We start from the raw sequence: 57,274 nt of genomic DNA, 5'->3' as shown, positions 1-57,274 counted from the left end.
GCCAAGCTTTCGCTGGTGTTAACGTGATGGAAGAGTTCCCCACTCTTAAACTTCCAGAAGACATGTCTGACGAAGAAAAAGAAGAGTACCGTGCTCAACTGCTAGACCAAGTTCTACACAACTGTGTAAAAGACATGGTTAAACAAATCAAGAAAGCTCGTCGTGATGCAATCTTGAAGCGTGATTTCAAAGAAGTTTTTACTAAGTAAGTCGCTAGTCGCCTAAACTAGGCTAAGCGCTAACAGTACTACTTAGAATTAAGCCGCATGTTTCTTTAAACACGCGGCTTTTTTATATCCGCTATTTTCTGTTCGTCGATCGTTACGTCTGTATGTTCTTGTTGCTAATGTTCATATGATTCGACAAATCATATGCCTTAACACTCATATAGTGTGGCGCAAAACTGGCAGTTATACCGTATAAAAATGACGCATGTATCCATTCATGGAATCAAGACCGAATTTTCAGAACCTATAACAGGCAGTATCGCGACAATATCGAAAAGCAAACCTTCTCAGGTTTAATGCGTTACCGCGATATCTCTTTGAGCGACACTCACACCTTTAATTTGAGCGTAAACACGCTGCCCGATTTCTAGATTCAACTCATCCAGCGCCCACAAAGTAATGGTTGCCCATAGATAGCACCCAGACTCTAACTCTAGCTCGACAGCGACACTCTGCTTATTTGTGCCTTGCTGGTGCGTCTCTACACTTTTAATGGTCACTGGAAGGATGTTACGTATAGAAGTCCCTTTCGGCCGTTCTAGCGTGATAGAGACATCATTTGCCCTAACTTGCAGCCTCACTGTCGTACCAAGCTCACTCGATACTTTCTGAACCCATAACGACGTCGACTTTCCTAGCATCAGGCGAGACAGCGCATAATCGTCATTGTGTTCCGCTAATGTCGCTTCAAACAACGAGCTTTGCTCTGAGAAAGATTGCCAAGGTTGCATGGCTCTCGATGCCCAAACCTCTTCCGTCACACCCGACGAAATCACTTTGCCTTGGTCAATAATCACAAGGTGATTTGCCAAGCGTAAAATTTCATTGAGGCTATGAGTGACATAGATGATCGGGATTTGGACGGTTTCGGATAAGTTTTCCAGAAATGGCATCACTTCGCGCTTACGAGGCAAGTCGAGAGACGCTAAAGGCTCATCCATCAACAAAATGCTCGGCTTTGATAACAAAGCGCGGCCAATCGCCACACGTTGCTTCTCACCGCCAGACAAACGAGCTGGGTATCGGTCAAGCAATGAACCCAAAGACAACAGCGAGACTATTTGCTCAAAGTGCGCTTGATCGACGCTTTTCATACCGTATTTAAGGTTCGCTGCCACCTTCATATGTGGAAACAATCGCGACTCTTGGAACACATAACCGACGTTGCGTTTGTGAGTCGGCAAATTAATGCCATTTTCACTATCGAACAGTGTGGTTCCAGATACGCTGATCAGACCTTTATCGGGCTGTTTAAGGCCACTGATTGCATTGATAAGTGAGGTTTTACCCGCGCCAGAACGACCAAAAATTGCCGTAATGCCGCTACTTGGTAATTCCAAGTCGATATCAAAGAACGTTTCACCAAGTTGTTGTTGATATTGGAGGATCAAAGCACTCATGCATTGCCTCCCAAGCGTTGTGCTGACTTTTTGTTGAGCCACTCAGATAGCATCAATGAACCCAGCGCTATCACAATAGAAATGACACACAAACGCGCGGCTTCCATTTCAGCGCCAGGGGTTTCAATAAAGGTATACATAGCCAAAGGAATGGTTTGAGTTTCACCGGGAATATTTGAAACGAAGCTGATGGTCGCGCCAAACTCCCCTAGGCTTCTTGCGAATGAAAGCATGGTGCCGGTAATGACCCCTGGGATCATCAAGGGTAAAGTGATCGTGAAAAACACACGAAGAGGTGAAGCGCCTAATGTAGCAGCCGCCTCTTCAAGCTTACTGTCTACGGTTTCTAGGCTCAATCTAATAGAGCGAACCATCAGCGGCAACGCCACAACCACACAAGCGAGTGCCGCGCCCTTCCAGCTAAAGCTGAATACAATACCAAACACGTCATTGAGCCACGAACCTATGATACCTTGCCTGCCCATCATCACTAGCAGTAAATAGCCAATAACCACAGGTGGAAGTACCAAAGGTAAATGGACAATACTCTCAACAATGCTCTTACCTACAAATTGTTTCTTAGCAAGTAGCCATGCTAAGCCAATACCGATAGGGATAAGCCATAAGATTGCAAACCCAGCGACTTTTAAGCTCAGCATTAAGGCTTGGTATTCGTATTCCGATAAATACATCATTTAACGCACTTCAAATCCAAAACTGTTCAAGGTGTCTTTCGCTTTTTCGCTCTTTAGGAAAGTATAGAACTCTTCTGCCACAACTTTATCACTCAACTTCGCTACAGGGTAACGTATTGGTGTGTGCAGATCTGATGGGAAGGTCGACACTAGGTTTACTTCTTTAGAAAGCAACGCATCCGTTTTGTAGACAATGCCAAGCTTAGCTTCACTGCGCTCGACTAAGGCTAAGGCCATACGAACATTGTTACTTGGCGCCAATCGAGTTTTCACATCGTCCCATACACCTAACGTTTCTAACGCTTCTTTTGCATAGATACCAGCAGGAACCGACATGGTGTTACCCACTGCAAGCCTTTCATTAGTAAGCAGTTTAGCCCATTGTTCACCTTTTGATAGGTCTAACGTTACCGATGTCTCTTTAGGAGCAATCAGCACCAGTTCGTTTTCACATAGGTTTGTGACATTGTCACTATAAACCAATTTACGATCGACTAAATGCGTCATCCATTTCTCATTTGCCGAGATAAAAATGTCTGCTGGTGCTCCTCTTTCGATTTGTCGCACCAAAGACGACGTACTCGCGTACACAGGAATCACATCGACAGAATGGTCTTTCTCAAACTCTTCAACCAACAGATTAACCGCATTGGTCATCGACGATGCAGCGTAAACTCGTAGCTTTTCCGCAGCAAAAAGATGACTAGAACTCAATGCCGAAGTTAAAGCCATGGTTAAAAGGAAGACTCGCTTTTTCATTGTTATCACTTATCTATTGTTCGTTTAAGTTCTTTAGCTAACTTCTAAATGGCGGCTTAAGCTGTTAACTCTGGCCAAAGCAGATCAAGATTTAAGTACTCTTCGATGGCATCAGCGATTCGATTAATACCCAGCTCTTTAAGCTGTTCGTGGTCAATCGCGGTCACATCGTTGGCTCCTGCCCATTCGCAAATAAGCGACAACGCATCACTGTTGTCGAATACGCCATGCAAGTAAGTACCAAAAATCGAGTTATCTTGATTCACAGCGCCATCTAGGCTGCCAGATTCTAACTGAACCGGTAAGGCTGTTTCTTTGACATCAGTCCTACCTACGTGGATTTCATACCCTTTTACTTGTGCTGTTTTGCCATCCAGCGTCATGGTGCCGCGTACGTTGGTTAAGGTTTTCTGCTGTGTAAGGGTCGTTTCAGTATCCAGATACCCTAACCCTTCGCTGCTGCCGGGTTCCCCTTCAACGCCATCAGGATCGTGGATGATGTTACCTAACATTTGGTAGCCACCGCAGATACCCATCACTTTGCCGCCTAAGCGCAGGTGGCGTTGAATATCTTTATCCCAGCCTTGTTCTTTTAGGTAATCCAAATCTGCTCTTACCGACTTTGTACCCGGCAAGATAATTAAATCAGCATTGTTTACACGTTCGCCTTTACCGACATAACGTAAATCAATCGAAGGATTCAATCTTAACGCGTCAAAGTCTGTATGGTTGCTGATTCGGGTTAGCACTGGCACCGCCACCTTTAGCTTAGCTCCTCCGTAAGACTCTTGAGCAGAGGTAATGGCATCTTCCGCTTCTAAGTTAAAACCATGCAGATATGGCAAAACACCAATGACTGGCTTGCCGGTTTTTTCCTCTAGCCAATCTAGGCCAGATTGAAGCAGTGCGATATCGCCTCTAAAACGATTTATCACAAAGCCTTTTACACGAGCTTGTTCAGATTCAGACAATAGAGCTAATGTCCCGTAGAGATGCGCAAAAACGCCACCACGGTCAATATCAGCAACGATGATCACAGGGATGTCCGCTTTCTCAGCAAATCCCATGTTAGCGATATCATTTTCACGAAGATTGATTTCGGCTGGGCTCCCCGCACCTTCAATCATCACGCTTTCATATTCTTCAGAAAGTCGGTCAAACGAATCGATAACTGTATCCATCGCCACTTTCTTGTAATCATGATAACCCGTCGCTTCCATGTTGCTCAGCGCTCGGCCTTGCAAAATCACTTGCGCGCCGGTATCTGAGTTGGGCTTTAGCAATACAGGGTTCATGTGAACGGTTGGCTCTATATTACAAGCTTGCGCCTGAACCGCTTGAGCACGGCCAATTTCGCCACCATCTTTTGTCACAGCACTGTTCAACGCCATGTTTTGTGGCTTAAAAGGTGCCACTTTGATTCCTTTCCTTGCCAAAACACGGCATAAACCTGCCACCAAAACACTTTTTCCGGCATCTGACGTTGTCCCTTGAACCATAAGGGCACTTAATGGTGCTCGCATTTGTACTTAAATCCTTAATTTCTTAATTTTCAATTTATAGCTGTGGGCAATATTTCTCTGCGACCATCTTAACGTCATTGCCGAGTAGATGCTCAATAAAATGAATGGAAAATGAATGTGTTACTCACTCTGGATTCAACCCCAGTGTTGTTTAATAGCTCCATCGAAACGAAGCTTGTGAACGATAACAGGCGCTTCAACAAAAAACGTACTAACGAAAAGAAACGTTTCAAATTCAGAAAAACGTTTCTACTAAAAACAACATTAAGGGATTCACCATGAAAAAAACTGTATTAGCTATCGCATCTACTATTATCCTTGCTCCTACTTTCGCAATGGCTAGTGACCACAACAACAACAAGCACGAAAGCGCTATTGCTTATACTGGCCCAATTGAAACCGTTTCTGTTGCGACACTACTTGCCGACACAAGCATGTTCGCAGAGCAAGAAGCAATTGTGGATGGCAAGATCGTTCGTCAACTTAAGAATGACACGTTTGTCTTCTCTGATGGCCAGAGTGAAATTCAAATCGAACTTGATGATGATATCCGCCTAGCACAACCACTGACCGCTGATACAAAAGTTCGTATCTTCGGTGAATATGAAGGTGGTAAGACACCTGAAATCGAAGTGGACCACATCCAGGTTCTATAAGCGATTAATATAAAAATACCGACTTCAAATAATTGGCCTGCATATTGCAGGCTTTTTTGTATTATACTGCCGCAAAATACAATTTATATGGAGTCACCATGCTAAGTTGCACGAATAAGACTGTCCTTTTAGGACTCGCTGCACTGTGTTCATTCTCTGCGTCTGCAAACAACTTTAACTACAACACATTCGAGCTGCGCATGGGTACTAGCCCAAGTACTTTCGGTGGTGAAGTCACAACAATGTTCACTCAGAACTCTCATTTTGTTGCTCGTATCGATTCAGAATTTGAAAGTGATTGGGATGCAGCGGTAGGTATGGGATTCAACGGCCCAATCAGTCAATTTGCTGACGTTACTGGCCAAATGTTACTGCACAACATTGAACGGAATGACGATAACCACATCAAAACAGAAATTAACCTTGGCTTGAGAGCTTGGTTAATGGCAAACGTTGAAGTTAACGCACGCCTTGGTCAACTGATCGACAACGATGACACTCGTTCAATTTTGGGTATCGGTGCTCGTTTCCATTCAACTGATCAACTGTCTGTTGGTCTTGATATGCGCAATAACGGCACATATGGCCACCAAATCTTAATGTCGGCTCGATTCGGATTCTAATCTAGATTTCAATTACTGAGTAATAAATAGCTAAACGTATTACATAGAAAAGCCCCGAACATATTAATGTTCGGGGCTTTTTTGTTTGTTAGTTTCGCTGGCTTTTAGTCGTTCACGACCTGAGCCAGCGACTTGCTTTATAAGCTAACCATCAGCATCTTTTTCTGGTGATCTAAGTACTCTTCATAAGTACCTTGGAAGCTCACTAGCTGTTGATCTTTTACATCGATGATGTGTGTTGCTAATGAAGAAACGAACTCTCGGTCATGGCTTACGAAGATAAGCGTGCCAGTGTAAACCTTCAACGCGTCGTTCAGGGCTTGGATTGCTTCCATGTCCATGTGGTTGGTTGGTTCGTCCATTACAAGCACGTTGATGTCTTGCATCATTAGCTTGCCGAATAACAGACGGTTCTTCTCACCACCAGAACAGTTACGCGCTTTTTTGTTCGCATCGTCAGCAGTAAACAATAGGCGACCTAGAATGCCACGTACCATAAGGTCATCGTGCTTCACTGTGCGCCATTGTGAGATCCAATCGAAGATGCTCAGGTCGTTATCAAAGTCAGACGTACTATCTTGTGGGCAGTAGCCTACAGATGCGTTTTCAGACCATTTTACGATACCTTCGTTTTGCTCTAGCTCTTGAACTAGGCAACGTAGCAGCGTGGTTTTACCTACACCGTTCTCACCGATAACCGCAAGACGAGTACCCGCTTCAAGCAGCAAGTTACCACCGGCAAACAATGTTTCGCCATCGAAGCCGTGACCAAGGTCTTGAAGTTCAAGCGCTTGACGGTGTAGTTTCTTACCTTCGCCAAAATCAATAGATGGGCTCATACGGCTCGATGATTTCACTTCATCAAGCGTGATCTTATCCATTTTCTTGGCACGAGAGCTTGCTTGTTTTGCTTTAGATGCGTTAGCACCAAAACGGTTTACGAAATCTTGAAGCTCGCTGATTTCAGCCGCTTTCTTAGCGTTGCTTGCTAAAAGCTGTTCACGAATCAAGCCAGATGCTTCTAGGAAGTACTCGTAGTTACCAGGGTAGACACGTAGCTCACCGTAGTCGATGTCTGCCATGTGTGTACACACAGAGTTCAGGAAGTGTCTATCGTGCGAAATGATGATCATTGTACATTTACGCTGGTTTAGCTCTTCAGCAAGCCAGTTGATCGTGTGAATGTCCAAGTTGTTGGTTGGTTCATCAAGAAGCAGGATATCTGGGTTTGCAAACAGAGCTTGTGCCAATAGCACACGCAGTTTCCAACCTGGAGCTACTTGCTGCATCAAGCCGAAATGGAACTCTTCTTCAATACCCGCTTGAATTAGGATGTCGCCAGCACGGCTTTCTGCTGTGTAGCCATCCATTTCCGCGAATTCACTTTCAAGTTCTGCGACTTTCATGCCGTCGTCTTCGCTCATTTCTGGCAAAGAGTAAATGCGGTCACGTTCTTGTTTTACTTCCCAAAGTTTTCTGTCGCCCATGATCACAACGTCGATAACGCTGTACTGTTCGAAAGCGAACTGATCTTGGCTTAGCACACCCAGTTTTTCTCCTGGAGTGATAGAAACGTTGCCCGAGCTTGGCGTTAATGCGCCACTTAGGATTTTCATGAACGTTGATTTGCCGCAACCATTAGCGCCGATCAAACCATAACGGTTGCCGTTACCAAATTTAGCAGAGATGTTTTCAAACAGCGGCTCTGCGCCAAATTGCATTGTGATGTTCGCGGTAGATATCAAAGAACTAATTCCTAAGCGTGTACTGACAGATAATTATTAGGCTATTTCAAGAACCTAAATAAGAAGTACGAAAGTATGGATTAAACAAAAATCGAAGCGCGGATTATATAGAGATCTCGATCACGTTGTCGAGGCTAAACAGTAAACGAATAGTAAACATAGACCATTTAGATGCTTTTCATACGTTATGGGGTGTAAATAAAAAATCCCCACCAGCAGAACTGGTAGGGATTTCATTTATCAACACTAAAAGTCTTTTAAGCTCGTCACCTTTGAAACTATAGCTCTTCAAACGAAAAGCTTTGATGACGAGCAGAACTTGTTATTTAGTAATTTTCTTCTGAACGTATTTTTTGCTCACGTCGACAACCGCAACATCTCTAAAGAAGCTTCTACCCAACAGAAGTGGGAAAGAAAGATGCGTTCGGTCGGCTAGCGTAAATTCAGTTTTGTCTTTTAGATCGCCAATTTGAATCGAAGCTACAACCACAGCGCGTCGTTGTGTGCCTTCTGCGCTTGATTGCTTGATCTTAACCCAGCGTTCTACTGGTAAGCTGATCTCTTCAGTTGTAATTCCGTCGTGTTCAATCTTGAACTTAACCCAGTCTTTGCCGTCACGTTCAAAATCAACAATATCAACTGCACTGATTGAAGAGGTTGTTGCACCGGTATCGACACGTGCTTTAAACGCTTCTTTTAAACCAGGAACAAACACCCACTCTTCTTCACCAAGAATCAGTTTGCCATCACTTGTTTTTCTAACCTTCTCTACTGGTTTTTCAACAGGTGCAGGTTTTACTTCCGGCTCAGTTGGTTTTACTTCTTCAGGCTTCTCAGTAGGTTCCGTTACTTTCTCGCCTTCTGTTGCGTCAGTTTTTGAAGAGTCATCCACAACAGGTTGTTCGATTTGAGGCTTTTGCTCTGGCTCAACAGGAGCTTGAGTTGTAGCCGAACAAGCAAACAGGCCACCACTTAGCATTAAAACTACAATCGCTTTCCAATTATACATTCAGTCACCTTCTATTTTGAAACGTTTGCTATCGCTTTTGCTACATAAGGAATATGAGATTCGGAAAGGCCTGCGATATTGATGCGTCCATCACCAACACCATAGACTCCATATTCTTCACGTAATTGATTCATTTGAGTTTCTTTAAAGCCTAGTACACTAAACATGCCTTTATGGCTTTCAATGAAGTCAAATTGTGACGTGTTATAAGTATTTCGCAATTCATCACATAAACTTTGGCGCAGATTTAACAAACGTTGCTGCATTTCACTCAATTCTTGCTTCCAAATCGAGGTTAGCTCTTGATTCTGAAGAATTGTTTTAACCAAAGCTGCACCATGATCTGGCGGCATTGTGTAAGTTGAACGAGCAAGCGTTAGAAGCTTACCTTTAGCATTGCCAACGTGTTCGCTGTTTTTGCCAATCACGATAGCGGCACCCGTTCTTTCACGGTATAAACCGAAGTTCTTCGAGCAAGATGTCGTAATCAACATCTCTTCGACGTTGTTAGCCATGTGTTGAAGACCTTTTGCGTCTTCTTCTAAGCCATCACCAAAGCCTTGGTAAGCAATATCAACGAACGGCAAGAAGCCATTTTTCTGCGATAGTTTGGTAATTTCCTGCCACGCCTCAAAGTCGATATCCGCACCCGTTGGGTTATGACAGCAACCGTGCAGTAGTACCACATCTGATGGACCCGCTTTTGAAAGGTCATCCAACATTCTTGCAGTATCAACTTGCTTCGTTTCAGGACTGAAGTAATTGTAATATCGAACTTTTAAGCCTGCCGCTTCCATCACCGGTTTGTGGTTAACGTAGCTTGGGTTTGAAATCCAAACCGTGGTGTCTGGTTGAGAAACTTTCATTAAGTCACCCAACATGCGAAGTGCACCACTTGCACCCGGTGTTTGAATCGCAGCAACGCGATCCATTGCAGAAGTCCCTTTAAGCAGCAGATCAACCATGCTCTGGTTGAACTCTTCACAGCCTGCTAGGCCAACGTAAGCTTTGGTTTTCTGCGTTTCAACAACGATATCTTGAGCCATAGAAACGGCTTTCATGATCGGAGTTTCGCCTTGATCGTTTTTGTAAACGCCAATGCCTAAGTCGACTTTATCAGTACGAGTATCGCCGCGGTAAGCAACAGAAAGAGATAGAATTGGATCTAAAGTTGGTTTTGGTAGATGTGAAAACATGAAAGTCACAACCCTTTGAAATTCAAGTAATGAGTTTCACGTTAACATTATCGTAGACAAATCAGAAACATTTTTTAATAGAAGCGCTTAGTTAGAATAAGTAAACAGAGATTGGTCATTTTACGTCACAAAACAGCGTAAATTTCGAACACTTTTAGTGCTTTATCAAAAGAGCAGTAGCTTGTTTAAGAAGTACCTTGTTGATTCTCAGCTAAATGCCTTGTTTGAATTGCCTTGGTGTCATGCCCGACCAAGCTTTAAATCGAGTACTAAAGTTCGCTGCATTCGGGTACCCCACGATCTCGCCAATATGTTGAATCGACCAATCACTCGATTTCAACAAACGAGCAGCGTATTCCATTCTCATACGCATAATATGAGTCATCGGGCTATGAGAGTAATAACGTTGGCACAAACGATGGAAGTGCGGCTCTGAACAAGGAAATAGGTTTGCTAGCTCATGCACATTCCACTCTTTATGAAGCTGCTTTTGAACACTGTCGAACACACGTCTCAAGCGAATCAAATTTCGAGACTGTTGCTGCGGGACTGGTGCATTAATCATGAACTCTATTTGGGCTACGCTGTGAATGGCAATCGCTCCGCCTAAATCAATGGGCAAGGCAATACTTCTCAGCAAGGTATGAATACAAGACGAGACGACTTCGGCTGCAGGAGAGAGCGTATAACTCACTTCATCATTGACGACATTATCCCAATGCTTATCAGGCGATAGAAAGATCCACGCTATCTGCCATGTTTCTTCTTCAATCCCAAAGCCATTCTCAACGCCTGCAGGCACAGTAATGCACGACCCCGGCTCTAGAATATAGCGACACGCCCCACTTTCTAACCACCCTTTGCCCCTAACCGTGTAAAGCAGCATGTGTTTCTGTGGATTCTTCCGATGGACAGAAAAGAAATCTCGGCACGACGCCGTCCCACACTGAACGATACCCAATTCTTCGAATGCCAATACATGGCTTTGATCGACAAACTCTTGGTGTGTCTGATCAGAGATCTCGTACCGTTCGTGTTTCTCACTCATTTCACTGGTCGCTCATTAGGTTTGCCTGCAATTAAATCGCCACTTTAGTCATTCGATAGTTTTGGAATAGATGATTTTGAAAACAGATCGTTTTGACAAATAGACAGCTTTTGAAAATAGATAGTTTGGCAAAAGTTTGTGATGAACCTGAACAATACAGCCTAAACAAATGCCGATAAACTTCTCGCATATTAACCACAGGGGAAATGCGATGCGCTCGACATATCTTCATCTAGACAAAGATTTTTGGCAAAAGCTTTTACACATCGGTTTGCCTGTATCGCTACAAACCATGTTGTTTTCATTACTCGGCGTGGTCGATATTTTTATGGTTAACCAACTGGGTGACTCTGCAACTGCGGCGGTTGGTGTGGGTAACCGCATATTTTTCTTCAACTTGATCATGGTATCCGGGATTAGCGGCGCTGTCAGTGTGCTAGCTTCGCAATATTTCGGTGCGGGAGATTTCAACGGAATTAGACGCACATTAGCACAGTCATGGGCATTGTCTGTCTTTACCATCATCCCCTTTGTGTTGATTTATACATTGGCTCCTGAATCAGTCGTGTCTGTGGTGGCCTCAGACCCTGATTACGTCCGCTTGGCAACGGATTACCTTTGGATAACAGGAGCCAGCCTTTTTGGTACCGCGATCGTAGTGCCCTTAGAAAGCGCACTGCGATCGGTCGGCGAAGCCAAGCTACCCACCAAGATCAGTATTTGGGCAATCATCGTTAATGCGATTCTCAATGCATTGTTGATCTTTGGTTTGTTTGAATTTCCAGAACTGGGCGTAGTTGGTGCGGCTATTGGCACCACGGTGTCTCGATTCTTTCAGACGATAGCGCTGCTTATCATGGCGAAGAAACACTACGCGCATCTATTCCCGACATTAAGTAATTGGCGAGAAGCGATATTACCGAAGCATAGAAAGAAGTACTTCACGATAGCAATACCTATGTTGGTTCATGACACAGCATGGGCGGGCGGGATTCTTATTTATAACGTGATAGTTGGGCAAATGGGTGTTGGAGAGCTTGCGATCATTTCGCTGTTATCGCCAGTAGAAAGTATCTTGATCTCGGCGTTCATGGGGTTTGCGGTCGCCGCTTCGATCATTCTAGGCAACGAGATCGGCGCGAAGAACTATCAACGTGTTGAGAACACCGCATGGGGTTATGTATTGGTCAGCTGTGGGCTTGCGGCTATATTAGCCTTGGTGTGTTGGTTTGCTAAACCCGCGATCGTATACATGATCGGCCTTACTCACTTAGAGCTCAAAGAGACAGCCGTTAACGTCACCTTAGTCATGGCACTCGGCATGATACTAAGAGTCTTCAATATGGTTGGTATTGGTGGCGTGCTGAAAAGTGGTGGAGACATCAACTACAGTATATTCATCGACTTGTTTGGCCAATGGGCAATCGGTATCCCCCTTGCCTACTTTACTGCGCTGGTGTTGGGTTGGCCGCTAGAATGGGTTTTGATGATTGTACTGCTGGAAGAGCTCGCCAAAATAATTCTGACCAGTCATAGGATTCAATCCAAGAAATGGATAAACAACCTAATCGACGAGCCTGAGCACATTCCTATTTAAGCAAGCGCCAAACCGACACTGACGTGCAGGCGATAGAATCAAAAGAACTCACACCCAAGGGCTGATTTGTAGCATTGCGCTAACGATGATGCCCTTTTTCCTGTTTCTATTCCTTTTACAAGAGTCCTGAATTAGAACAAGCTTATAAGTCGGTAAATCGATGGATGATTTGGTTTGAACTACCACGCCAATCCAACATTGGATCCGCTTTATCTTGTTCAAAACGACCATCAATCAAAGTATCTACGTATTCAAGTACTTGCTTTTGCTTTTCATCAAGCTCATCGAGCTCGTAGCCCGTCCACATCCAGATGTCTTTGCCTTCACATTCTGCTTTTACACGCTGAACAAGCTTAAGCACTTCAGATACATTTGCAGGATGAAGAGGATCACCACCTGAAAGCGACAAGCCACGACGCTTGATTCGTGGATCATTGAGATCAGCGATAATGTGGTCTTGCAGCTCTTGAGTAAACAAATGCCCGGAGTCCAACCTTTGCGTTGATTGGTTATAACACCCGCGACACTGGTGTACACAACCCGACACAAACAAAGTGCAGCGTGTTCCAGGGCCATTTACAACGTCGATTGGGTGATATTGGTGATAATTCATAAGGCAGTATTGAAAACTCGTGATGGCTTAATGGTTTAACTCGAAAAGTAGCGAGAGTTGAAACAAATGAATTGGTATCGACATAGCGCCGATACCAAACATATTTCTTGAAACGTAGCTCTTCTAAGTAAGCTAGCTAATAATCTTAGAGCTTACTAAAGATGCTTCACGCGGCGTTTAACTTCTTCTTGCTTACCGAAGTTAAATGGTCGTGCATCTGGGCTACCAAGGTAACCACAAACACGGCGCGTCACCGATACTTTGGTTGAGTCATGGTTGCCACATTTAGGACACGTAAAGCCCTTACTTGTACAGTCGAACTCACCGTTGTAACCACATTCGTAACACTCATCAATCGGTGTGTTAGTGCCGTAGTAAGGAACACGTGTGTAGCTGTAATCCCATACGTTTTCTAGTGCTTCGATGTTCTTCTGCATGTTCGGGAATTCGCCGTAACAGATAAAACCACCGCTAGAAATTTCAGGATAAGGCATCTCGAAATCGATCTTGTCGTATGGGTTCACTGTCTTCTGCACATCTAAGTGGAAGCTGTTGGTGTAGTAACCACGGTCTGTCACACCATCAATCACACCAAATTCTTTGGTGTCGATGCTGCAGAAACGGCTACATAGGTTTTCACTTGGTGTGCCGTATAGGCTGAATGCGTAACCTGTCTCTTTCGTCCAAGATTCCACTTCACGCTTCATGTACTCCACTAGCTCAAGCGCTTTAGCACGCATTTCGCCATCGTCATACAGGTGAACGTCAGTACCGTAAAGTGCTGTCATCGCTTCGTGGATACCAATGTAACCAAGAGAAACAGACGCGCGGCCGTTCTTGAAGATGTCTGCAATAGAGTCGTCTGCTTTCAAGCGAACGCCACACGCACCTTCCATGTATAGGATTGGAGCAACACGCGCTTTCACGTTTTCTAGACGAGAAATACGAGTTTCTAATGCACGACGAGCCAGCTTGAGTTTATCATCAAGCAGTTCGTAGAACTTAGCCATATCTTGTTTTGCGTTAATCGCAATACGTGGCAAGTTCAAGCTAACAACACCTAAGTTGTTACGGCCTTCGTGAATCAACTCACCATTTTCTTCGTAAGTATTCAAGAAGCTACGACAACCCATAGGAGTTTTAAATGACCCTGTCACTTCTACTACTTTGTCGTAGTTAAGAATGTCTGGGTACATACGCTTAGACGCACACTCTAGCGCTAATTGCTTGATGTCGTAGTTTGGATCTTGCTTCTGGTGGTTCAAACCATCTTTGATCGCAAATACCAGTTTAGGGAACACGGCTGTTTTACGGTTCTTACCCAAACCTGCAATGCGGTTTTTCAAGATTGATTGCTGAATCAATTTCGAGCCCCAGCTTTCACCTAAACCAAAACCAAACGTCACGAATGGTGTTTGACCATTAGCGGTGTGCAGCGTGTTTACTTCGTACTCCAGAGATTGGAACGCGTCGTAACACTCTTTCTCTGTGCGAGAGATAGCAAAAGCTTCTGGGCTATGAATATCCCACTCTTTCGCTAGCGATAAGTGCTTCTCGTAGCTCGCCATAACGTAAGGTTCAAGAACCTCATCGATGCGGTTAATCGTTGTGCCGCCGTAGATGTGACTCGCCACTTGCGCGATGATCTGCGCGGTTACCGCTGTCGCCGTAGAAATAGACTTAGGTGTGTCGATTTCCGCGTTACCCATCTTGAAGCCATGCGTTAACATGCCTTTCAGATCGATAAGCATGCAGTTAAACATTGGGAAGAACGGTGCGTAGTCTAGATCGTGGTAGTGAATATCACCACATTCGTGAGCATGTACGATATCACGTGGCAAAATGTGAGTTTTCGCATAGTGTTTAGCCACGATACCCGCCAGCAGGTCACGCTGAGTTGGGATTACTTTGCCATCTTTGTTCGCGTTTTCATTGATTAGATCAACGTTGCTTTCTTCGATCAAACCTTCGATCTCACGAGTTAAAGCGCTTTGCTTCTCACGGGCGATGTCGCGGTCATGACGATATTCAATGTAGGCACGAGCCAGAGACTTGTATGGTCCCTGCATTAGCTCGTTCTCGACCATGGTTTGAATTTCAGAGATATGAACTTCATCGTAGTCTTCGAGCTTCAACTCAACTGCTAATGCCACATTCAGTGCATAAATAGCAATTTCCTTATCGGCTTTGTCTGATGCTGCTTCCACTGCAGCTTGGATGCGATCTCTACTGAATGGAGCTCTTGAGCCATCACGCTTGATTACGATTGATTTCACCACTTCTCCTTACTCTTGAGGTATTCACAGACTTATCCACAAACACACTATATAGAGCGATTTATCGTTTAACTAACACTAGATATTGTGGCGTATTTAACGAGAACCACCAACTTTGAGTATTGATTTGGATCAATAAAAAGAGAACGCTGACTAAGATCAATTCAATATTATTACGCTAGTTCTCAAGTCGAAAAGAAACAATGTAACAATAAAAAAACTCCTAAAAAGAGTTGAATTTTTGGTAAGTGTTGTAGGATAACGGCTCATCAATATTGGCAGACAAAATTAGGGATATTTGGCATGAAACGACTTCAAAACTGGATAATGTTAGGCTGCTTACTCAGTAGCCAGACATTTGCTGAACCTTTGACCATATCCAGTTGGAATATCGAATGGTTATCAACCAACGAGGCTGTGAATAAGTTTTCTGACAAACGTGATCAAGCTGATTTCGACAAACTCGCAACTTATTTTCAATCCTTAGACGCAGACGTGGTTGCGTTTCAAGAAGTCGATAACGTAAATGCCATTCAGCGTGTGGCTGGTGATCAATACAAGATATTGATGTCTGACCGGGCGCTATCTAAGAACAGCAACCGCCAATTTAAAGAAGTTAACCAATACACGGGATTTGCAGTTCGTAAAGGAGTAGCCCTCACCGACTACGCTGACTTTCCGCTTGAAACCACATCCAACAGTAAACTTAGGTTTGCCAGCTATATCGTTGTAGAAACAAACTTTAAACCCATTCACATGTTGTCTGTGCATTTAAAGGCAGGTTGTAGCGGAGCGTATAAGTCCAACCGCGATTGCTCTCGTTTAAAAGAGCAAGCTCAGCAACTGAACAAGTGGATAAAGCAAAGAGAGCGCAATAACGAAGACTACGCCATTCTTGGCGACTTTAACCATAACCTCGCTTACTCACGAGATTGGATGTGGAAAGAGTTATCACAATATACTGATGCGCAGTTAGCGACACGAAAGACCCGTGCAGATTGTAAGGTACGCTCTAACCGCAACAATTATCGCACACATCAGTTCCGCTCTGTTATTGATCATATTGTGGTGAGTGAGTCGCTAAATGCTTCTCCTGCAAAGCAGAAGGTATTTGAAACACAAGATGTTCTGGACTACAAACTCAGCGACCACTGTCCAGTTTCAACGACTATTAAATAGTAGATTTTAGATAACAGCAGATTGTAGATAACTGAAAATAATAGAAACAGTAAATATAGAAAGAGGCTGACTGACTTTCGTGCTGAAAGCGAGTCAACCTCTATGCTTGGTCAGCTCAGAACGGATAACGTCAAAGCCAATGTAATCAGCTATAAGCTTGCTACTAACACGTTTTGTTCATACGATCCGCCAGCCACATTCCCACCAGCATGCTTATCATAAACACCCACACCGTCGGGTTGCCGCCACTTAGGCTGGTTACCGCAGGGCCTGGGCAAAAGCCTGCAATCCCCCAGCCTAAGCCAAACGCTGTAGATCCAAGAATCAGCTTTCTGTCTATCAACGGATTGTTACGGCTATCTAACGGCTCGCCATTGATGGCTTTAGCGCGCTTTTTAATGACCAGATGATAAAACGGTGCAAAGACCAATAGCGCGCCACCCATGACGAATGCCAAACTAATGTCCCAGTTACCGGTAATGTCTAAGAAGCCGAGTACCTTCTCAGGATCAACCATCCCTGAGATGATCATGCCAGAGCCAAAAAGAATACCTGCGACCAAACCGATAACGATAGTAAATGAAGCGTTTTTCATTATGCCCCCAAGCCAGTCAGATTCTTGATAAACACGGTTACGATTGCCACACCCATAAATACACAGGTCGCAACAATAGAACGTTTAGATAAACGCGCCATTCCGACAATGCCATGCCCGCTAGTACAACCGTTCGCTGTTTTAGTACCAAAGCCCACCAGAAGGCCAGCAATAATCACTAAAGCGAGATTCATCTCTTCTAACTGCGGAAGTTGGTAGCCCGTCGGAATTAATAGCCAACCACTTGCGACCATTCCCACAACAAAGGCGATACGCCAGTGTTTTTCGGTGTTTGCTGTATCCGCATCTTTACGTTCTTTGTTGCTGGTGCCAGTTGGCAATAATCGGCTGACAATGCCACTAATGCCAGCAACTCGACCAATCCCCAACATTAAAACAATGGCCGACACGCCTAACAACATGCCGCCGAAAAAAGCATCCCAAGGAATCAAACTAAGCACAAACCTCTCCTATCCACAAACATCATAAACTCATAACAACCTATAAATTAGAGTTTACTAATAAATATAAATTAGTCAATGCTAATGTACTGCGAGTATGTGTCGTTTTGTAAGTCTGGAATTAACAAGCGCCCTGCATGAAAAAAGCCCCTAGGCGTTAACCTAAGGGCTTAAGATTTATTCTGTCTTTGGTAAAGAACAGCTATTTGACCTTGTTCTTCTCAGCAATCCATTGCGACATGTACTTAGTGCTCGCCATACTATGGTGCTTAAGCATTGAACCAAAGAAATTATTCAGTCGATGCGCATCAAGCTCAGAACCTAGCGCAGTCAGTCGCTCGATCAATTTGTCGCCCAGTTGATTCTGTTCATAGTGCGCTTCAAGAATTGAATGACATTGGCTTTGAGCTTTAAGCCATTTCTTTTCATCTTTATAAAGAGCGACAGCTTGTTCAACAAACTCATCAATATCATCTGACACTGCGCCCGGCCATTGCAGTTCACCTTGCGGTAGCATGCCTTCACTGCCGATCTCGCTGGTTACATTCGGAGTTTGCAGCTTCATCGCATCAAGTAACTTGCCTTTAATGCCAGCGCCAAAACGTAATGGCGCAACACAAACACGTGCATCTTCCATCACTTCTTGAGCGTCTTTCGCCCAACCTTTGATATGGAAGCCAGTTTTAGGGTTATGCAAAGCGGTTGCTTTTGGCGGCGGATACGATCCATAAATATGAAGTTCAGTGTCAGGTAACTGTTTACGAATCTTCGGCCAAATCTTCTGTAGCTGAAGTACGGCATCCCAGTTCGGTGCGTGTCTAAAGTTGCCTATCGTCATGAAATGCTTACGTTCTTCAAAGCTTTTCGTGCTTTCAGGAAGCGTATTAAGATCAACCATGAACGGCAGATGATGAAGCAGTTTGGGATCGATATTGAACTCAGATTGAAGCAGTTCCATCTCGTAACTTGAAATGATCAACGAAAGATCACAGCGCAAAATCGCGGCAATTTCACGTTTAGCCAAGTCACTGTACAAGTGTGCTTTGGTCAGATCTGTTTCTTTCTTAACCGCTTCGTGTCGAGCATTACGCAGAAACTGTAAGTCTTCCGTATCCAGTAGCTTAAAGGCATTGGGACATACCTTCTCGACGCGCCAGCCGAATTGCTCTTCCATCATAAAGCGGTCAAACATGACAACATCAGGTTGCAGCTCTTCAATGTAATCGTCAAAGCTATCGCAATTTAACTGTATAGATTGGCTTGTGATGCCCTCTTCAGAGAGATCAATCATGTGCTCGGTTTCTTGAGCGGGTGTTGCAAATTCAACTGACCAACCTTGTCTCTTAAATAGACGTAAAAGAGACATCATATGGCTGCCAGCCGCCGATGAATTCGGTTCTGGCCAAACGTAGCCAATTGCTAAAACTTTCTTCAAAATACTTCCTAAGAAATAACAAAAGGGCCACAGAAGCCCCTAATAAAACGTTAATCGAGTTATGCCGCTGATAATAATGGTTCTAAGAACTCAGCGATCAGATTCGTTCACCTACATTGCGAGCTATCATAAGCACTTCATCGGCTGAGTAAAAGTTTGAAATCGTGGTTTCGACTTGAGCGCCCAATGTCGACTGATAGAGCTTTTGTGCAAAGTTATCTGCTCTGGTGGTCACTAATACATGTTTTAGTGTCGAGCCCTGCTCTGATAGCTTCTGCTTCACTTGAGGCAAAGAGTCTAGAATCAGCTTTTTGCCCAATCCTTGCCCCTGAGCACTCGGTAACACAGCAAGTTGTTCTAGCTCCAAAACAGCTTCAGGCCTAAACCCACTCTTTTGAACCCAAATAATGTAGCCGACAATCTCGCCATCGCTTTCAGCAACAAAGTTAAGAAAGCGTGGCGCAGCATTTAAGTTACATTGTAACCAATTTTTTGAGTTTTGCTGTCGAACAAAAGTAGCTTGGTGAACTAAAGCCGCTCCATCGAGGTCGGCTTCTGTCATAAAACGAACTTGGGCCATGCTGCTACTCATTCTCAGAATTAGGACGCGTTTTACAGTGTAAAATGGCTCTCTCTAGAAGTTCTAATGCCGAGCTATCTGCTTCTGGAAGCTTAGCGTCCGATTGACCTAACGGCTCAACACGGCTACCCCACTTAATATGGCCTGCCCCCCAAGTTAAACCGGCACCGAATGCCGCCACAAGAATGTTTGAGTTAGGTTTAACAAAGCCTTGCTCTAACGATTCACACAATGCAATCGGCACAGTCGCAGCCGATGTGTTGCCGTAGTTTTGAATGTTCACAAACGCTTTCTCACGTTCAATGCCCGCCATATCACACAGAGTTTGAATAATTCGGATGTTCGCTTGGTGCGGAATCACAACATCGATGTTTTCAGTTGAGATGCCAGTGCGACTCAATACTGTATGTGCTGCAGCGCCCATTCCTTTCACTGCACGCTTGAAGATCTCTTTACCAACGAAATCAAAATCCCAGTAACCGTTATCAGCAGCAAAGCGGTCCATAGACGTACCGAATTTTGGTACTGCTAGAATGTCACGGCCCTCTGCGTCACAACCGATTTGAGCTTCTTGTAAACCCACTTGTTCTTCAGTACGCGATAAAACCACAGCGCCAGCGCCATCACCGAATAGAACCGCAGTATCACGCTTGGTCCAGTCGATGAAGAATGAAAGACGCTCTGCACCCACAACGATCGCATTGCGGTAGTTGCCCGCTTGAATCAATCGAGTTGCTGTTTCAACACCGTAGATAAAGCCTGTACACGCTGCATTAAGGTCAAAAGCTGCTGCGCTCTTGATGCCTAAGTTCTGTTGAACTTTAGACGCGGTATTTGGAATAAGAGAGTCTGGACTGCACGTCGCTACGATCACAAGATCGATATCTTCGGCTGTTAAACCAGCACACGCCATTGCATGTTGAGCAGCAACGGTCGCTAGCTCAGAGGTATTTACATGACTGATACGACGATTTTCGATACCAGTTCGAGTACGAATCCACTCGTCAGACGTATCAATGAAAGTGCTTAAATCATCATTGGATAGCACGGCTGGTGGCAGACACTTTCCCCAGCCCGTAATTTCAGCGTAAAATTTTGTCATCATTTACCTGTTTATTGTTTGTTTTTATTTGAGTATCTTATTCTTGTTTTAAACAGTATAAGCGTTCCGTACATGATTCGTAAATCGCGTTAGGCACGGAGACGCAATAAAAAGAGAAAGTTATGTCTACATTCAACACACGTTGCCCTTCTTGCGGTGGCGTAAACCGAGTTCCTTCAGAAAGAATTTCAGAAAGCCCTACTTGTGGTAAGTGCCAAAACGCACTTCTAGACGGTGCACCAATCGAAGGTACGTCACTGAATTTCCAATCAATTTTGAACAGTTCACAGCCTGTCGTTGTCGATTTTTGGGCGACATGGTGCAACCCATGTGTAGGTTTCGCACCTGTATTTAGCGATGTCGCTAAAGAGCGCGCTGGCGATGTTCGATTTGTTAAAATTGATACCGAAGCTCAACAGCAACTGGCGGCTATGTATCAAATCAGAAGCATCCCAACGGTGATGGTGTTCAAGAACGGTCAACGTGTTGATACGATTAACGGTGCACTGCCAAAAGGTCAATTTGATCAGTGGCTTAATCAAGCACTAACTAAGTAATACTATTGGTTAAGCTATTGATTTAGCATTACTTAATTCTAAGTAAGCACACAAAAATAGGTTAGAGAGTCTTACCAAATCAAGACTATCTAACCTACTGTTTTATTTATGGTTATCACTTAACTTCTTGAATAAAACTACAGCTTCGCCTTTCGCTTGAATATTAGATTCTTGCTTGCCAAACCCGTATTGCTGTTTGATTTGATCTGCGACTTTCTCAGCAATCATAATGGTTGGTGCATTGGTGTTTGCCCCAATCAGTGTCGGCATCACAGAAGCATCAATGACTCTCAAATTATCCAATCCATAAACTTTGAGATCTTTATCTACCACAGCTAAAGAATCGCTACTAGGTCCCATTTTACAGGTCCCGATCGGGTGATACTGAGTGTCTGCACGATTGCGAATATCTTGCTCGATAGCCTTGTCATCACTGGCGTCCACAGGGTAGAAAGCATTGCCTCGGATATCATCAAACGCGGAACTCTCTAACATTTGATACTGCTTCTTCCAGCCCTTAATCATGATCTCCATGTCTTCAGGATGACTGAAAAACGCAGGATCGATCTTAGGCGGATCATAGGGATCATTACTATTGAGCGTTACGGTGCCGTAGCTCTTCGGTCGCAATAAGGTGACATGAGAGGTAAAGCCATGACTGGTATGAATTTTTCTAGCATGGTCATCTACAACAGCGACCACAAATACAAACTCTAAATCCGGTACAGCGATATGATCTTCGGAACAGAGAAAGCCTATTCCCTCTGCAAAATTACTGCTCATTTTACCGCGGCGTTCTTTGTGCCATAGTGGTAAGGCTTTGGTCATTTCAGAGGCCATTTGCAGCGAGATACCAAAAGTTTCACGCTTTTCACTGCATTTATACGAATGTACTAAGTCGATATGATCTTGAAGGTTCTTGCCCACTCCAGGTAATTCATGAACCTGTTCGATTCCATGTGTCTCTAGTTCAGTTTGAGCACCGACACCAGACAGTAACAGCAATTGGGGAGAACCAAACGCGCCAGCGGAAAGAATCACTTCTTTGTTGCATCGTATCTGATAACGCTTTCCGCTAGAACCATATTCAACACCAATCGCCTTCTTGCCTTCAAACAAAACCTTATGTGTGGTGGCTTTAGTCAAGACCGTGAGATTCGATCGTGAAAGGTTTGGCGTTAAGTAAGCCTTGGCAGCACTGCATCGTTCACCATTCAGCTGTGTTACCTGCGTCGGCATCGCCCCAAACTGAGCAGCGCCGTTAATATCCTCATTGCGAGGTACACCTATCGATTCACACGCCGTTAAATAACGTTCCAACATAGGGCTTGGCGATCTAAGATTGGCCACATTAAGAGGACCACCTTGGCCATGGAACTCATCTTGGTGGACTTCGTTGTTTTCTGCTTTCTTAAAGTAAGGCAAACAGGATTCATAGTTCCAGCCAGCATTGCCCAAGCTTTCCCATCTATCGTAGTCATAGCGATGTCCACGAGCGTACATCATGGCATTGATAGAGCTAGAACCGCCAAGTGTCTTACCTCTAGGCTGATAGCCTTTACGACCGTTCAAACCCGGCTGTTCAACCGTTTCGAATGCCCAATTATTGAGTTTGGTTGGCATCATCGCCACCACGCCAACGGGTGTGTGAATGAATGGGCTGGTGTCTTTACCACCCGCTTCTAACAAGCAAACCGTCACATCAGGATCTTCCGACAGCCGAGAAGCCATCACACACCCAGCTGAACCACCGCCAACAACAATAAAATCATAACTATCCATTTGCCACCTCCGCTATTTCTAGTGGATGTAACTCACGCTTCAAGATTTTTCCGGTTGCTGTCATGGGTAAGGCTTTACGAATGAATACCTTACGCGGGTATTTGTAGTCGGCGAGTTGCTCACGACACCATGCTATCAAGGCTGCGCTATTAGATTGCGTATGTTCGTGACGCACCACATGCGCGTGGATCTCCTCGCCTAAATGATCATGATGCTCGCCTACCACCGCGACCATTTCGACATCGGGGTGACACATCAACACTTCTTCAACTTCACGTGGATAAACGTTATACCCACCACGAATAATCATGTCTTTCACACGGTCAACAATGAACAAATTGCCGTGCTCATCAACGCGTCCAATATCTCCCGTTAAGAACCAACCGTCACGAATAGATTCAGCTGTCGCCTCTGGCCTTTGATAATAGCCTTTCATCACACTTGGACTTTTAATGCAGACTTCGCCCAGTTCACCCATAGCGACAGAGTTGCCTTGTATATCAGTAATCTTGATGAGGTGGCCACATAAAGGCTGACCGACACTACCCGATAAACGATCGCCATCAATATGATTAAAGGTCGCAACTGGCGCCGTTTCCGAGAGCCCATAACCTTCTAAGACTGGTAATTCAAAATGAGACTCAAACTGTCGTATAACCTCAAGCGGCATAGAAGCACCACCAGAAACACCTAACCTCAAGCTGTGTTTAACCTGTTCAGAGCGCTCTAATGACTCTTCTCCGGCTCTAAGAAGCGCAATGTACATGGTAGGAACGCCAGCAAAGACACTGACTTTATGGCTAATGATCTGTTCAATAACCAGTGATGGTTCAAAACGAGGAATCAACACCATGGTTGAACCCGTTAACACACTCGCGTTCATCATCACTGTCTGGCCAAAACTGTGGAACAAAGGGAGCGTAGCCATTGTGGTGTCACTGTATTCCAATCTCATTAGATACTGTGACGACATCGCATTGGTTTGCATGTTGGTGTGAGAAAGCTCTGCCCCTTTGGGTTGACCCGTCGTGCCAGAGGTATAAAGGATCACAGCGGTATCATCACCCCGGCAAGCCAGAGATTCAAAAGGAGCCAAAGGTTGTGCCAACCAATCAGCTATTGATTCATGCTGCTCATTTCTTTCTAAAGTAGTGTCTGCACTTGTTGGGATAGGCATCTCGACAAAGTGTTCACAGTGGTTTGCCTGCTCAAAACCTTGTAAACCATAGCGACCAATTGGAAGCTCTTCACTGCCTTCAAAACATAAATAGGCTTTCGCGTCAGAGTCATTGAGGTGATAAGCGATCTCTCTGGCCTTAAACAACACGTTTAAAGGCACTACGACACAGCCTGCTTTTAGAATGCCGTAATAAGCAATGGGAAAATAAGTCACATTCGGACACGACAGCGCGACCTTATCTCCCTTCTGCAACCCAAGTCTTTTCAAGTTAGCAGCCACGTTTCCAGAAAGTTGTTCTAACTGAGAAAAGCTGATTTCATCCGATCCCATACGCAGAGCGGCTTTAGTTGGAAAAAGCGAAGCGCTACGCTCCAAATTAACAGCAAGATTGTGCATCCATGATCTCCTTATGCGGCTTAGACCTGTGTGTGACGGTCACCGTAGACGTTCTAATCGTTGTAATAAGTGTCTTTCTTGTCATCACGAGCCTGCACATTGGCGTGTCATGTAGGTAAGAATATTTATTGAGCAAAATGTTGGTGACGCTCCAATGTGCAACCCAACAAATTACAACATTTTGATAACATTCCGAACAGGTTTCAAAAAGACAAAAACCGGTGATATTCGGACACAGCCTGCGCAAGCCCAATAAAACCTTGCACACATAAACCAAAATTTGGAACAAGCTTGCGAAAGTGAGAACAAGCAACAGGCGTAAATGTTAAAAGGTCGGTTAAGATATCGATATTCAACAAGAGGCAGCTTATGGAATACACCGCAGTTTACGAACCCGACATGCAAGCATTCGGCATTCTGGATCTTCAGTTGCTACATCGTTACCTGTCGCCTGTTCTTAGTATCGAAGAGTTGCTCGAAGGCAGTAACATCGATGCTCTCCAACTCAACACTCCTGATACACACATCACTTTGGCGCAAAAGCTAGCTGTGTTCAGTAATGCGTTAGCGAATTCCAACGAAGACGGATTGGGGCTTAAAGTTGGCCAACAAGCGAGGTTCAGCGATTTCGGCGTGCTCGGTTATGCGGTGTTTAGCAGCGAGACTCTACTCGATGCCTTTTTAATCGGGTTCAAGTATTTGCAACTTGCTGGCCCTGTCCTCAGGAAAACCATGTCTGTAGAAGACAACATTGGTTACTTTCGCGCAGAGCAACTTATCGAACTCGATTCTTTACTGCCCTTTTGTTGTGAATACTGGTTCGCGGCGATACACAGTTTGTGCGAAGAGGTCTTACAGCAGCCCTTTCCTTCTCAAGTGATCCGCTTCCCCTATCCAAAACCTGAATACGGCGATCTATACACAGAGATTTTCCGCTGCCCGGTTGAATTCAATAGTGACCGGCTTGAATGGGAGTTCGACGCAACCACCTTGTATTCATCTCTTCCTACCGCCAACCCCATCACTTTACAGATGTGCTTAAAATCGTGTGATGACATGTTGGCAAAAGTCAGTGCACCCAGTAGCCTCAAAGAGAAAGTCTCTCAGATGCTGATTGAAAGGCCAGGATGTTACCCTTCTATAGAATCCATTTCTTCAGAACTGGGCATGTCTTCTCGAACTCTGCGTCGTCACCTGAAAGCAGCGGATACGAGCTATCAGAAGATACTGGACCATGTTCGCTTTCACCTTTCCCGGCACTACCTTTCTTCAACTCGAATGAGTATTGAAGAGATATCTGAACGAGTTGGCTTTTCTGATAGCGCTAACTTTCGTCATGCCTTTCGTAAGTGGAGTGGTAACTCGCCACGTCAATACCGTAAAGAAACGGTCTAACACTTAAAATCCCACTCAATCCAAATCATAAAAAGACAATCACGCTGCAATCTTTTTCTAAATTAAACCACCAATGAACAACGGCTTAACGACTTTTTGCCCGCATAAAATCTCGCCAAACCACCAAATATCGCAACCGTATTTTAGTTTAGTTGGTCGATAAATTTCTTTTATCTTAACGACCATTTTTATTTGTTTTACCCAATTCAGTTTCTCCCCCATAGTCGCGGAAAATTCATCGTTTCTTTTACTATCAGAGGCTCCTGCATTGGACAACATCCAACCAACAACTCGCATAACTGTTCCTGTTATTGCATTGTCTTTTTACGCGATCGCTTCAGGCTACTTAATGAGTTCATTACCATTAATGCTGTCTGAGTATGGCTTAGACAAAGATCTATCGAGTTGGTTGGCGAGTGCATTCTATGCAGGTCTACTGGTTGGTACATTATTGATTGAACGTGCCATTGCGCGTGTTGGCCACAAAGATGCGTTCGTCATCGCATTGAGTGTGTTCATCGCAACGATCCTTGTATTGCCATTGATCCCACACCAAGCAGTATGGCTACTAGCTCGCTTTGTGGCTGGTGTGGCGGTTGCAGGTATCTTCGTGATTGTAGAGTCTTGGCTAATGAGCGGCGACGAGTCACAACGCGCAAAACGTCTCGCTATCTACATGTGTTCACTGTACGGCGGTTCTGCAGTTGGTCAGCTTGGTATCGGTTACCTAGGTATTACTGGTGGCGTACCTTTCATCGCAATGTTCACCCTTCTGTTTGGTGCGATCATTGTGCTGATGTACGGACAAGCAACTCCACCACAGATCCACGATGCGCAATCTTTGTCTTTAAAGCAGATCAGCAAATTAAGCCACAGCGCGCTAATTGGCTGCATTGTTTCCGGATTAACGCTAGGTGCGATTTACGGCTTGATGCCAGTTGAACTTGCTCAACGTAACATTGCACACGAAGACATTGGTGGTTTGATGGCTTTGGTTATCATGGGTGGTATGGCTGTACAGCCGATGGTGACTTGGTTATCTCACCACGTAGGACAAGTGTTATTAATGGCTTTGTTCTGCCTGCTAGGGGTTGCAAGCATTGGTGTGCTGACTATCAATCACGATTTCTACGTACTAGGCATGAGCTTGTTCGTATTAGGCATGGCCACATTTGCGCTATACCCAATCGCGATTAACTTAGGTTGCCGTAACCTTGACCCAAGCTACTTGGTGTCAGTGACTCAAATCATGCTACTTTGCTACAGCATCGGTTCTGTTGCGGGACCAATCGTTGCAGACAGCTTTATGGATTCACAAGCAGGATTGTTCACTTACCTGTTCGCGTCTCTACTTGCTACAACGATCTACATGTTGATTGCTAGCCTAAAGCGCTCTCACCTACAGATTGCAGGCGAGTAAGCTTAAATAGACAGACACTAGATGCGTGTCATTAGGGCTCCGAGTTCAGACTTTATGTCTAAGCGAAGGGCTCTTTTCAACTCATGCCTATATGTAACCTTCTTCTCCCACACTTCTCATTTCATCGTGCAAGGCTAACCAAGAAGTCGATGGCTCTTTCGATATTGACTGGGTGACAAACCGAAATGCTTTTTGAAACGATGCGAAAAGTTATAAGGATCTTTGTAGCCTAAGCGATTAGCAATCATAGAAACTGACCAATCTTGATATTTCAGTAGACTGGTGGCTTTGTCCATGCGTAATTGAATCAATTTACTGCGTGGTGAGAGGTTGAATAGCGTCTTGGTGACTCGATTGAGTTGCTCTTCACTGATAAACACTCTTTCAGCCATCCCTGCCACTGTCCATGGCTGATGCAGACTACTTTCAATTTCGTTATAGAGCGCTTGAACACGTGCAGTGGTGCTGGTCGACTTAGGCTCAAACCCCGTCAATGTTCGGATAATTTCACTCAAGAGTAACTTACGGTAACTGGCTCTACCGCCTATATCAAAGTAAACCAAGTTCATTAATGACCAGATCTGCTCACACTCTCCAAAAGGCACAATCCCCTGTCCTAAACTTGCTATGTGCTGCCATTGCTTGGTGTCAGGCGTCAGCATCCACGCCATTTTCCAATAATTATATTGAGGATCGAGTTCAAAACGAAATGGGGTTTCAGCAGGAAGCACCACGAGTGTATAAGGTGTAATCGCTTGGACCGATGTTGCGGTTGTTAGAATGCCGCCACCTTCCATAGTGAAAATCAACGTATGAACATTAACGGATTCGCGCTCAACCCAGTAGCCATCATATAGCTTCGCCATGCCGCCCATATAGACACCAAAGCTTTTCATCTCTGGAATATCTTCAACGGTCAAAAAACGTTCTTTGCACTGTTCAGCGAGAAAAACATCATCATGCCAAGTTGATTTTGGTCTCATTGAATCAATGACGGATTCGCACAGGTTTTGTTGTTTTTTAAACATGTTGTTACTTCGCTCAAATCACTATAGTTCTGCCATAAATCGGAGAGCTTATGACAACTAACATCAACCCTAACTCATCTATGAATAACAAGCCAGAGAGCATCTTACCTCGTATCGTTAAACTGGGTTTACCTGTTGCTTTACAAAGTGCGCTTGTCGCTATTCTTGCCCTTGCTGACGTATTAATGGTCAGTGATTATGGTATGGAAGCAGCTGCGGCTGTGGGAATTGCATCAAAATGGCACTTCGTTGCTATTATGATTATGGCAGGGTTGGCCTCAGCAAACGGAACATTAGTCGCTCAATACTGGGGAAAGAACGACCGAAAAAGCGCGCGAACGGTATCATCTATCGCAATGGTGTTTGGCTTAAAAGTTCTGCTGCCTGTTACTGCAATCATCACTCTTGGTTCTCAGTTTTTAATGATGTTGCAGACCAGTGATCAAACCGTGATTGAACTTGGCGCGACTTACCTGTGGTATGGATTCCCTGTCCTTCTGCTGACTCACATTGTGGTCGTGGTAGAAGCAAGCATGCGCTCATCAGGTGACACCGTAACACCACTATTGCTTGGTGCGGTCACGATTGCCCTCAACATCGCACTTAACTTCGTACTCATTAAAGGTGCCTTCGGTATTCCAGCGATGGGCGTTGCAGGTGCGGCATTGGCAACCACTTTAGCGCGCTTGATTCAAGTGGGTTTGATGTATGGCTATATGCGCATGCGTAAACACTGGTTGTTAACCACGCCTAGCTCACCACATCGTCCGTCATTATGGTTGTCTTACCGTCGTATTGCTTTGCCACTAACGATGAATGCCGTGTTATGGGCAATGGGTACTATGGCATACCAAATGATCTTCGGTCACATGGGCACAACGGAACTTGCTGTGTTCTCTATGCTCGCGCCTTTTGAGTCGCTGTGTTACTCGATATTCTTTGGTATTTCTGTAGCGTGTTCCGTGTTGCTTGGTCACTCACTCGGTCGTGATGAGTTTGATGACGCTATGAGTATGGGTCTGACGTTCATCAAAGCCGTGGTTGGTTTTGGTGCGGTTGTAGGCTTGCTATTGTTTATGGGTAAAGAGCACGTTCTGTCATGGCTAAACCTGACCAAAGACGCTTTATACCCGCTTGCTTCACCTGCGATGATGATCATGTGCTTTGCGGTCGTGATTCGCATGCTCAACATGGTGATCATTAACGGTATTATTCGTGCTGGTGGTGATAATGCGTTCTGCCTTCGTATGGATTTCATCGCAATGTGGATGGTCGGCATTCCAGTATGTGTTTACGGCGCGTTTGTCGCTGGATGGGATTTCAAATACATCTATGGTTTGATGTTGGTGGAAGAAGTGGTGAAACTGGCAATTTGTTCTCATCGTTACCTAAGCCGACGCTGGATCAACAACCTCACAGTGACCTATGACGAGCCTCAAGCGGCATAGGCTACTTGGCTAGATTCAAGCTGAGATGGAAGTGTATCTACATCAAAAAGGTCTGCGCAATCAGACCTTTTTCGTTTCTTCAGCAACCACTTTTAAACGCCAGTTACTTCTTATTCATTCGGATATGGCGGTTCGACACATTCGACAGTGGCTTCTCAGACACTTTTCGCTTTTCATGTATCAAATGTCTGATCGCTAAAATCGGATGCTTGAGTAACATTCTTGGCCCAGCATAGCGCATGACTAAACGCATCTGCTCTTTCGGATCGGGCTTATAGCAATGAATCGGACACTTATTACAGGTCGGTTTTGCTTCGCCATAAGGACATCTATCCAGTCGTGTTTCGGCGTAACGCAACAGTTGCTCACACTCCTCACATAACGCGTTATTCTGACGAACTTCACCGTGGTGATCTTTGCAATAGATGTGCACCATCGCAATAACGGTTTTGTACTCCGTTGCGAGCTCACCTTGTAGAATATTGTTATGTTGGAACATGTTTTAATTACCTAATGAGAAACCGTACAGGTTGAGATTAACGCTTTCGCTTATCACATCTTCAACTCGCTCGAACACAAAGCCTAACTTAGTCAGTAGTGTGATACTTCGAATGTTATCAGAGGTAGTAATGGCAACTAAATGATCGATATCAGCATTCTGCTTAGCTTGTTCAATTATCGCCTCCGCGGCTTCTTGGGCAAAGCCTTGACCATAAAACTCAGGAGCAAACCCGTAGCCAATATCATGCGACGCTAAGGTGTCTCTTTTTATTAATCCGCAGATACCAATTGGCGTTGAAGTTTCTTTGATTTCAACCATCAACAAACAGACACCCTTCTCTTCATGCATCTTAAGAATGTTGTTTTCAATGTACTCGACAGCCTTTTCAGTGTCGTTGATTTCCTTATCACCAATGTAACGCAGGAAATCTTCTGAGCTGTATAGTCGTTGAATAAACGCCGCATCTTGAGGTGTGATCATTCTTAATCTTAAACGTTCGGTCTCGACTGACTGCATAGTGATATTTTCCTTGCTGAATACCATGTAAATATTGAGTTCTAGAGCTAAAATGATTATCCTCCACCGCCTAAACTAAATACAAGGCTATGCAGCAATGAACCGTAAGAAAAAAATCAATCAAATTCTAAAAAAGAAGCAGAAACAGGCGAATTCTAAACTGCATAGTAGCAACAAGCCTCGCTACATCTCTAAAGCTGACCGTGCAAAAATGGAAGCTGAAGAACAAGCGAAAGCAGCTCAAGAGCAAGCTGAAGGTTCAGTAGAAGCAACTGTTGAAGCTGAAGAGACAAAAGCTGCAGAGTAAGTTTATACTCGCAGTTCTCTTGTCTGACACTCTTTTCAGAGCCAACAGACAAGAACAAAAAAGCAGCCTCAAATTGGGCTGCTTTTTTGATCCTACCATTTTTAATCGCGCTGGTTAGCCTTTGAATGGCTGCACTTCCCAACGGGCAAACGGTGCTTTTGCGTTGATTCCCGCTCTGCCCCAACGATCAACAGAATCCACTACCAAGATACGCTCATTCGGTACCAATGATTTAATCAAGTTGCTTGGCTTTTTCGCTGTAACTAACCATAGAGCATCATCTTCCGAAAACATCGCTTTGAGTTTGGCTTTGTCTTGAACTGTCCATTCCAGTTCAGCTTTGAATATACGCTCTTCAACAAACAGTTGACTACCTGAAGCGAAATCTTCCAAACTTTCTGAAAGCAACAATACTGAATCTACGTCGTTATCCAATAACACCGCTTGTTGCTTGTTAATCAGTTCACGAACATCAAGCATCACGCGTTGTAGGTTGCTATCAATGTTCTCAGCTTGCGCCGGCCACAACAACTTAAAGTCATCAGCCACAATTGCCGCCATACGCGTTAGATTGGTTGGGTTTAACCACGCGTATTTAGACACTTCACCATTTGATAACGTCAGCGCAGCTACACCTTGCGCGCGCGGTGTAATCGCTTGAGCCGCATCCACTTCAACCAAACGGATATTGCCCTGTCTTGCGTATACAAATGTAGGATCAGCTTGCCAAATAGATGACAGCGTTAATGCTACGGTCGCCTTTTCGCCGGATTGAAGGACTTTGCTTGCGCCTTTAGTACCAAACCAGTTTGGCAGACGATCAATGCCGTAGCGCTTAGGTGGTAGATATTCGGTCGTAATGTCTGTGCCTTTGGTTAGCTCTGTCGCCAATGCATAAGTCACAGGTGTACTGGTTAGGATGTCTTCTGCATTCACGTTCAGTGACATCACAGAACCAGCCATTAATACACTACCAAGTACACTCACTTGAGCCGTTGCTTTTACTGAGCTAGCGATACGATTCATTAAACAAGTCATGATTACGCCTTTCTTACAATTCGGTATAGCGTTGCTGCTAGGAAAAACGTTGCAGAAACGATGATGATTGAAGCGCCCGATGGCACTGGCAGTTTGAGTTCCATAGGCAACACGGTTCCAACCAAACATGCGATGGTTGCGAGTAATGCCGACAAGAGAACAAAGCTCCCCATACGTTTAGTTAACAATCGAGCGGTCGCACCTGGAATCAACAATAAAGCACCCACTAGAACTGCACCTACGATCTTCACCGCTGCAATTGTCACTAAGGTGATCATCATGACAAACAAGTAATCGTAAAAGCTGGTGTTGTAACCACGAACCTTAGCTATATCAGGGCTGATACAAGTCAGGAGAATGCGGTTGAATGTCGGTATCAAGAGCAAGATGATGATCGCGCAACTACCTGCGAGAATCGCTAAGTCTTGGTCTGTTACCGTAAGAATCGAGCCAAACAGTACGTTTTCAAGCATGTGGATATTGATCTTACGAGCAACATACATCAGTAACGCCGCACCCACTGCCAGTGCTAAAGCAAGGAAAACGCCAACTAAAGTATCGTATGGCACATTGGTTCTGTTTCTTACAAAGTGAAGAAGCAGCGCGAAGATCATACAGAAGCTAAACAGACCAATAATTGGGTTTTCTGGTGGCTCGCCAAGCAAAACACCAATAGCGATACCGGTTAACGCTGCGTGGCCGACGGCTTCTGAGAAGAAAGCCAGACGCTTGGCAATCACCAAAGTACCCAGGCCACCTAGTAACGGGCCCAGTAACAATGCAGCAACCAGTGCATTGACCATGAACGCATACATGAAGCTGCCAGATAACCAACCCGCTTCAACACCACTTACGGCAAGTTGTCGTAGCCAATCCATTACGCAACCTCCTTCGGTTTGTTCATCGCAGCACCACTGCTGTAATGCTGGAATAAGCTTTCAATCTTACTTGGATGTAGTACCTGTTCGTGTGGACCACTATCAACCAAGAATCGATTCACAACATGTACATTGGCTTCAAGGCGACGTACTGCGGTTACATCGTGGTGAACCGCAAGGATCGTGCGACCCTCGTCAACACATTCACGAATCAGCGATTCAAGATAACGAACGCCCTGTTCATCCATACCGGTCGTTGGTTCATCCAACACCAATAGACTTGGGTTATCCAATAGCGCTTGAGCAAACAACACACGTTGCTGCTCACCACCCGACAACTGTCCCATTCGGCGATCGCTACGTGTCGCCATACCGACGCGATCCAATTGTGCTAATGCAAGATCCAATTGCTTGGACTTACGACGCCAAAATAGCGGAATTCGAGTTTGGTTAAGCAACACGAAATCCATGACCGTCAAAGGCAAGCTCGATTCGAAGGTCGCTTTTTGAGGAACGTAACCAATACTTGGCTTTTCTGGCCAATGAATATTGATTTGCCCAGAGAAAGGCGTAAGGCCAAGAACAGAGCGCAGCAGAGAAGTTTTACCACCGCCGTTTGGCCCCATGATTACATGACACTGACCCGCTTTAAGTTCTAGTGAGATATCGTCAAGAATGACGTTGTTGTCGTATTGCAGACCGAGGTGATTGATTGAAATCGATGGACCTAACATTATGCGTTCCCGCTTTTAGCTTGGTTCGCCGCCGCAAATTTCATAGCTTCGATTAACGTCTCGAGGTTCTTCTTCATCTCAACTTCGACTTTATCGTCTGCATATTCGCCGTGCGTCATGTGAGAAAAACGGTAAAGCTGAACACCTGTTTCCGCTTCAATGGTGTCAACAAAGCGATTTGGCATGTTGAGCTCATAGAACAAAACATCAATGCCCGAAGCGCGGATCTTTTCGATCGTATCTTGCAGTTGGCTCGCACTTGGCTCAACACCGTGTGCTGGCTCAATCACCGCCGCCACATCTACACCAAACTCTTGCAGAATGTACCCATACGCATTGTGCGTGGTCGCCACCTTCATACCTGAAGTATCTAACTCACCTAATGACAACATCGCATCGCGCTTCATAAAGCGAAATTGCTTTGCGTATTTACGTGCATTCTTACGATAAAAAGCCGCGTTGTCAGGGTCGAGCTTAGAGACCTCACTCGCGATGGTGTAAACCTTTTGAATTGTTGTCGAAAGCCCAACAAAGGTATGTGGGTTAACGGCACCTTGACCAACAGACTGACCAAGAGCAGGAAGTAGAGGCACTTCTTTGTTTGCTTCGATCACGACTAGGTCATCACGTTGCGCGGCTGAAATCACTTTAAGCGCGAAGTCATCGTGACCAATACCGTTTACCACGATGGCGTCCATCTGGCTCAATCTCTTCAAGTCGTTCGGTTGTGGCAAGTAGTTATGCGGATTAAAGCCGGCATCAACCAAAGGAAGGATGTTCACTTTGTCGCCTACTACTGCTTTTACGTAGCTGTAGTAAGGTTGAAGCGTGATACCAATCGTCAGCTTGTTGCTGTCGATCTTATATTCTTTTGCCAATGCATTGGGTGCCATGAACACCGCTAATAACGACATGAACAGAGTCATAATTCGCATAGTAATTCTCTTATTATTAGTGAGCATCGCTTTCATGATGCTGTTCAATTTCTGATTCGTTCACGACCATTTTCCAACCCGTAGACTCTAGCGTGTGTTGGTCAAAAGTAGCGGGCTGTTTCGCTACACCGCCCAAGAAGATCCAGATTTCAGGAGAAACGCTGTTCGCATTTAAAATAAAGGAATCCGCAAAACCATGATCGGTAGGCGTAGCTTGTTCACTTGGAGTAGAAAAGTAATAACCACGCTCGTCCAGTACCCAAGCATGAGAACCTTTGCGCTTCCAACTCTGATCTTCTACAAACGGGGCAACCCATTCATCTTTAAGTGATGCAACACTCGGCCATTCACCATCTGAGTCCATGCGCAGGTCACGGATTTCTTCATGCGCTAAACGCAGCTCTGATAGCATCGCCAAGTTTTCTTGTTCAACATCAGTCACTAGAATTTGATGATCAAGCACTGCTTTAACGTGGGATTCAGCTTGATGAAATGGGATTGCGACAGTTGCAAAGCAAAGGATGAACACAATGATCAGTCCTACCCATTTGCCCTCTCTGCCGCCCGTATCAGCACGTACGCTTTGAATCATCATTTTTCACTGATCTCTACAACATCAACTTCAACTGGAAACTCATGACCTGAATCGAACACAAGGTAGAACTCAGTGTCAGGATGTGGGAATTCAACGATAGAACGTTTATCTGTCATCTCTTTTGCAATCAAGTTGTCTTCGTAATCGTACATCTCAACTGCGTAATCAATCGCTTTGCTGCCATCCGAATAACCCGCTTCACAAGCAACAGTCTTACCTTCAAACCAGCAGCTCATCAGTGGAAAGTGTGCTTGCGCAGGTAATGCAGCGAAACCAAGTCCCAATGCTAAGCAAGGAGTCATTAAAGCGTTAAGTTTTGTTTTTATTGTCATGGTTCGTACCCTAGCCACAGTGCAAATTCTCAGAAGTAAACTGAGCGTAAAGGGCTCAAATGAGCCCTTAAGTTTTTTTGATTCTTAATCAGGGATCTAGCCCCGATATCACAGACTATTGAAGCAGCGCTTCGAACGTTAGGTGAACGTTCGCGCTTGCTTTGTCTGCCAGTGGGTTGTCAATCAACTCACCTTTGTAGTTCGCTTTCATTACGTAACGACCTGCTACGTCTGGAGTAAACGTGATTTCACCGTTCTCATCACTCACCACATCAATCTGCTCTTGGTGGTTGCGGTAAAGCGTACCTTCACGAGTAATCTCCGCTTTCACGTCTTTCTGGATTTCACCGTTGTAGAAGAACTGGAATGTCACAGGTTCGCCTTCAACGATATCTGAAGGGTGTGTCACAGGCTTCATTTCTAGAAGCTTGCCTTCAATTTTGAACACTGAATCCGTTGGCTTACCTACCGTGATGTAGCTTTCTGCACGAGTGAAGCTGATCTGCGTTACCACGTCACGTGATTTTTCAGGTAGAACTGAGTCACGCTCAGCTTTGTTTGCTTTAATCCACTTCACCGTGTCACGGCGACCCGCTTTGTATTGCGTGTAGTAAGACGGCTGGTTGTTGATCGCCACTTTGTGTGTACCTTCTTCTTCAAAATAGAAGTCGAAGATTGAACGACGTTTGCCACGAATAACGAAGTTAGGACGCTCGCTGCGGCCATCTGGCATGATGACATGAGCATTTTCGCTTCCAGCAGGCTTATCAAAAACAAACGTACCGTGAGACGCAGTAACATCGAACGTTAGCCAATCACCACCTTCTTTAGATACAGTAAAGTGAGATGGCAAAATCCAACGTGGGTGAGCTTGTGCCGTTGTCGTTGCTGCTAGGCCGAATGCCATCACACCCGCTAGAGCAAGTGCTTTGATTTTTGTCTGTTTCATCATGTTCAATTCCATTATTCATAATTGTTAGCCGTGTCGCTCTATCTGAGCCTACGATGACCACTGTCTATTCTGTTCAGCTTGGTTTTAGTTCGTACTTACTAGTTACTGTTCGCACTTGCTATTTAGCGATGTAGTTCAGGGTGATTTCACCCGTCTCTTCCGTTGCTTTTAATTCGTAAGATATGTTTGAATCTGCGAGTGATACTTTTTGGCGAAGGTAATTACGGCCACCGTGTTCACGAACCACTTCGATATGAACCGTGTACTCGCCTTGTTCTAACGTTTCACCGCTGTCGCTCTTACCATCCCACACGAAACGGTACTGGCCAGCAGGACGTGTTGCAGACGTCACAGCATCAACCAGTTCACGATCGTAACGGCCAACCTTTCTCCACCAGCTGCGCAGATCCTTAAGCCATTCGTCTTTACCGACCCAAAGCTCAATGGTTTTCACTGACTTTCGTTCGCTGTTCTCTACCCACACCGCCACATAAGGACGCGCATACATAGAGGTATCAATCTTTGGAAGCTCGAAGCTCACATCAAGTTTTGCCGTATCAGGAATCGCTTGTGCCATACCTAGGCTTGGCAAAAGTGATAAAGCAAGAAGCGCCTTGCTCCAGTTCATTTTTTTCATTTTTAACAACCTTTTAAATCCGTTTAACCTTAAGTTCGCTCTTCAATCCGATTCATCAATCGAATCAAGCGTTAAGGCACGGCGACAAAATAGATAACCAATGAGATTGCAGACCCAAACACCGTCCATTTGATGGAAGTATTAAGCGTCTTTTTCTTAGGTAACAGTAAGCACACGCCAGTAAGCACAAAGAAGATCATCAATAGCGCAGTGATATCGATAAACCATTTCCATACTTCACCGCTGTTACGACCTTTATGCAGATCGTTCAACAATGCGATAACGCCGTAATTAGTGGTTTCGACTTCTACAAACTCAGACGTAACGTCAACAAAAACGGAAGCGTTGTAGCCGGGTCCTTTGAAGTCCATAGATACCTCACCGATGAGCAACTCACCATCTTCAATCTCTGCATAGATGTCCAAACCAGAAGGAACGCCGGAGAGGTTGGCTTCTTCGAACAGAAACGTTTCAAAGGCTGTCTCGTCAGCTTTTAAACGTCCGTCTTGAACCGTAAATAAACTTGTAGGAAGCGTTAGCGTAGAGCGTTGGATATTGGGTTGGCTTGATTCAAATAACTCAGGTCGGTTCAGGGTGATACCGGTTACTGAGAAAAAAAGAACCACGAACAGAAGCGCCATAGAAATATAAACATGAAGTCGACGAGCCCATGACTGAACCGCCCTACTTTTTAACGACATACAAACCAATACCTATAAATTTTATGGCGACAATTTAGTTGATAATCATTCGTATTGGCATTCAATTTACATTGTTTACGTTTGCCGAGTGGCGTAAGGAAATTTACATAACATTACATGGGAAGTAATCGAACTGTATGCATATTCTTGCTAACGTGTACTAAAGGGATTTGATTCGTTTTATTAGAGGTTATTGATAACAGGGTCAAAGCTCAAAAAAGCTCAATCTCAACATGCTTGATTGAGATGGGTTTAAGGTAACAGTCGTAGCTTTAAGGATAGAAAGTTGGGACTATTTGATCACTGGTTTGATGATAGCTAATGAAGCTTAAAAGGATTTGAAATGCGTATTTTTGTTTTGGCTTTTGCTGCGCTAGTGACGGCGTGCACCAGCCAAATAATCAGCACGGAAGAACATATTCAACAATACATCGGTTCAGACATAACCGATGTACAAGAACGTTATCTCACCGAACGGTCACGCCCTATCAGTTTTTGGGCGTCTCGAAACTATGCTTGGATTGAAACCAAGAAACCGTTAGACAATGGTTATACAGTACACGCATTCAAAAACCCTTATCGTGACTGCACCATTAATTGGGTTGCTGATACCAGCGGCGTGATTCAAAGTGCTACGTCCAGCGGCACGATGTGCGAGCCTTAACTGCCGCATTGGAACGATAAAGTTCAAAAAGCTTTAACCGCCAAAATTAAAAAGGGTGTCATTTGAACCATCAAATGACACCCTTTTCTATTTACTACTTTCTCTTGTCTTCTTTTGCGTTAACAGCAGTTAGACGTTGCCGTTTTCACTAACCGTTCTTAGCTGAGTCAGATATTTAATCCAACCTTTTGCTTCAGAAGAAGGCTCAATGTTGTTCGCACGTTTCGCTTGAGCAAGAGCATTATCAAGATTCTTTAGCTTGTACCATGAACGTACTTTCGCTAAAGCAACATCAGCTTGCTTGTTCTTGTCTTTCACTTTATCCAAAACAACCAGAGCACGATCGTAGTAACCTTGTTGAACCAGTAACTGAGCCACATTCCAATGATATTGCGTGTCTTTTCTAGACGCTAACGTCCACACTTCAATAGCACTGTCCCACTCTTTCGCTAACTGCCAGTAGGTTGCTTGCTCAGCCAGGAGTTGAACATCGCTGTTCGCATCATCTAACTTACTAATTTCTTGTGCTGCGCGCTCTGGAATGCCACGTTTCGCGTAAAGCTGCGCTAACAAGCGGCGATCTGAGTTCTTCAGCTCTACCCCTTGAAGATCAGCCAACGCTAGTGTGTTCAATGCATCGCGGTTACGCTCTAGTCTTAACTGAATACCCACAAGTTGACGCCACCAGTTGTCTTTTTCTGGCTGAAGTTCAATCAGGCTTTCCAGTGTTGGAATAGATTGCTTCCATTGCTTTAACTGTAGTTGTGCACCCAATTTTAGCGAAAGAGGCGACAGTTCTGATTTCGCATTGAACTTGTCGCGATTACCAATAGCAACCAGTACTTTTGACCAGTTTTCGATTTGGTATTCCGCTTGTGCAATTCGCATCCAAAGCACGTCTTTCTTTTCTGCCTCTGGCGCTGTTTTTACTAACTCGTAGTAATGTGGAAGCGCGTTTTTGAACTGTTGATCGTTTAATAACAGATCCGCAAGCATACGCTTCGTTATCCAAGCTTGTTCATCCACAAGCAAATTGGTATCGACGGCGTATGTAAGCTGCTTAATCGCCTTATCGGTTTTGCCATCTTGCCAGTAAAAAACACCTAGCATACGAGCTACGTACGCTTTGTCGTAGCCCTTAGAAAGCTCTAAACCTGCTAGTACGTCAATGGCCTGTTTAACCTGTTCATCTTGAGCAAGCTTATGCGCCTTTTGAACACGAATAGCAGTATATTGGGTTAGCTCTTGTGCCTGTGTTGTAAGGGGCATTAACAACAAGCCCACTAATATCCATATATGTTTCATCATTTTGCCAACTTAAACTCTAGTTTCACGGTTTGACCAACCTGAGCTATCGCTTTTCCATCGACGACTTTCGGTTGATATTTCCATTTTTTAAGTGCTCTCATCGCTTCACGTTCAAACATACGACGTGGGTTTGCGTCAGTGACTTGAATGTCAATTGGACGTCCCGTTTCATCGATAGTAAAAGACATAATCACATGGCCTTCAGCTCCACGCTTAAGCGCTTTCGCTGGATAACGAGGCTCTACTCGATACAAAGGCATTGCTTGTTGGTTTGACCCAAAATCAGAGAATGTCGGTGCGTTAATCGCTAAGCCATCAATGGATGTGTTCAAATCCAATGAAGGCAAAGAAGACATCGAATTCAGAGGCGTAACTTCAGCTTGTGACTGAGACGTTTGCGCTTCCGGTGGCGGCTCTGGCATTTCTGGTTTTTCAGGGACTGCGCGTTGTCTTCTTTGAACTTCTTGTTCTTGTTCCACCATTACCATGTTGAAACTTAACGTCTCGCTATCGTCTGGTGAACGTTGGTGGCCATTATCGACCATCCAAGCCATGAAAGAAAACAGCGCTAAGCCCAACGCGCCCGCTAGCGGTAAAGCAAGAAATAGGCGAATCATTTATGAAGATCCTCCAAGATCATCGCTTATCAGCAGCAAGCGCAATGTTTTTAACACCTGCACCTTTCGCGGCATCCATCACTTTAACAACAGTACCGTTGTAAGCGTGTTCATCCGCTTGAATAACCAAAGAAGCATCAGGTTGTTCTAGCAACAAGTGCTCTAACGTCGCTTGGACACGTTCAACATCTACGACACGCTTGTCGATGAAAATGTCGTTTGCAGAAGTAATCGCAACAAAGATGCCTGCATCCTTTTGGCTTACTACGTTAGAAGCTTGTGGGCGATTGACTTCCACCCCTGACTCACGAACAAATGAACTGGTCACAATAAAGAAAATAAGCATGATAAAGACAATATCAAGCATCGAAGTAAGGTCTATTTGAGCCTCTTCGTTTTTAGAATGACATCGACCGAGTCTCATCGTTGACTCCTTAAAGATTTTTCTAATTTCAATTCTAAGCGGTTACATACTTTCGCTAAGCGAGCGTGAACGAACATGCCCGCTAACGCTGCAACCATGCCTGCCATGGTTGGCAGTGTTGCTAACGAGATACCTGAAGCCATCAATTTAGGGTCACTGCTGCCTTGTGTCGCCATAACATCAAAAACAGAGATCATACCGGTTACAGTGCCTAGCAAGCCCAACATCGGGCAAATAGCGACTAACAGCTTAATAAAATTCAAGTTTTGATTAAGCAAGATACTCGCTTGCCCTAACCAACCTTCACGAATGGCTTTGGCATGCCAAGAAGAGTGATCTTCTCTTTCATGCCATTTCGCTATCCAAGCTTGGCGTTGCTTAGGAAAGTAGAACGCAAGATAAAGCACACGTTCTACCACAAGCACCCAATACACTAGGACGACAGCCGCTAGCCACCACAGGACGAAACCGCCCTGCTCCATAAAGCTTGATAAAGACAGCAGCCAGTCACTCGTTAACCAACTCGCTGGTAATAGAGAACCCGACAAAATATCCATTACGCAGCAGTCCCAACTGGTGAAACAACAGCGTTTGATTCAACGGTCTTTTCAGCCTGCTCAGCAACAAGACCAATACCTTGCTTCTCAAGAATATTGCGAATGTTTTCTGCTTGAGTGCTAAGAATGTTGTGTGCCAGTAGAAGAGGCATTGCCGCAACCAGACCAAGTACCGTAGTTACAAGCGCCATCGAGATACCACCCGCCATAACTTTAGGGTCGCCATTACCAAACTGAGTGATCACTTGGAATGTTTCGATCATGCCGGTTACTGTACCTAAAAGGCCCAACATTGGTGCTAGTGCCGCCAATAGCTTAAGCATCGATAGACCTTTCTCTAGGTGAGTCTGCTCATCAACTACCGCTTCTAAAAGTCGCAACTCTAACGCTTCAACCGTTTGGTTTTGTTCCTTGTTGTACATCGCAAGAACACGACCTAGTGGGTTATCACCCGCTTGCTCAGGGTTCTTAAGTTGCGCGCGAATTTTCTGGCGTGCGATAGCAAGAGAGACACCACGAACTAATGCGATGATTAGACCAATAGCTAGTAGGCCAAGAATCACTTTACCAACCACACCACCCGCTTGTAGACGGTCAGTTAAACTTGGCGTAAGTGCTAATTGCTCTAGCATAAACCCGCGAGAAGGATCGACAACCACGTTAGATACTTCACCATTCGCTAACGAAGAAAGTGACGCTAACGTTGGACCATTTTGTGGTTGCTTAAGGTAAGCGATCGCATCTTCACGCTGAGTGTTCCAGCTAACATAGCCTTGCTCTGTCACAAGACCAATCGAACCTAGTCGGTAAGCGTCAACCTTGTTTGTATTGCCTTCACCATTAATGAATGCAATTTGAGATTTGCTAAGCTCAGAACTCGCTTGGATCTGTTCAACCATGCTCATCCACAAACCGGTCAGCTGTGGCATTGAAGGCAGTGATTTAGCATCAATGATTTGATCAACAGTTGCAGTGTGTTCAGCACGATCAACACTATTCACGGTTGAGCTAAGCTCTGCGCCGAGTTCTTTTGCGTTTTGACGAACGACACCGAACAGCTCGCCTAAGCTACCGATTTCTAAACGCAGCTTCTCTTCTAAGCGAGCAAGCTTGTTTTCGTTATCACTGAACGTTTGAGTCAGAACATCTGTCGCACCTTGGATAGACGTACGCTTCGCTTCAAGCTGAGCTTTGATCGCTTTCAGTTCTTGTTCTGTCTTTTTGAAATCAGCTTCACGCACTACGTTGTGAGAAGCTTGAGTACGGTTTTCTGATTTTGCTTTGTTAACGAGCTGAGCCGTTGAGTCTGAAGCTGAGAAAGCAGAAAATGAAAGTGATGTAATGCAAAGCAATGCTGCTAATGATTTTAAGTTCATTACTTAACCTCCGCAACAATTAAAGAAACAGGTAAAGTAATCAAGCTTGGGGCAGCTTGTTGGCCAGCAATATCGTACGCTTTATCTAGCTCAGACTTCATAGAAGAATCAAGTTCTTGCCATTGAGCTTCTGTTTGATTCCAAGCCCAGTATTGGCTGCCATTTAGGTTACGAGCAACTAAAGAGATACGACCTAAGTGCAGAACATCTGCCTCGATTGTTTTATCACTCGCCAATGCGACACGACCTTGGTAAACACCCAACTTAATGCCGTAGTCCATCTCGATTTGGTATGCCTCTAGGATACGGCGGTACTTCTCAGCATCACTCACATCAGCACGAGTCATCATTGCTTGTAGCTTTTCTACTCTTTCTAGACGCTGTTCTTTCTTAATCGGCACGTCTTTCTCTACCAACTGTTCAAGACCATCGATCATTTGATACATCAATGGCACAACACCTTGGCGTGTGTATTTGATTTCTTCGATCTGCTCTTCAATGCTTTGAGCTTCTTGGTTTTGGCTCTCAACTAATGCAGCAAGGTGATCGTGATAGATTTCTAGGTTTTTAACTTCTTCTTGCAGACGCTCAATCTCAGCTTGCAGCATTAAAGTCGCTTGTGAGCTTTTATCAATAACCTTTTGGCTCGAAGCCGACGCGTTATTGGTCTTGTTTTGAATTGATTGAGCTTGATCCAAGCTGTTTGCCATAGAAGACGTTGCAACCAAACTGATGGCAAGCGCTAGGCTAGTTTTTAAAAGATTCATAATTGTAGTCATTTACTATAGAAGAAGGTCAAATACATTTTATTGATAAATACTATTATTGATAAGCACTCTCATTATCATTAAAAGTCACTCGCATTACTAGGGATATTTTACTGAATAGCAGAATCACGAAAGGAGAAAGCCGAAACTTTCCCCTTAGTATTTAGGCTAACAATAGTACCCTACTAACAAATTAGTATTTTACCTGTAAAGTCGCCATGTAGTTACGGCCTTCGCCGATTACTACGTCTTCAGCAAATTGGTGGTTTGAAGATGTTGAACCGCCACCCGCTAGGTATTCTTTATCAAATACGTTCTCGACTGTTAGACGCGCTACGAAATCAAGAGAATCGTCGTACTTAAGCGTGTATGCAGCACCCATATCTACACGTGCGTAGCCGTCTTTCTTGAATGTGTTCGCGCTATCGCCGTAACGAGAACCTTCGTAGATAAGACCCAGGTTCACATCAACTTCGTTTGTTGCTGCATAGGTAGACCAAACGCTTGCTGCAAACTCAGGTACGTCTACTGGACGGTTACCTTCATATGTTTCATGGTTCGTGATTTCAGCATCTAAGTACATTGCAGAACCAGACATTGAGAAGCGCTCTGAAATAAAGCCTTGTGCGGCTAGCTCAGCACCACGGTGAACTTGTTCGCCACCTTGTGTCTTCGTCCAATCGCCTGATGAAGTGTCTTCTACATCCATTGAAATGTTTTCTTGGGTAATATCGAATACCGCACCAGAAACGAATAGACGTTCGTCCATCAGTTCCCACTTAGTACCGACTTCGTAAGACACGCCCGTTGCTGCGTCAAGAAGTTCGCCATCGTTGGTGTAGTTGCGGCTTCCGCTAGACACAACACCTTGTGGTTCGAAACTTTCAGAGTAAGAAGCGTAGATACTACCGTTTGATGCTGGGTGGTAAATCAGGCCAAGCTTAGGCGCTACATTTTCTTCTGCTACGCCATCACTTACTTTACGGTCGAAACGAGCACCCGCAAGAACTTGCCATTCATCATTAATAGTAATCAAATCTTGGATGTAGAAGCCCCAAGTATCGTAAGTACTCATCTTACCTAGCGATGTTGGACCCACTGACGGCGCTGGTACTGTTGCATCTGGTGCGTATTCAGCGCTGCTGAAGCGATCCATACCACGGTAATAGCTGTAGCCTAACCAGTTAGCACCGAATAATAGTTGGTGCTCTGTGCCCGCAAGATCTGCGGTTGTTGTTAGATCAACGTAAGCCGTTCTGAAACGCCATTTATCATGACGGTAGTTACCGCCTTGAGTCACGGTGCCCGTACCATCAGGATTCATATTTGAAAAGCTTGGGTAGCTTTCCATATCAATACGTTCGAAATCTTGGTAGTTGAAACCTGTTTTTAATGACCATGTATCAGTCAGGTTAGCAGCAATATCAAAACCAACGTTCTCAACATCATTCTCGATCTGTGACCACTGTGCATCCCAGATGTGCTTGTCGCTACCTACTCGGTTGCCGTCTAGCGTGTATAAAGCGCCAGAATCTACGCTACCTTCGTCGTTAGTTTTGTCGTAATGAACAGAAACTGTCACGTCTTCAGTTACATCGTAATCAACGAATACACCACCAACAAAACGTTCTGTTTGTGGTTCAGTTCCGTCACCATAAGTTCTCCAAGAGCCGTAGCTTTCTTTAGATAGAATCGCGCGACCACGTAGAGTTTCAGCGTCGTTCAAAGCGCCACTTACGTCTACCGTTGTACGAGAATGGTCATTAGAACCAATATCTTGGCTAACACTTACTTGCGTATCGTAAGTTGGCTTTTTGCTTACCATGTTGATCAAACCACCTGGTGCAGAAATACCGTAAAGAAGACCAGAAGGTCCTTTTAGTACTTCAACACGCTCTAGCAGTTCGATTGGTTGACGGTAGTGAGACCAATGTTGCTGGCCATTTTTAAGGAAGCCCGAAGAGCTTTCTACCGAGAAACCACGTAGAGAGAAACGTTCACGGTTACGGCTTGTACCGCCAGCACTTACACTCGCGTCATTCTTAAGCACGTCACCAAGCGTTGTTGCACGCTGTTCATCGATGATTTGCTCATCGATTACTAAAACTTGTCCCGGAGTCTCTAATTGAGTCGCCTCCATGCGCATTGCTGTTGTGTTCGTGTCGGCTTTATAACCGTAGTCACGACCTTCAACAACCATATGCTCGTCTGTTTTTACTGTTTCTGCCAATACTGCTGGTGAAGCTAATACTGCGCCGATCACTAAAGCCAATGGGCTCTTTGAAAACATGTCCTTTACTCCGCTTTTATTCTTTTAGACGAACACTTTGTTATTTATTCGATGTGTTCGCTGAACCGTTGCCGGTACCACTGAATTATTTCGGGAGTGAATATAAGTGATAACTATTACCATTTGCATTAAATTTACATTCTTTGCATTCGTAAAGTTTTGTAAAGGCCTGTCGGTGAGTCATATTTGAGGAGTTCAACAAAACCATTCAATACAAATAGTTAAGGCTCATGGACGTAAATCGACTGGTTATCTTCACCGAATTTTTTGAAAAAACGGTATTTGTTCAGTCAATTGAAGACGTGAAGATTGATAAGAAAATCATCTCTTCTTATTTACTACCTCTGAAACGACAAATTTATGTATAAAACCCTCGATAGATGTAAAATAATAGTGAATTATTTTGTTTTTATTTGTTTAATTTACACAATTATCAGTGATTTTGATCACATCTATAATTCCAAACTCATTTTTTGTTTTTCGAATTGATTATCCGACTGCTAATCTCCTGCTCACTTTGAAAAGGTATCAAAGTTATAAATAATAAGGAGTGTTCTAAATGAATACCAAGAAACCTATGTCTCTGACTGGTCGAGTAATCCTCGGTATGGTCGTAGGTATATTAACGGGATTCGCCATTCAATCCCTTTTTGCAGACAACGGATTTGTTAACAACTACATCGTTAACGGACTCTTTGAAGTGGGCGGACAAATCTTTGTCGCCAGTTTAAAAATGCTTGTTGTGCCTCTAGTCTTCGTTTCACTAGTGTGCGGTACAAGTTCTCTTAAAGACTTATCAACTCTTGGCCGTATGGGTGGCAAAACGCTTGCACTTTATATCGGTACTACTGCCGTTGCCATCACTCTAGCATTAACTATCGGTAACCTGTTCCAACCTGGAGCTGGTGCGGATCTTACTGCTGCGAGCTCTTTCAAATCAGCGGATGCCCCTTCTCTGGGCCAAGTAATCATCGACATGTTCCCAACCAACCCTATTCAGGCGATGGCTGAGGGCAAAACGTTACAAGTTATCGTATTTGCAGTGTTGTTTGGTATCGCAATCAGTGCAGCGGGCAAACCCGGTGAACGTATCGCTGCAGTTTTCTCTGATCTAAACGAAGTGATCATGAAGCTAGTCGCGCTACTAATGAACCTTGCTCCTTACGGCGTATTCTTCTTGATGGCGAAACTGTTCTCTGGCCTTGGCTTAGGTGCAATTTGGAACCTAGCAGAATACTTCTTAGTGCTTGCTGGTACCCTGCTGTTGCATGGCTTGGTGACTTACAGTGCGATGCTTAAAGGATTCACAGGTCTTAGTCCGATTACGTTCCTACGTAAGATGGAAGATGCAATCATGTTTGCATTCTCAACAGCATCTTCGAACGCAACAATTCCAGTAACTATGGAAACGGCTAAGAACCGTATGGGCGTAGACAACAAAGTCGCTTCTTTCACAGTACCACTAGGTGCAACTGTGAACATGGACGGCACTGCAATCATGCAAGGTGTTGCGACGGCGTTTATCGCGCAAGCGTACAACATCGACCTTTCAATGGGTGATTACCTAATGGTTATCCTAACGGCGACACTGGCGTCTGTTGGTACTGCAGGTGTCCCTGGTGTTGGTCTTGTTATGCTAGCGATGGTATTGAACCAAGTTGGCCTGCCGCTTGAAGGTATTGCTCTAATCATGGGTGTTGACCGCCTTCTTGATATGATTCGTACCGCTGTAAACATCACAGGTGATAGTGCCGTATCTATCATCGTTGCTAAGTCTGAAGGCGCTCTAGACGAGTCTCGCTTCAACGACCCAGCAGCAGGTGAGAAAGAAGAAGAAGTTAAGCTAGCTCGCCAACAGGCATAGTCTCGCTTATCTTATGCTCTTGTCTTCAAGCTCAGGCGTAATTAATGGCTACGCCTAGCCCATACCAAAGCGCATAAAGAAAAACGCCACTGCAGATGCAGTGGCGTTTTTATTGGGCTATGTTTCTTAGCACGCTTTCAGTCATAGTTATCTATGGAGCAAGACAGGTAACAGCAGGAAGCTAATCAGCGATTGGGAACATTAGATTTACTCTCAATCCCCCACCTTCTCTATTCTCAGCAGTTACATGTCCATTCATCACACCCATCGCTTCTTTAACAATCGCAAGGCCCAGACCGTAGCCACCAGACCGTTTGTCTCTTGCTGATTCAATACGAGTAAACGGGTCGAATATACCTGCAATCTTGTTATCAGGAATACCGTCACCGTCATCTTCTACAGATATTACACTGTAACGTCTATCCATTACCTGTTCGTATGTCGTCACGACCACATGAGCGTTCTCACCCGCGTATTTAATGGCATTCCCGACCAAGTTACCAATGACTCGAAGCAGTAGCCTCTCATCAACGTTCACCATTGATATCGGCGTCTCTAGGGAACCAATCAAAGTTTGATTCGGTTTTAAATCGTTTTGCATCTGCGCGATCAACATTGAACAATAGTGCTCAAGGTGCATTAAACTTAACTTGGAGTCATAGCGAGAGGTTTCTAAGCGGCTAAATTCAAGTATCTCACCCACCAGCTTATTCATCTCTTCTGTTTCATTTTCCATTCGTTCTAGCAAACCAATGCTTTTATCATCAACCTTGCTGCGCAGTAGGTGTAGTGCGAGGTTTTGCCTTGCTAATGGTGTTCTTAACTCGTGTGAGACATCACGAATCAAACAACGTTGCTTTTCAGCCAGAGATTTAATCTCAAAGGTCATATAATCAAAATCGTGTGCAAGCTCGTTGAATTCACGCGTGGTGGAGTTCAACTCCGACACCACACTGACCGTGAAGTCACCTTGAGCCAGTCTGCGGCTCGCTTCTCTCAATCTATCCAACGGTTGCTGAAGGCTTTTGGCCATGATAATCGAGAACAGAGACAATACGACCAATGCAATCAATGCTTTAAGCATATAGGAATATGGCGCAAAAGATTTTGCGGGATGAAACTGGTGCGGTAGTTGGATAACCAGTGTTTTACCGTTATCCAGTGGTAGGCCGAAGATCGGCTTACTCACACGATCACTAAGTTGGTGATCTAACGTTCTTAAGTATTTGAGCTTAAATTCAAAATGTGGGTGCATGTGACGATGTGTGATCGGACGATTGTCTTTGTCGATGACGAACAGATAATACTGCTGAGCATTACCCCAGTCCGCGAGTTCATCCATGTCCCCTTCTTCGATCAACACATTCGCTTGGTAAGCAAGGTCGAGCATTTCCGCTTTTACCGATTCTGGGACTTTAAGCAGCGCTTTCATCAAGGCTCTTTCAGCGACACCTTGCAGGATCAAAATACTCACCAAAATGACGGTCAGGTAACTGAACAATTGGAAAGTGAGTCCGTCTTTACGCTTAGCAATAAAATCAGGGCAACGCAGCAGTTTTTTACTCATGCTCCGACCGACTCTAGGTAACTGTAACCTTTACCACGAACGGTTTTTATATGTTGCTTAGACAAACCTGCCTGAACGAGCTTTCTACGTATATTGCTGATATGCATATCTAAATTACGATCGAAGGGACACAATTCTTTCTTGAGTACATGGATTTGCAGATCAGATTTTGAGACGACAATACCGTCATTTTTGACCAAATAATCAAGCAAGTCTTTTTCAGTGCCAGTTAATGGCAAACGAGAGAGTTGTTCACACAAGCCGTGATTAGAGGAAGCTAAAGATTGTCTTTGGCGTTCAAAACCCACTCGGCGCAAGATCACCTTAATACGGGTTAAGAGTTCAGGAACATTGAAAGGTTTAGCGATGTACTGGTCGGCGCCTGCTTGGTAGCCATCGAGCATTGAGGCATCGTCGTTAAGCGCGGTTAGCATAAGAATGGGAGTAGCAAAACGCTGACAAATACGTCTTGCTACTTGAATGCCGCTTAGGTTCGGAAGCATTACATCGAGTAGAACCAAATCGACAGGGTGAGATTGAATAAACTCAAGCGCGGATTCACCGCAATGAACAGTATCAACGTGATACCCCTCATTTTCTAACACTTCACCCAGTAATTCACACAATTGAATATCATCATCAACAACTAAAACGCGAGACATTACACATACCGATAAATAAGAACTGTTTGCATTCTAATTATCGTTATTATTGATTTCAATTATAAAGTGCCCGATTTCCTCTATAGAAGAAAATCTTTTTCAATCGGTACAAATTTTGATGCAGAATCGATAAGATTTTGAGCAGTTAACCCGGGAACACCATACACTTCAACAGGCTTGCCAAAGCGCTCTTTGATTCGCTCTACAAGGATTTCGAAATCACCGTCTCCTGATACCAAAACAATCGTATCAACCGTCTCAGCAAGTTCTATCGCGTCTAACGCAATACCCACATCCCAATCGCCTTTTGCACTGCCATCTCGACGCTGAATAAACGGCTTTAACTTCACATTAAAGCCCACACCACGAAGGATATGATGAAATTGACGCTGCTTTGGATCTTGGCTTGAGATTGCGTAAGCATTAGCTGCAATAACGTTACGCCCTTCCGTGGCAACATACCAAAACTGGTTATAGTCGAAGTTAGAACGGTATTTGTCGCGCGTCGTGTAGTAAACGTTCTGAACGTCGACCAAAATTGCTATGTTTTCCATAAATTCATACCTTTAGATTTTCCGTATACCCTATTCTATTCAATTGTAAAATGCGAGTCGCTTTACTCAATAAAAATGAACCTGCCAGCTATCGTTAACGTAAATCTAATATCTTTAGCGTAAAGCTAAGTGTCTTTACGTAATCCTAACTATGCTTATTGTAAGTGGATTTGTTTTGAGCGTTTCTTAGGTGGTTCTGATCTTCACCTTCTTCTTTACGTAGCGTTCAAATCGTACTCAGGCTTAGAGTTTTTAAAGGGAGGTTGGCAATGCTGCACCGACAAACACACAATTCGATAGTAAGCATCGACACAACCAAAGCGATGCAAACTTTAAATCAACCATCAAACTCTGGTAGCTGGTTTAGTTTGCTTAAACTACTGACCATCAGCACGGTAATAATCATGAGCTTAACCATCAATTCAGTACTCGCCTACCCCGCTTATTCTCACTCAAAGCCTTTGCCACACCGCAGTGTGATTTATTTCGCTCCAAAGGAAGATTCAATCGTTAAAGAGTTTCTGAATGAAGTGTTGCTCAATAACTGTCAATTGGACGAACGAGATGTCGTCATTATGGTTATTGCTGAGAGTGGTTACACAGTCCCAACTTGGTTAGAAGAAGAGTTTAACTTAGAAGCAGTCACCAGTATTTACGAGATCCCGAAAGGATCACATACCGCTGTTTTGATTGGTAAAGACGGGAAAGAGAAGCACCGATGGAGTGGCAAAACAGATTGGAAACAGATCACCAATATCATTGACGAAATGCCGATGCGCCAACAAGAAATGCAGCGACAAGGCAGCCGCTGCAGAATTTGATTCTTGATGGACTCAGTAGTGGCTTAGAGATCCAATTAGAAGGTCAAACGATCAAGCTTGTTTGTTAAACCAAGCAAGTTTTTCATGGAGCTGAGACACGCTGCCTACAACAATCAGCGCTGGGCTCTTTGCGACGCTCGCAAGGTCAGCTAAATCACGTAACCCACCTCTAAACACCTTTTGTTCTTGGCGTGTACCGTTTTCGATGATCGCAACTGGCATGTCAGCTCGCATACCATTATCGAGTAGATTCTTCTGAATGTTCGGACTCTCTTTCAAGCCCATGTAAAACACGATGGTATGGTTGTGCTGAGCAAGAGATTGCCAGTCAATATCTTCGCCATCTTTCTTCAAGTGACCTGTAATAAACTGCACGCTTTGTGCATGATCACGGTGCGTCAACGGAATGCCCGCATAAGCCGTTGCTCCGGCAGCAGCTGTGATGCCCGGAATCACTTCAAATCTCACGTCATTCTCAGCTAACGTTTCACACTCTTCACCACCACGACCAAAGATAAACGAGTCACCACCTTTTAGACGCACTACGTGTTTGTTCTCTTGAGCTTTGGTCACTAATAGTTGGTTGATCTGATCTTGCGGTACGCAGTGATGATCGAGCTTTTTGCCCACATACAACATTTCCGCTTCTGGATTAGCCATCGCCAAAATATCTTTTGATACCAAACGGTCATAAACCAACACGTCTGCTTGTTGAATCACTCGTGCCGCTTTTAACGTAAGTAAGTCTGGGTCGCCCGGACCTGCACCTACTAATGAAACAAATCCTGTGTTTCCTGTTTTAACATTCGATGGCGATACTTCTGACATGCTTTGCTCCGAAAGTTAGCTTGTTATATTTCAAGCTTAATTCTGTATGACGATTCATCGTTGTATGAATCACCAATATCCCTACTTCTTAGACTATCAGTTGTTGCCATAAAACTTTACGATTAATTCTAATCAAGATAGAAGTTTATATAACAAAACAATCTATTACGTTGGAAAACCCTGACATTTGCACCATCATCAAGCACACATTGCTCGCCTTAGGTGCACGGTTAACAAAGTAGAGAGTGTTAAGATCAAAAAAGCCCCAAATCAACAGCTTGGGGCTTAACACACATTATTAGTTGCTCATTAACCTAGAACTATCTAATTACTTAGCGCCTAGAGAAGGAGCTGTTTTAGCATGAGTTAGGTATAGAGGAACACACGTCATTAATAGACCACCAACGATGTTACCTAGGATTGTTGGGATAAGGTTGAAGTTCAACCATGTCGCGATACCAAAATCAGCGCCAAGAATCATACCTAGTGGGAATAGGAACATGTTTACCACTGTGTGCTCAAATACGAGTGCGAAGAAGATGAAGATTGGGAACCACATCATTGCTACACGGCCTGACACTGTACGAGCAGTCATGTTGCCAATCACACCTAGACATACCATAAGGTTACAGAAGATACCGCGTACGAAACACGTGATCCATCCGTCCATACCCATATTTTCAAAACCTAGGCTACGGCCCGTAGAAACAGCAATGAACTTTTGAGCAACAGCGTTTGGTTCTAGAGAGAAGTTACCTGTTAAAGAAACAGCAACAAGGAAAGCAACAATCAAAGAACCGATAAGGTTACCAAGACCAACAATACCCCAACAACGTAGGATACGACCCCAAGTAATACCTGGGCGGTTGTCGAATTTCGCTAAAGGTGCAAGGCCGAATACGCCAGTTACTAGGTCATAACCCATTACACTTAGAATGACGAAGCCAACTGGGAACACTAGTGCGCCAACAAGGCCAATACCGGTTTGAACCATTGCTGTAATAGCAACAACAACCGCTAGAGAAAGGATGATACCAGCCATAGTGCTTCGAATCAGAAGATCGCGAGTACTTGTTTTCGTTTTCGCTTCACCCACATCAATCATCGTTTGAACGAATTCAGCTGGTTTGTAATCAGGAGACATAAGGTTGTCCTTAAAAAGTTTAAATTAAAAGTTAAAATTGGATAGGAAAAGGCTCTAGTTGCCGAGTTAAGGCAATATCGAGAACTAGAACCCTTGAACTATCAAATCTTACTCATCCAAAGATTAAGCAGAGATTTCTACAGCGCCTTTGGCAACACGAGCTTTGTACGCTTTCACGTTGAAGTTCTCGTCTTCCATGCACACACCTGTTGCTAGGTTAAAGCGTTGCTTCTTAAGTGGGCTTGCTACCCAAAGCTCTTCTTTGTGCTCAACAATCAAGCCACGTGATAACACGTTAGATTGGAAGTATGGGTCTGTGTTGCTAATCGCGAATACTTCTTCAGCTTTCGTTGGGCGGAATACAGCTACTTGCTCACCACCAACCAACGCACAAACACCTGTACCTGGGATAATGTCTTCGATCTTACAAACTTTGGTAAATGCCATGATGTCGTCTCCCCTTAAACAGATTCTACGTGAATGATGTCGCCCTGATGCTTTGAAGTAATGGCTTCAGGGTGTTTCTCAGTGAATGTCGCAGGACGGTGTTGTTCACGACCATCTTCAACAAACACAACGTTATCATCGCGGTCATCAGCATTGATGAAGTGTGCAAAGCGCTTAAGTTGAGCTTCGTCGTTGATTGTATCTGTCCATTCACAAGCGAAGTTATCAACTAGGCCAGCAATGTCAGTTTCAAGTTGGTCATTGATACCAAGCTTGTTGTCTACAATCACTTCACGTAGGTAATCAACACCACCTTCTAGGTTGTCCATCCATACCGAAGTACGTTGTAGTGGCGCAGCCGTGCGGATGTAGAACATCATGAAACGGTCGATGTACTTGATTAGCGTTTCTTGGTCTAGGTCGCTTGCCAGTAAGTCTGCGTGACGAGGTTTCATACCACCGTTACCACATACATACATGTTCCAACCTGCGTCAGTCGCAATAATACCTAAATCTTTACCTTGCGCTTCAGCACACTCACGAGTACAGCCAGACACACCAAACTTCATCTTATGAGGAGTACGGATGCCTTTGTAACGGTTCTCGATCATCACGCCTAGGCCAACTGAATCTTGAACGCCGTAACGACACCAAGTAGAACCTACACATGTTTTCGCCATACGAAGTGCTTTTGCGTAAGCTTGACCCGTTTCGTAACCTGCAGCGATTAACTTCTTCCAGATTGCTGGTAAGTCATCTTTCTGAGCACCAAATAGGCCGATACGTTGTGCACCTGTGATCTTGGTGTACAAGTTGTATTCAGCAGCAACATCAGCAAGAACGCTTAGTGCTTGAGGTGTTACTTCACCACCCGCCATACGAGGGATTACAGAGTAAGTACCGTCTTTTTGCATGTTACCTAGGAAGTTGTCGTTGGTATCGTGCAGCTTCACTAATTCAGGCTTAAGGATGTGTTCACCCCAGCAAGAAGCAAGGATAGAACCTGCTAGAGGCTTACATACTTCACAGCCGTAGCCTTTACCGTATTTCTCTAATAGCTCATCGAACGTTTTGATTTCTTCGATGCGAATTAGGTGGAAAAGCTCTTGGCGAGAGTATGCAAAGTGCTCACACACGTCGTTCTTCACTTCAACACCAGCTTTAGCAAGTTCAGCGTTTAGTACTGAAGTCACTAGTGGAATACAACCACCACAACCAGTACCTGCGCCTGTTACTGCTTTGATATCACCGATTGTGTGGTGACCTTCAGCAACCGCTTGAGCGATCTTGCCTTTAGTCACATCGAAACAAGAACAGATAACAGCAGACTCAGGAAGAGAATCCGCGCCAAGTGTTGGCTTTTCAGCACCAGCATGAGCAGGAAGAATCAATGCATCTGGGTGTTCTGGTAGGTCGATTTCGTTCAGCATAAGCTGTAGAAGATCACCGTAGTCAGACGTGTCACCAACCATTACTGCACCAAGCAGCTTCTTGTTGTCTTCAGAAACGATTAGACGCTTGTAAACTTCTTGTTCTTCGTTTTGGTAAACGTAGCTCTTACAGCCAGGAGTACGACCGTTCGCATCGCCGATAGAGCCTACTTTCACGCCCAAAAGCTTAAGCTTCGCAGACATGTCAGCACCTTCAAATGTGCTTTCGTTACCAACAACGTGGTCAACCGCTACCGTTGCCATTTTGTAACCAGGAGCCACTAGGCCGTAGAACGTTTGGTTCCAAGACGCACACTCACCGATTGCGTAGATGTCTTTGTCTGTCGTTTGACAGTGATCATTAATCTCGATACCGCCACGTGGTGCAATACCCAGCCCCATTTGACGAGCAAGTTTGTCTTGTGGGCGAATACCAGCAGAGAATACGATGAAATCAGTTTCTAGCTCTGTACCGTCTGCAAAGCGCATTACGTTACGAGCTTCAGTGCCTTCAGGAGCAATCTCAAGCGTGTTCTTACTTGTATGTACGTTAACGCCCATACGTTCGATTTTTTGACGAAGTTGGTTACCACCCGCTTGGTCAAGCTGCTCAGCCATTAGCTTTGGAGCAAACTCAACAACGTGCGTGGTTACACCAAGAGCTTTTAGTGCGCCTGCAGCTTCAAGACCAAGCAAACCACCACCAACAACCACACCAGATTTAGAATTCTTAGCGGTTGCTTCGATAGCTTTCAAGTCTTCGATTGTGCGGTAAACGAAACAGTCTTTACCTTCGTTACCTTTGATTGGCGGAACGAATGGGTATGAACCTGTAGCAAGGATTAGCTTGTCGTATTGAATTTCACGACCAGTACTTGAGTAAACTGTTTTCTTTTCACGGTTAACGTTAATAGCACGCTCACCGATCAGCATGTTGATGCCGTGTTTCTCGTAGAAGCCTTCTTTAACTAAAGAAAGTTCGTCCGCAGTATGGTGTGAAAAGTAAGAAGAAAGGTGTACACGATCATAGGCTACGCGAGGCTCTTCACAGAAGACTGTGATGTCCATGTTAGCAACGTCTGTCTTCTCGACTAAATCTTCGATATAGCGATGGCCGACCATCCCGTTACCGATTACGACTAGCTTCATCTTGCTCATAAGAATTCCTGAAGGTTATATATTTCTTAACTGAGCGAATAATGAATTATGAAAGAAAATGAAAATATGATGTAAATCAATTACGAAATCGAACTACCCTAAAGGGGTAGGACAAAAGAGGTAGATCTGCTGATTTATCATACGAAGCAAACGAATAACCGTAGGTTTAATAAGGTTTAGCGGGGTTTTATATACACTTTCGTGCATTAGATAAGATGTTGTAAAGTTTCACAATAGGTTAGCAGTAACACAAGTAAATGACAATCATTTTCATTTGTGGTCATAATAAGTGTAATAACTCATGAAAGCGTTACAGGATCATGAGCAACTATGTATAAATATGAAGAATTTAATGACGCAAAAGACAGTCGCCCTTTTCCATTCCCCACTCATTCCACTCACAAACGGCGCAATTGGTTAACAGATGCTGTTGGTTGTTTAGCAAATGATAGGTTTACATAAGGAAAAGACCGGCACAAAAGTGATCTGATATAGCTTGTTCCTACTGGTGCTACTGATTAGAGAGCATACGTGGAAGTTTGAACATAGCATGAGGGTTTAGAATTTCAGATAGCAAAAAGGCCAGCATTTCTGCTGGCCTTTCAACTTTGAATAGTGGAGGCGCCTCCCGGAGTCGAACCGAGGTCCACGGATTTGCAATCCGCTGCATAGCCACTCTGCCAAGGCGCCTTCAATAGTGTTTTAAGAGAACAACTCTTTTGATTAATACCAAGCGAGGTAATA

The 57,274-nt window shown here is 44.4% G+C and carries 57 protein-coding genes and 1 tRNA gene (1 of these 58 cut by a window edge); 13 read left to right on the top strand and 45 right to left on the bottom strand.

From position 1 onward, the window contains the following. Window positions 1-209, top strand: partial view of a DUF3069 domain-containing protein gene (locus tag AB4507_RS03795; RefSeq protein WP_017060108.1) — the end only. 229 nt of this gene lie to the left of the window's left edge; the window shows 209 of its 438 coding nt (coding positions 230-438); its start codon lies beyond the left edge, outside the window; it ends in the stop codon at window positions 207-209. 311 nt (window positions 210-520) lie between these two features. On the opposite strand, the gene modC is transcribed toward AB4507_RS03795, so the two are convergent. From modC to AB4507_RS03775, 4 genes are read right to left on the bottom strand one after another with little or no spacing between them, the layout of a single operon-like run. Then, window positions 521-1,627: a molybdenum ABC transporter ATP-binding protein ModC gene (gene modC, locus AB4507_RS03790; RefSeq protein WP_017067812.1), complete on the bottom strand. Its 1,107-nt coding sequence runs from the start codon at window positions 1,625-1,627 to the stop codon at window positions 521-523. Next, a complete protein-coding gene (modB, locus tag AB4507_RS03785; RefSeq protein ID WP_017060110.1) occupies window positions 1,624-2,322 on the bottom strand; it encodes a molybdate ABC transporter permease subunit in 699 nt (232 codons plus the stop codon). The genes modC and modB overlap by 4 nt, the downstream gene beginning before the upstream one ends. Next, complete coding sequence (gene modA, locus AB4507_RS03780; RefSeq protein ID WP_017060111.1) at window positions 2,323-3,081, bottom strand: molybdate ABC transporter substrate-binding protein; 759 nt, start codon at window positions 3,079-3,081, stop codon at window positions 2,323-2,325. Between the two features lie 56 nt (window positions 3,082-3,137). Beyond that, window positions 3,138-4,604, bottom strand: coding sequence for a cobyric acid synthase (locus tag AB4507_RS03775; RefSeq protein ID WP_372182248.1), 1,467 nt, complete (start codon window positions 4,602-4,604; stop codon window positions 3,138-3,140). A 278-nt stretch (window positions 4,605-4,882) separates the two neighbouring features. Here AB4507_RS03775 and AB4507_RS03770 point away from each other — a divergent pair, with 278 nt between their 5' ends. Both AB4507_RS03770 and AB4507_RS03765 read left to right on the top strand, forming a co-directional pair. Continuing rightward, entirely contained in the window at window positions 4,883-5,260 is a 378-nt protein-coding gene (locus AB4507_RS03770) for a YgiW/YdeI family stress tolerance OB fold protein (RefSeq protein WP_372182247.1), read from the top strand. 98 nt (window positions 5,261-5,358) lie between these two features. Next, complete coding sequence (locus AB4507_RS03765; RefSeq protein WP_017069094.1) at window positions 5,359-5,883, top strand: hypothetical protein; 525 nt, start codon at window positions 5,359-5,361, stop codon at window positions 5,881-5,883. A 137-nt stretch (window positions 5,884-6,020) separates the two neighbouring features. On the opposite strand, the gene AB4507_RS03760 is transcribed toward AB4507_RS03765, so the two are convergent. The 4 genes from AB4507_RS03760 to AB4507_RS03745 form a co-directional block, all read right to left on the bottom strand. Continuing rightward, window positions 6,021-7,628 carry an ABC-F family ATPase gene (locus tag AB4507_RS03760; RefSeq protein WP_080582218.1) on the bottom strand — a complete coding sequence of 536 codons (1,608 nt, stop codon included), beginning with the start codon at window positions 7,626-7,628 and terminating at the stop codon, window positions 6,021-6,023. A 322-nt stretch (window positions 7,629-7,950) separates the two neighbouring features. Then, window positions 7,951-8,637: an ATP-dependent zinc protease gene (locus AB4507_RS03755; RefSeq protein ID WP_017069095.1), complete on the bottom strand. Its 687-nt coding sequence runs from the start codon at window positions 8,635-8,637 to the stop codon at window positions 7,951-7,953. Window positions 8,638-8,648: 11 nt separating this feature from the next. Further along, the gene (locus tag AB4507_RS03750) at window positions 8,649-9,833 is read right to left on the bottom strand and encodes an amino acid aminotransferase (RefSeq protein ID WP_017060118.1); all 1,185 of its coding nucleotides are present in this window, start codon (window positions 9,831-9,833) and stop codon (window positions 8,649-8,651) included. Window positions 9,834-10,044: 211 nt separating this feature from the next. After that, on the bottom strand, window positions 10,045-10,881 hold the full coding sequence (locus AB4507_RS03745; RefSeq protein ID WP_017070518.1) for an AraC family transcriptional regulator: 837 nt from the start codon (window positions 10,879-10,881) through the stop codon (window positions 10,045-10,047). A 169-nt stretch (window positions 10,882-11,050) separates the two neighbouring features. On the opposite strand from AB4507_RS03745, the gene AB4507_RS03740 reads away from it, so the two are divergent. Next, window positions 11,051-12,478: an MATE family efflux transporter gene (locus AB4507_RS03740; RefSeq protein WP_372182246.1), complete on the top strand. Its 1,428-nt coding sequence runs from the start codon at window positions 11,051-11,053 to the stop codon at window positions 12,476-12,478. 142 nt (window positions 12,479-12,620) lie between these two features. Here the strand turns inward: AB4507_RS03740 and nrdG are convergent, their stop codons facing one another. Beyond that, entirely contained in the window at window positions 12,621-13,091 is a 471-nt protein-coding gene (nrdG, locus tag AB4507_RS03735; RefSeq protein WP_017058260.1) for an anaerobic ribonucleoside-triphosphate reductase-activating protein, read from the bottom strand. Between the two features lie 155 nt (window positions 13,092-13,246). Continuing rightward, on the bottom strand, window positions 13,247-15,367 hold the full coding sequence (gene nrdD / locus AB4507_RS03730; RefSeq protein ID WP_102394372.1) for an anaerobic ribonucleoside-triphosphate reductase: 2,121 nt from the start codon (window positions 15,365-15,367) through the stop codon (window positions 13,247-13,249). Between the two features lie 303 nt (window positions 15,368-15,670). On the opposite strand from nrdD, the gene AB4507_RS03725 reads away from it, so the two are divergent. Next, on the top strand, window positions 15,671-16,546 hold the full coding sequence (locus tag AB4507_RS03725; protein WP_017064569.1) for an endonuclease/exonuclease/phosphatase family protein: 876 nt from the start codon (window positions 15,671-15,673) through the stop codon (window positions 16,544-16,546). A gap of 163 nt (window positions 16,547-16,709) precedes the next feature. Here AB4507_RS03725 and AB4507_RS03720 read toward each other — a convergent pair whose 3' ends face one another. From AB4507_RS03720 to AB4507_RS03700, 5 genes are all read right to left on the bottom strand, one after another. After that, on the bottom strand, window positions 16,710-17,141 hold the full coding sequence (locus AB4507_RS03720) for a YeeE/YedE family protein (RefSeq protein WP_016787649.1): 432 nt from the start codon (window positions 17,139-17,141) through the stop codon (window positions 16,710-16,712). Then, complete coding sequence (locus AB4507_RS03715) at window positions 17,141-17,602, bottom strand: YeeE/YedE family protein (RefSeq protein WP_010429747.1); 462 nt, start codon at window positions 17,600-17,602, stop codon at window positions 17,141-17,143. The genes AB4507_RS03720 and AB4507_RS03715 overlap by 1 nt, the downstream gene beginning before the upstream one ends. Window positions 17,603-17,804: 202 nt before the next feature. Beyond that, window positions 17,805-19,037: a glycosyltransferase gene (locus AB4507_RS03710; protein ID WP_372111464.1), complete on the bottom strand. Its 1,233-nt coding sequence runs from the start codon at window positions 19,035-19,037 to the stop codon at window positions 17,805-17,807. 97 nt (window positions 19,038-19,134) lie between these two features. Further along, entirely contained in the window at window positions 19,135-19,599 is a 465-nt protein-coding gene (locus AB4507_RS03705) for a GNAT family N-acetyltransferase (RefSeq protein ID WP_029235379.1), read from the bottom strand. Window positions 19,600-19,621: 22 nt separating this feature from the next. Beyond that, the gene (locus AB4507_RS03700; RefSeq protein WP_102333615.1) at window positions 19,622-20,719 is read right to left on the bottom strand and encodes a ketoacyl-ACP synthase III; all 1,098 of its coding nucleotides are present in this window, start codon (window positions 20,717-20,719) and stop codon (window positions 19,622-19,624) included. A gap of 122 nt (window positions 20,720-20,841) precedes the next feature. Here AB4507_RS03700 and trxC point away from each other — a divergent pair, with 122 nt between their 5' ends. Then, on the top strand, window positions 20,842-21,276 hold the full coding sequence (trxC, locus tag AB4507_RS03695; protein WP_372182244.1) for a thioredoxin TrxC: 435 nt from the start codon (window positions 20,842-20,844) through the stop codon (window positions 21,274-21,276). A 102-nt stretch (window positions 21,277-21,378) separates the two neighbouring features. Here the strand turns inward: trxC and AB4507_RS03690 are convergent, their stop codons facing one another. After that, window positions 21,379-23,058, bottom strand: a complete 1,680-nt coding sequence (locus AB4507_RS03690; RefSeq protein ID WP_372182243.1) for a GMC family oxidoreductase — start codon at window positions 23,056-23,058, stop codon at window positions 21,379-21,381. Continuing rightward, on the bottom strand, window positions 23,051-24,634 hold the full coding sequence (locus AB4507_RS03685) for a long-chain fatty acid--CoA ligase (RefSeq protein ID WP_372182242.1): 1,584 nt from the start codon (window positions 24,632-24,634) through the stop codon (window positions 23,051-23,053). Before AB4507_RS03685 ends, AB4507_RS03690 begins: the two co-directional genes overlap by 8 nt. A 369-nt stretch (window positions 24,635-25,003) precedes the next feature. Between AB4507_RS03685 and AB4507_RS03680 the strand changes: the two genes are divergently transcribed. Continuing rightward, the gene (locus tag AB4507_RS03680) at window positions 25,004-26,029 is read left to right on the top strand and encodes an AraC family transcriptional regulator (protein ID WP_017069105.1); all 1,026 of its coding nucleotides are present in this window, start codon (window positions 25,004-25,006) and stop codon (window positions 26,027-26,029) included. Window positions 26,030-26,086: 57 nt separating this feature from the next. Here AB4507_RS03680 and AB4507_RS03675 read toward each other — a convergent pair whose 3' ends face one another. Beyond that, window positions 26,087-26,326: a hypothetical protein gene (locus AB4507_RS03675; RefSeq protein ID WP_017060129.1), complete on the bottom strand. Its 240-nt coding sequence runs from the start codon at window positions 26,324-26,326 to the stop codon at window positions 26,087-26,089. On the opposite strand from AB4507_RS03675, the gene AB4507_RS03670 reads away from it, so the two are divergent. After that, window positions 26,298-27,449 (top strand): MFS transporter, encoded by a 1,152-nt coding sequence (locus AB4507_RS03670; RefSeq protein WP_372182241.1) that lies wholly within the window; start codon window positions 26,298-26,300, stop codon window positions 27,447-27,449. The genes AB4507_RS03675 and AB4507_RS03670 overlap by 29 nt on opposite strands. A gap of 134 nt (window positions 27,450-27,583) precedes the next feature. On the opposite strand, the gene AB4507_RS03665 is transcribed toward AB4507_RS03670, so the two are convergent. After that, a complete protein-coding gene (locus tag AB4507_RS03665) occupies window positions 27,584-28,477 on the bottom strand; it encodes a helix-turn-helix transcriptional regulator (RefSeq protein WP_372182240.1) in 894 nt (297 codons plus the stop codon). 50 nt (window positions 28,478-28,527) lie between these two features. Between AB4507_RS03665 and AB4507_RS03660 the strand changes: the two genes are divergently transcribed. Then, window positions 28,528-29,925 carry an MATE family efflux transporter gene (locus AB4507_RS03660; RefSeq protein ID WP_102428358.1) on the top strand — a complete coding sequence of 466 codons (1,398 nt, stop codon included), beginning with the start codon at window positions 28,528-28,530 and terminating at the stop codon, window positions 29,923-29,925. A gap of 103 nt (window positions 29,926-30,028) precedes the next feature. On the opposite strand, the gene AB4507_RS03655 is transcribed toward AB4507_RS03660, so the two are convergent. Both AB4507_RS03655 and AB4507_RS03650 read right to left on the bottom strand, forming a co-directional pair. Then, a complete protein-coding gene (locus AB4507_RS03655; protein WP_017064560.1) occupies window positions 30,029-30,424 on the bottom strand; it encodes a nitrous oxide-stimulated promoter family protein in 396 nt (131 codons plus the stop codon). Window positions 30,425-30,427: 3 nt separating this feature from the next. Next, the gene (locus AB4507_RS03650) at window positions 30,428-30,943 is read right to left on the bottom strand and encodes a GNAT family N-acetyltransferase (protein WP_017067858.1); all 516 of its coding nucleotides are present in this window, start codon (window positions 30,941-30,943) and stop codon (window positions 30,428-30,430) included. A gap of 97 nt (window positions 30,944-31,040) precedes the next feature. Between AB4507_RS03650 and AB4507_RS03645 the strand changes: the two genes are divergently transcribed. Continuing rightward, window positions 31,041-31,250: a DUF2986 domain-containing protein gene (locus AB4507_RS03645; protein WP_017060973.1), complete on the top strand. Its 210-nt coding sequence runs from the start codon at window positions 31,041-31,043 to the stop codon at window positions 31,248-31,250. Between the two features lie 114 nt (window positions 31,251-31,364). Here AB4507_RS03645 and AB4507_RS03640 read toward each other — a convergent pair whose 3' ends face one another. The 9 genes from AB4507_RS03640 to AB4507_RS03600 form a co-directional block, all read right to left on the bottom strand. Next, the gene (locus AB4507_RS03640; protein WP_372182239.1) at window positions 31,365-32,288 is read right to left on the bottom strand and encodes an ABC transporter substrate-binding protein; all 924 of its coding nucleotides are present in this window, start codon (window positions 32,286-32,288) and stop codon (window positions 31,365-31,367) included. Between the two features lie 2 nt (window positions 32,289-32,290). Continuing rightward, a complete protein-coding gene (locus tag AB4507_RS03635) occupies window positions 32,291-33,166 on the bottom strand; it encodes a metal ABC transporter permease (protein ID WP_372097989.1) in 876 nt (291 codons plus the stop codon). Then, window positions 33,166-33,900, bottom strand: coding sequence for a metal ABC transporter ATP-binding protein (locus AB4507_RS03630; RefSeq protein ID WP_372097988.1), 735 nt, complete (start codon window positions 33,898-33,900; stop codon window positions 33,166-33,168). Before AB4507_RS03630 ends, AB4507_RS03635 begins: the two co-directional genes overlap by 1 nt. Then, the gene (locus AB4507_RS03625) at window positions 33,900-34,835 is read right to left on the bottom strand and encodes a metal ABC transporter solute-binding protein, Zn/Mn family (RefSeq protein ID WP_017069113.1); all 936 of its coding nucleotides are present in this window, start codon (window positions 34,833-34,835) and stop codon (window positions 33,900-33,902) included. The genes AB4507_RS03630 and AB4507_RS03625 overlap by 1 nt, the downstream gene beginning before the upstream one ends. A 16-nt stretch (window positions 34,836-34,851) precedes the next feature. Then, complete coding sequence (locus tag AB4507_RS03620) at window positions 34,852-35,430, bottom strand: DUF6162 family protein (protein WP_029235381.1); 579 nt, start codon at window positions 35,428-35,430, stop codon at window positions 34,852-34,854. Continuing rightward, window positions 35,427-35,762 (bottom strand): hypothetical protein, encoded by a 336-nt coding sequence (locus AB4507_RS03615; RefSeq protein WP_017062543.1) that lies wholly within the window; start codon window positions 35,760-35,762, stop codon window positions 35,427-35,429. The genes AB4507_RS03620 and AB4507_RS03615 overlap by 4 nt, the downstream gene beginning before the upstream one ends. Window positions 35,763-35,877: 115 nt before the next feature. Then, entirely contained in the window at window positions 35,878-36,714 is an 837-nt protein-coding gene (locus AB4507_RS03610; protein ID WP_017062544.1) for a DUF4198 domain-containing protein, read from the bottom strand. Between the two features lie 118 nt (window positions 36,715-36,832). Further along, on the bottom strand, window positions 36,833-37,351 hold the full coding sequence (locus AB4507_RS03605) for a DUF2271 domain-containing protein (RefSeq protein ID WP_017062545.1): 519 nt from the start codon (window positions 37,349-37,351) through the stop codon (window positions 36,833-36,835). Between the two features lie 71 nt (window positions 37,352-37,422). Further along, window positions 37,423-38,052 carry a PepSY-associated TM helix domain-containing protein gene (locus AB4507_RS03600; RefSeq protein ID WP_017062546.1) on the bottom strand — a complete coding sequence of 210 codons (630 nt, stop codon included), beginning with the start codon at window positions 38,050-38,052 and terminating at the stop codon, window positions 37,423-37,425. A gap of 343 nt (window positions 38,053-38,395) precedes the next feature. Between AB4507_RS03600 and AB4507_RS03595 the strand changes: the two genes are divergently transcribed. Next, window positions 38,396-38,716: a hypothetical protein gene (locus AB4507_RS03595; protein ID WP_229647494.1), complete on the top strand. Its 321-nt coding sequence runs from the start codon at window positions 38,396-38,398 to the stop codon at window positions 38,714-38,716. 129 nt (window positions 38,717-38,845) lie between these two features. On the opposite strand, the gene AB4507_RS03590 is transcribed toward AB4507_RS03595, so the two are convergent. From AB4507_RS03590 to AB4507_RS03560, 7 genes are all read right to left on the bottom strand, one after another. Next, window positions 38,846-40,024 carry a tetratricopeptide repeat protein gene (locus AB4507_RS03590; RefSeq protein WP_372182238.1) on the bottom strand — a complete coding sequence of 393 codons (1,179 nt, stop codon included), beginning with the start codon at window positions 40,022-40,024 and terminating at the stop codon, window positions 38,846-38,848. After that, the gene (locus AB4507_RS03585; protein ID WP_008219721.1) at window positions 40,021-40,641 is read right to left on the bottom strand and encodes an energy transducer TonB; all 621 of its coding nucleotides are present in this window, start codon (window positions 40,639-40,641) and stop codon (window positions 40,021-40,023) included. Before AB4507_RS03585 ends, AB4507_RS03590 begins: the two co-directional genes overlap by 4 nt. A 19-nt stretch (window positions 40,642-40,660) precedes the next feature. Then, window positions 40,661-41,065: an ExbD/TolR family protein gene (locus tag AB4507_RS03580; RefSeq protein ID WP_372182237.1), complete on the bottom strand. Its 405-nt coding sequence runs from the start codon at window positions 41,063-41,065 to the stop codon at window positions 40,661-40,663. Further along, window positions 41,062-41,622 carry a MotA/TolQ/ExbB proton channel family protein gene (locus AB4507_RS03575; RefSeq protein WP_010429842.1) on the bottom strand — a complete coding sequence of 187 codons (561 nt, stop codon included), beginning with the start codon at window positions 41,620-41,622 and terminating at the stop codon, window positions 41,062-41,064. Before AB4507_RS03575 ends, AB4507_RS03580 begins: the two co-directional genes overlap by 4 nt. After that, the gene (locus AB4507_RS03570) at window positions 41,622-42,998 is read right to left on the bottom strand and encodes a MotA/TolQ/ExbB proton channel family protein (protein ID WP_372182236.1); all 1,377 of its coding nucleotides are present in this window, start codon (window positions 42,996-42,998) and stop codon (window positions 41,622-41,624) included. The genes AB4507_RS03575 and AB4507_RS03570 overlap by 1 nt, the downstream gene beginning before the upstream one ends. Further along, window positions 42,998-43,765 carry a DUF3450 domain-containing protein gene (locus AB4507_RS03565; RefSeq protein WP_102333605.1) on the bottom strand — a complete coding sequence of 256 codons (768 nt, stop codon included), beginning with the start codon at window positions 43,763-43,765 and terminating at the stop codon, window positions 42,998-43,000. Before AB4507_RS03565 ends, AB4507_RS03570 begins: the two co-directional genes overlap by 1 nt. Window positions 43,766-43,958: 193 nt before the next feature. Continuing rightward, window positions 43,959-46,055 carry a TonB-dependent siderophore receptor gene (locus AB4507_RS03560; RefSeq protein ID WP_017064548.1) on the bottom strand — a complete coding sequence of 699 codons (2,097 nt, stop codon included), beginning with the start codon at window positions 46,053-46,055 and terminating at the stop codon, window positions 43,959-43,961. A gap of 559 nt (window positions 46,056-46,614) precedes the next feature. Here AB4507_RS03560 and AB4507_RS03555 point away from each other — a divergent pair. Further along, on the top strand, window positions 46,615-47,919 hold the full coding sequence (locus AB4507_RS03555; RefSeq protein WP_017062553.1) for a dicarboxylate/amino acid:cation symporter: 1,305 nt from the start codon (window positions 46,615-46,617) through the stop codon (window positions 47,917-47,919). Between the two features lie 181 nt (window positions 47,920-48,100). Here the strand turns inward: AB4507_RS03555 and AB4507_RS03550 are convergent, their stop codons facing one another. The 3 genes from AB4507_RS03550 to AB4507_RS03540 all read right to left on the bottom strand — a co-directional run bounded on the left by AB4507_RS03550 (window position 48,101) and on the right by AB4507_RS03540 (window position 50,702). Beyond that, window positions 48,101-49,486, bottom strand: coding sequence for a sensor histidine kinase (locus AB4507_RS03550; RefSeq protein ID WP_136979549.1), 1,386 nt, complete (start codon window positions 49,484-49,486; stop codon window positions 48,101-48,103). After that, entirely contained in the window at window positions 49,483-50,148 is a 666-nt protein-coding gene (locus tag AB4507_RS03545) for a response regulator transcription factor (RefSeq protein WP_017062555.1), read from the bottom strand. The genes AB4507_RS03550 and AB4507_RS03545 overlap by 4 nt, the downstream gene beginning before the upstream one ends. 80 nt (window positions 50,149-50,228) lie before the next feature. Beyond that, entirely contained in the window at window positions 50,229-50,702 is a 474-nt protein-coding gene (locus AB4507_RS03540) for an NYN domain-containing protein (RefSeq protein WP_010429860.1), read from the bottom strand. Window positions 50,703-51,025: 323 nt separating this feature from the next. Between AB4507_RS03540 and AB4507_RS03535 the strand changes: the two genes are divergently transcribed. Next, window positions 51,026-51,523, top strand: coding sequence for a DUF4174 domain-containing protein (locus AB4507_RS03535; RefSeq protein WP_372182253.1), 498 nt, complete (start codon window positions 51,026-51,028; stop codon window positions 51,521-51,523). 51 nt (window positions 51,524-51,574) lie between these two features. Here AB4507_RS03535 and cobA read toward each other — a convergent pair whose 3' ends face one another. From cobA to AB4507_RS03510, 5 genes are all read right to left on the bottom strand, one after another. Then, entirely contained in the window at window positions 51,575-52,351 is a 777-nt protein-coding gene (gene cobA, locus AB4507_RS03530; protein WP_372182235.1) for a uroporphyrinogen-III C-methyltransferase, read from the bottom strand. Between the two features lie 328 nt (window positions 52,352-52,679). Beyond that, window positions 52,680-53,495, bottom strand: coding sequence for a formate/nitrite transporter family protein (locus AB4507_RS03525; RefSeq protein ID WP_017062558.1), 816 nt, complete (start codon window positions 53,493-53,495; stop codon window positions 52,680-52,682). A 123-nt stretch (window positions 53,496-53,618) separates the two neighbouring features. Then, a complete protein-coding gene (gene nirD / locus AB4507_RS03520) occupies window positions 53,619-53,942 on the bottom strand; it encodes a nitrite reductase small subunit NirD (protein WP_017069123.1) in 324 nt (107 codons plus the stop codon). A gap of 14 nt (window positions 53,943-53,956) precedes the next feature. After that, a complete protein-coding gene (gene nirB, locus AB4507_RS03515; protein WP_017062560.1) occupies window positions 53,957-56,530 on the bottom strand; it encodes a nitrite reductase large subunit NirB in 2,574 nt (857 codons plus the stop codon). A gap of 616 nt (window positions 56,531-57,146) precedes the next feature. Beyond that, window positions 57,147-57,220 (bottom strand) — tRNA-Cys (locus AB4507_RS03510). Window positions 57,221-57,274: the final 54 nt, after the last annotated feature.

The sequence above is a fragment of the Vibrio sp. 10N.222.54.A3 genome (assembly GCF_041474095.1).
GTDB classification, from domain to species: Bacteria; Pseudomonadota; Gammaproteobacteria; order Enterobacterales; family Vibrionaceae; genus Vibrio; species Vibrio crassostreae_C.
Note: the sequence above shows the minus strand (reverse complement) of the source record. Positions and strands in the feature narration are given on the sequence as shown.

Excerpts from the sequence above, each read along its gene's own strand:
- modC (WP_017067812.1), bottom strand. The coding sequence starts at position 1,627 with ATGAGTGCTTTGATCCTCCAATATCAACAACAACTTGGTGAAACGTTC.
- modB (WP_017060110.1), bottom strand. The coding sequence starts at position 2,322 with ATGATGTATTTATCGGAATACGAATACCAAGCCTTAATGCTGAGCTTA.
- modA (WP_017060111.1), bottom strand. The coding sequence starts at position 3,081 with ATGAAAAAGCGAGTCTTCCTTTTAACCATGGCTTTAACTTCGGCATTG.
- AB4507_RS03775 (WP_372182248.1), bottom strand. The coding sequence starts at position 4,604 with ATGCGAGCACCATTAAGTGCCCTTATGGTTCAAGGGACAACGTCAGAT.
- AB4507_RS03770 (WP_372182247.1), top strand. The coding sequence starts at position 4,883 with ATGAAAAAAACTGTATTAGCTATCGCATCTACTATTATCCTTGCTCCT.
- AB4507_RS03765 (WP_017069094.1), top strand. The coding sequence starts at position 5,359 with ATGCTAAGTTGCACGAATAAGACTGTCCTTTTAGGACTCGCTGCACTG.
- AB4507_RS03755 (WP_017069095.1), bottom strand. The coding sequence starts at position 8,637 with ATGTATAATTGGAAAGCGATTGTAGTTTTAATGCTAAGTGGTGGCCTG.
- AB4507_RS03750 (WP_017060118.1), bottom strand. The coding sequence starts at position 9,833 with ATGTTTTCACATCTACCAAAACCAACTTTAGATCCAATTCTATCTCTT.
- AB4507_RS03745 (WP_017070518.1), bottom strand. The coding sequence starts at position 10,881 with ATGAGTGAGAAACACGAACGGTACGAGATCTCTGATCAGACACACCAA.
- AB4507_RS03740 (WP_372182246.1), top strand. The coding sequence starts at position 11,051 with ATGCCGATAAACTTCTCGCATATTAACCACAGGGGAAATGCGATGCGC.
- nrdG (WP_017058260.1), bottom strand. The coding sequence starts at position 13,091 with ATGAATTATCACCAATATCACCCAATCGACGTTGTAAATGGCCCTGGA.
- AB4507_RS03725 (WP_017064569.1), top strand. The coding sequence starts at position 15,671 with ATGAAACGACTTCAAAACTGGATAATGTTAGGCTGCTTACTCAGTAGC.
- AB4507_RS03720 (WP_016787649.1), bottom strand. The coding sequence starts at position 17,141 with ATGAAAAACGCTTCATTTACTATCGTTATCGGTTTGGTCGCAGGTATT.
- AB4507_RS03705 (WP_029235379.1), bottom strand. The coding sequence starts at position 19,599 with ATGACAGAAGCCGACCTCGATGGAGCGGCTTTAGTTCACCAAGCTACT.
- AB4507_RS03700 (WP_102333615.1), bottom strand. The coding sequence starts at position 20,719 with ATGACAAAATTTTACGCTGAAATTACGGGCTGGGGAAAGTGTCTGCCA.
- trxC (WP_372182244.1), top strand. The coding sequence starts at position 20,842 with ATGTCTACATTCAACACACGTTGCCCTTCTTGCGGTGGCGTAAACCGA.
- AB4507_RS03690 (WP_372182243.1), bottom strand. The coding sequence starts at position 23,058 with ATGGATAGTTATGATTTTATTGTTGTTGGCGGTGGTTCAGCTGGGTGT.
- AB4507_RS03685 (WP_372182242.1), bottom strand. The coding sequence starts at position 24,634 with ATGCACAATCTTGCTGTTAATTTGGAGCGTAGCGCTTCGCTTTTTCCA.
- AB4507_RS03680 (WP_017069105.1), top strand. The coding sequence starts at position 25,004 with ATGGAATACACCGCAGTTTACGAACCCGACATGCAAGCATTCGGCATT.
- AB4507_RS03675 (WP_017060129.1), bottom strand. The coding sequence starts at position 26,326 with ATGCGAGTTGTTGGTTGGATGTTGTCCAATGCAGGAGCCTCTGATAGT.
- AB4507_RS03665 (WP_372182240.1), bottom strand. The coding sequence starts at position 28,477 with ATGTTTAAAAAACAACAAAACCTGTGCGAATCCGTCATTGATTCAATG.
- AB4507_RS03660 (WP_102428358.1), top strand. The coding sequence starts at position 28,528 with ATGACAACTAACATCAACCCTAACTCATCTATGAATAACAAGCCAGAG.
- AB4507_RS03655 (WP_017064560.1), bottom strand. The coding sequence starts at position 30,424 with ATGTTCCAACATAACAATATTCTACAAGGTGAGCTCGCAACGGAGTAC.
- AB4507_RS03650 (WP_017067858.1), bottom strand. The coding sequence starts at position 30,943 with ATGCAGTCAGTCGAGACCGAACGTTTAAGATTAAGAATGATCACACCT.
- AB4507_RS03645 (WP_017060973.1), top strand. The coding sequence starts at position 31,041 with ATGAACCGTAAGAAAAAAATCAATCAAATTCTAAAAAAGAAGCAGAAA.
- AB4507_RS03640 (WP_372182239.1), bottom strand. The coding sequence starts at position 32,288 with ATGACTTGTTTAATGAATCGTATCGCTAGCTCAGTAAAAGCAACGGCT.
- AB4507_RS03635 (WP_372097989.1), bottom strand. The coding sequence starts at position 33,166 with ATGGATTGGCTACGACAACTTGCCGTAAGTGGTGTTGAAGCGGGTTGG.
- AB4507_RS03630 (WP_372097988.1), bottom strand. The coding sequence starts at position 33,900 with ATGTTAGGTCCATCGATTTCAATCAATCACCTCGGTCTGCAATACGAC.
- AB4507_RS03625 (WP_017069113.1), bottom strand. The coding sequence starts at position 34,835 with ATGCGAATTATGACTCTGTTCATGTCGTTATTAGCGGTGTTCATGGCA.
- AB4507_RS03620 (WP_029235381.1), bottom strand. The coding sequence starts at position 35,430 with ATGATGATTCAAAGCGTACGTGCTGATACGGGCGGCAGAGAGGGCAAA.
- AB4507_RS03615 (WP_017062543.1), bottom strand. The coding sequence starts at position 35,762 with ATGACAATAAAAACAAAACTTAACGCTTTAATGACTCCTTGCTTAGCA.
- AB4507_RS03610 (WP_017062544.1), bottom strand. The coding sequence starts at position 36,714 with ATGATGAAACAGACAAAAATCAAAGCACTTGCTCTAGCGGGTGTGATG.
- AB4507_RS03605 (WP_017062545.1), bottom strand. The coding sequence starts at position 37,351 with ATGAAAAAAATGAACTGGAGCAAGGCGCTTCTTGCTTTATCACTTTTG.
- AB4507_RS03600 (WP_017062546.1), bottom strand. The coding sequence starts at position 38,052 with ATGTCGTTAAAAAGTAGGGCGGTTCAGTCATGGGCTCGTCGACTTCAT.
- AB4507_RS03595 (WP_229647494.1), top strand. The coding sequence starts at position 38,396 with ATGCGTATTTTTGTTTTGGCTTTTGCTGCGCTAGTGACGGCGTGCACC.
- AB4507_RS03590 (WP_372182238.1), bottom strand. The coding sequence starts at position 40,024 with ATGATGAAACATATATGGATATTAGTGGGCTTGTTGTTAATGCCCCTT.
- AB4507_RS03585 (WP_008219721.1), bottom strand. The coding sequence starts at position 40,641 with ATGATTCGCCTATTTCTTGCTTTACCGCTAGCGGGCGCGTTGGGCTTA.
- AB4507_RS03580 (WP_372182237.1), bottom strand. The coding sequence starts at position 41,065 with ATGAGACTCGGTCGATGTCATTCTAAAAACGAAGAGGCTCAAATAGAC.
- AB4507_RS03575 (WP_010429842.1), bottom strand. The coding sequence starts at position 41,622 with ATGGATATTTTGTCGGGTTCTCTATTACCAGCGAGTTGGTTAACGAGT.
- AB4507_RS03570 (WP_372182236.1), bottom strand. The coding sequence starts at position 42,998 with ATGAACTTAAAATCATTAGCAGCATTGCTTTGCATTACATCACTTTCA.
- AB4507_RS03565 (WP_102333605.1), bottom strand. The coding sequence starts at position 43,765 with ATGAATCTTTTAAAAACTAGCCTAGCGCTTGCCATCAGTTTGGTTGCA.
- AB4507_RS03560 (WP_017064548.1), bottom strand. The coding sequence starts at position 46,055 with ATGTTTTCAAAGAGCCCATTGGCTTTAGTGATCGGCGCAGTATTAGCT.
- AB4507_RS03555 (WP_017062553.1), top strand. The coding sequence starts at position 46,615 with ATGAATACCAAGAAACCTATGTCTCTGACTGGTCGAGTAATCCTCGGT.
- AB4507_RS03550 (WP_136979549.1), bottom strand. The coding sequence starts at position 49,486 with ATGAGTAAAAAACTGCTGCGTTGCCCTGATTTTATTGCTAAGCGTAAA.
- AB4507_RS03545 (WP_017062555.1), bottom strand. The coding sequence starts at position 50,148 with ATGTCTCGCGTTTTAGTTGTTGATGATGATATTCAATTGTGTGAATTA.
- AB4507_RS03540 (WP_010429860.1), bottom strand. The coding sequence starts at position 50,702 with ATGGAAAACATAGCAATTTTGGTCGACGTTCAGAACGTTTACTACACG.
- AB4507_RS03535 (WP_372182253.1), top strand. The coding sequence starts at position 51,026 with ATGCAAACTTTAAATCAACCATCAAACTCTGGTAGCTGGTTTAGTTTG.
- cobA (WP_372182235.1), bottom strand. The coding sequence starts at position 52,351 with ATGTCAGAAGTATCGCCATCGAATGTTAAAACAGGAAACACAGGATTT.
- AB4507_RS03525 (WP_017062558.1), bottom strand. The coding sequence starts at position 53,495 with ATGTCTCCTGATTACAAACCAGCTGAATTCGTTCAAACGATGATTGAT.
- nirD (WP_017069123.1), bottom strand. The coding sequence starts at position 53,942 with ATGGCATTTACCAAAGTTTGTAAGATCGAAGACATTATCCCAGGTACA.
- nirB (WP_017062560.1), bottom strand. The coding sequence starts at position 56,530 with ATGAGCAAGATGAAGCTAGTCGTAATCGGTAACGGGATGGTCGGCCAT.